Raw genomic sequence first — 54,438 nt, 5'->3', positions numbered from 1 at the left:
CTGCCCAGGTATTCGATGAAGTCGCGCCAGCGACGGCCGGTGGCGGCGCCGTAAACGTCCAGAAACGCCGCGCCGTTATCCGCGCCCAGGCTCAGCCGTGTGGCGATCTCCCGGCGCAGGATCTGTCCGCCGAGGGTTGCGCCTTCCAGCACGTACAGCACGCCAAGGCAGGCGGCGGCGGAGTCGATGGCGGGCAACTGGCGGCAGAGCGAAAACTCTGCGCCGCTTGCGCCCAGCGCCTGCAGATCGCGTTGCAGGGTCGGGGTCTTGAGGCGTGAAGTCAGATCGAAATCAGCGGGAATCGCGTCACTGTCCTGCAGCGCGGCTTCCAATGGCTGATAGAAGCCGTAATAGGCGCGCATCAGTCGCTCGAAAGCGTGCAGATCAAGGGTGTCGGAGAAAAAAGGAAGGCGTTTTTCAAGTGCAATGTGCAGTTCGGCCGTGCCGGCGCGCAAATCTTGCAACACCGGTGGTACATGAACCTCGCGGGCCTTTGCTTGCATGTAGTCGCTCGTACAGTGGGCCGCCTGGGGCCATAGGGGAATGGAGAAGCATGGCGCGAAAGCTTACACGGCAATGGTAGTTTCTGACCCGGCAGATGGGATTCTCTGATGATTTCATCAACCTGTGAAGGGCTAAGAGCTGACCGGACGGCAGAAAGTTCGAAGGAATTCACTGACGATAGTCGCTGTACCGCGACTCTGGCGCCTGACTGTACGGTTCAGGCCCGCACACCCGCGTGATAAAAATAACGCTCCCGTCACCGGAGCCCGAGCCATGGATATCGCCACCCTCTCCCTGTTTCTGCCCGCCTGTTTCGCCCTGAACATGGCACCGGGGCCGAACAATCTGCTGTCGGTCAGCAACGCCACTCGCTACGGCTATCGTCGCGCCTGCGTGGCCGGTGTCGGTCGGTTGCTGGCATTCGCCGGGATGATCGCCCTCGCGGCGGCGGGGCTGGCGGTGGTGCTGCAAACGTCCGAGCTGTTGTTCTATGGGATCAAGATTGTTGGCGCGGGGTATCTGTTGTATCTGGCGTGGCAGCTGTGGCGAGCCAACCCTGGCCCGGAAGACACCCTTGCAGCGCCGACGAACGGCCTTCTGGCCCTGGCTCGCCAGGAATTCCTGGTTGCAGCGGGAAATCCCAAGGCAATCCTTATCTTCACCGCCTTTCTGCCGCAATTCGTCGACCCGGCCCACGCCATCACCCCGCAATTCATGTTGCTGGGCGCGCTGTTCCTGTTGCTGGAATGGATCGCCATCAGCGCCTACGCGTACATGGGGCTGCACATGCGCCGCTGGTTCGCCGAGCCGCGCGGCAAACGGATTTTCAACCGTTGCTGCGCGGGGCTGCTGTCGGCAGCGGCTTCGGTGTTGTTGATGGCCAAGCGCGCCTAAGTTTCAGACGGGCCTTTGAGCTCGACCTGATTGCCGTCCGGATCGAAGCAGTACAACGACAGGCCGTTGCCCTCGGCGCCGAAACGGGTGACGGCTTTTTCAACGGTCAATCCGCAGGCATGCAGGTGGCTCATCAACGCCTCTTCATCGAACGGCTCGATGCGCAGACAGAAGTGATCGACATTGCGCCGTTCGCTGCCGGCAGCGGCGCCACCCTTGCGGCCGATTTCGCCGTCAAGGTCGACCAGATCGATCATCGACGTGCCGGCGCGCAGGTGCACCAGACCGAGCTTTTCATTGCGCTTGACCACTTCGGCACCGAAGACCCGGTCGTAGAAATCAATGCTGCGTTGCAGATCGGCAACGCGCAGCACGATGTGATCGATGTGGTGAATCGTGAACGGTGGCATACAGTCAATTCCCGAGTTGTAGCGACCCGATCACTGTAGTGCAGCGGCCCGAAAATTCACTGTCGATTTTTCGGTGGAGCCATCGAATAACTGGTTTTATCCTCGGCCCATGAACATACAGACCGCTGTCCTGCCCCCTCACGCCGAAATGGTTCGCGCCATGCTCGCAAGCGACACCGCCTATGAAGGCGTGTTCTTCACGGCCGTGAAAACCACCGGGATCTTTTGCCGCCCGACCTGCACGGCGCGCAAGCCGAAACCGGAAAACGTCGAGTTCTTCGCCCACGCTGACGATTGCCTGTCCGCCGGTTATCGCGCCTGCTTGCGCTGTAAACCGCTGGACGCTGCGGCCATCGCCCCGGATTGGGTGCAGCAGCTGCTAAAAGCGGTCGACGCCGACCCGGAGCTGCGCTGGAGCGACGCGCAATTGCTCGCCGAAGGCATTGAACCGCTGAAGCTACGGCGCTGGTTCAAACAGCATTTCGGCATGACCTTCCATGCCTGGCTGCGCACCCGCCGACTCGGCGTGGCGCTGGGTGGGATCAAGCAAGGCACGTCCATCGACCACGCCGCGTTCGACTCCGGTTATGAATCCCTCAGTGGTTTTCGCGATGCGTTTCAGAAGTCGTTTCACATCACGCCGGGGCGCGCAGCGGCCAGTGAACCGCTGCTGTTCACCCGCCTGACCACGCCGCTGGGGCCGATGATCGCCATGGCCGAGCGACGCGGACTGGTATTGCTGGAATTTCTCGACCGACCGGCGCTGACCCGCGAAGTTGAAGAATTGCAGAACCGCTACGGCTACGTGGTCGCACCGGGGCAGAACGCGCATTTGCAGCAGATCGACAACGAGCTGGCGCTGTACTTCGCCGGCAAGCTGAGCGAATTCAGCGTGCCGCTGCACCTGCCCGGCAGCGAGTTTGCCCGGCAGGTCTGGAGCGAACTGCGGCAAATCCCTTACGGCCAAACCAGCACCTACGGCGCCGTCGCCGCACGCCTGGGCAAACCCGGCGCCAGCCGAGCGGTGGGGCTGGCCAACGGGCACAATCGGCTGTCGATCGTGGTGCCATGCCATCGGGTGATCGGTGCGGACGGCTCGCTGACCGGCTATGGTGGTGGGCAACCGCGCAAGGCGTTTTTGCTCCGGCTGGAGAACGCCGCCGTGCAGCTCACGCAACAACTGGCTTTCTGAACAACCGACAAGAAGGGATCTCGATGAACGCGCTCGACACTCAGTTTCACCAGTTGCACCACGATGGCCTGCTGATCCTGACCAACGTCGCCGATGCCACCGGCGCGCGGCTGGTCGAACAATTGGGTGGCAAAGCCGTCGCCACCAGCAGCGCCGCCGTCGCCTGGGCGCACGGTTATCCGGACGGCAACACCCTGCCGCTGGGACGCTTGATCAGCACCGTGGAATCGATTGCCCGGGTCATCAAGGTGCCGTTGAGCGTGGACGTCGAAGCCGGTTATTCCGATGACCTCGGCCAGGTCACCGAAGTGATCGATGCGGTCATCGCCGCAGGTGCGGTCGGAATCAATATCGAAGACGGCAGCGGCACGCCGGAACTGCTGGTGCGCAAGATCGAAGTCGCGCGGCAAGTGGCCGAGAAGCGCAATGTGAAGCTGTTCATCAACGCCCGCACCGACGTTTACCTCAAAAGTCTGGTGCCGGCCGAGGATCGTGTCGCCGAAACCCTGCGTCGTGCCGCGCTGTATCAGGCGGCCGGAGCGGATGGACTGTTCGCCGCCGGGGTGACCTCCGCCTACGAAATCGAAGCCATCTGCAAAGGCACGACTTTGCCGGTCAACGTCCTGGGCTTCGCTTGCCTGCCCTCCCCCGAAGAGCTGCAAACCCTCGGCGTGCGCCGCTTGAGCGCTGGTTCCGGGATCGCCGAGTTCATGTACGGCGCAATGGGCTCGCTGGTGAAGCGTTTTCTCGCCAGCGGCAAGCTCGATACCCACGATCTCAAGGCGTTCACCTATGGCGAAGTCAACGGTCTGCTGAAGTAACTCATGCCCGATCCCTACCAACCGGCCAGTGAATTTCTGGCCAGCCTCGACGCCGACTGGCAGCGCCACATCGCTGCGGTAGGCCCCTGCCTGCATCAGCCGCACCCGGCGCGCGATCCCTATGAGTCGCTGGTGCGGGCGATTGCCTATCAGCAACTGCACGCCAAGGCTGGCGATGCGATTGTCGGGCGGCTGGTGGGGTTGTTTCCCGGGCAGACGTTTCCGCGTCCGGAGCAGATTCTGGCGACGGACTTCGATCAATTGCGCGGTTGCGGGTTTTCAGCGGGCAAGATTGCGACGATTCAGGGGATTGCCCAGGCGACCCTGGACGGTGTGGTGCCGGATTACCCGAGCGCGCTGGCGATGGAGGATGAGGCGCTGATCGAGCGGTTGATCAGCCTGCGCGGGGTTGGGCGCTGGACGGTGGAGATGTTGCTGATCTACAGCCTGGAGCGGCCGGATATTCTGCCGGCCGACGATTTTGGAGTGCGCGAAGGGTATCGGCGGTTGAAGGGGCTGGAGGTGCAGCCGACGCGCAAGCAGATGATCGAGATCGGGTTGGCGTGGAGTCCGTTTCGCACCGTGGCGGCGTGGTATTTGTGGCGGGTAGCCAAGCCGTAGAACGCGTTATCGCTCATCGCGAGCAGCACACTCACCCCATCTCTTCTAGGCTGAACCGCACCGACAAAAACAGTGCGGCAGCGGCCTGTGGCTGTTCAGCCCGGAATGGCCGGCGCTGATCCACCCGTTCGCCTCGGCCATCGACACGCCGTTGCCGATGCCGCCGGAACACACTCATCTGATGCTCGGCTCGAAAGCCCCGTGGGTCGAAGTGCAGGCGAGCGCCACGGATCAGCAATTCGAGGTCTACCCGGAAGAATCCATCGCCCAGTGGCACGAACGGCTGAAATTGACCCGGTAGCCGTCCCCAGTCTTCGACAGATTGTTGATCGCGCTCAGAACAGCTCGCTGAACGGGATGAAGCGCAGCGGATCACCGACCCGCAAGGTGCTGTTCTCGGGGATTTCCACCAGTCCATCGGCCCAGGTCGCGCCGAGCAGAACCCCGGAACTCTGGTTCGGATACAGCGCCGCCTGCCCGCCCTCCAGGCGTACCCGCAGGTACTCGCGACGGCTGCCGGGCTTCGGCCAGTCGAAACCGGCGTTGACCGTGAAGCTCAGCGGCATCACCTCTTCCACGCCTTGAATGCGCAGCAGGTACGGGCGCGCCAGCAGGCCGAAGGTCACCAGCGCCGAGGTCGGATTGCCCGGCAGGCCGATCACCGGCACCGAGCCGAAATGCCCGACCGTCAGCGGTTTACCGGGCTTGATCGCGAGTTTCCACAGCAGCGGTTTGCCGTTGTTGCGCAGCACTTGGCCGAGGCAGTCGGCATCGCCGGCAGACACGCCGCCGGTGGTCAGAATCAGATCGGCCGCCACTTGCAGTTGCTCGAGTTTGAGCCGGGTCTGCGCCGGGCGATCGGGCAGAATCCCGGCGTCGATCACTTCGCAACCCAGTTCGCGCAACCAGTGGTCGAGCAAGGTGCGGTTGCTGTTGTAGATGCTGCCGGGACGCAGCGGCTGGCCAGGTTCCACCAGCTCATCACCGGTCGACAGCAACGCCACGCGCGGACGACGCACCACCGGCAAATGAGTCATGCCCTGCCCGGCGGCGACGGCCAGTTCGAACGGGCCGAGGCGTTTGCCGGCGCGCAGCAAGGTGTCGCCGACGCGGTTCTCCTGGCCTTGGGCGCGGATGTTCTGGCCGGCCTTAAGCGGTTGCAGGAAACGTACGCGGCCGTCTTCGAGCACCTCGACGTTTTCCTGCATCTCCACGCAATTGGCACCGGGCGGCAACGGCGCACCCGTGAAAATCCGTGCGCAGGTGCCGGGCAGCAAGGCGTCCGGCGCCATCCCGGCGTAGACCCGCTGTGACACGCTCAACGGCTGGCGATGCAGGTCGGGGAGGTTCAAGGCATAACCGTCCATGGCGCTGTTCGGCCATGGCGGCAGATCGAGTGTGGCGACCAGATCGCTGGCCAGCACCCGCCCGCGCGTTTCGTTGAGCGGCACCGATTCGCTGTCCGGTAGACGTTGTTCATCGGCCATCGCCAACAGTTGGTCGAGGGCGTCCTCGACCGGCATCAACCCCGGCGTGCTCATCCGCGCGGCCCGCAGGCTTGCACCGGTTTGAGGTGCGGAACGAAGTTGCACGGGCGATGACGGTTATCCAGTTGTTCGGCGAGGATGCCTTCCCACGCGGTGCGGCAAGCGCCAGTGGAGCCCGGCAGGCAGCACACCAGCGTGCCGTTGGACAAGCCCGCCAGCGCACGGCTTTGTACGGTCGAGGTGCCGATGTCGAGAATCGAGATGGCGCGGAACAGTTCGCCAAAACCGTCGATCTGCTTGTCCAGCAGGCAAGCCACGGCTTCCGGAGTGCTGTCGCGGCCGGTGAAACCGGTGCCGCCGGTGATCAGCACCACTTGAATGGTGTCGTCGGCGATCCACTGCGCGACCTGGGCGCGGATCTTGTACAGGTCGTCCTTGAGCAGATTGCGCTCGCTCAGGGTGTGGCCGGCCTCCAGCAGACGGCTGACCAGCAACTGGCCGGAGGTATCGCTGGCGTAATCGCGGGTATCGCTGACCGTCAGCACGGCAATATTCAGGGGAACGAACAAGGCATCCGATTTAACACTCATGGCAGTCTCCGGCCGTCGTCAATTCAATGGATGACGAGCCTAAGTGCCGCTTGTGAGGACTGTCTAATCACTCTGGCCAACCAGACTATCGACCTGCTCTATCGGTGAATTTTTTCAGCCCCTCGACCGCTGTCCGGGCCAATGAAACCGGGGGTCATCGAAACCCTCGATAGGCTCGTAAACACTGCCGATTGGACGAAAAAAGCCCTCAATGGGATCGTCGCTCCCTGCGCTTTCCGTGCGCCGTACGCATCTGCGTCAATACTCAATCAAAATTCTCAATCGAGCAGGTGCCGTCGTGGACATCAAACAACTCAAGTTCCTGATCGCGCTGGACGAAACCCGCCACTTCGGCCAGGCCGCCGCGCGCTGCCACATCACCCAGCCGACCCTGTCGATGCGCCTGCGCAATCTGGAAGACGAGCTGGATCTGGTGCTGGTCAATCGCGGTCAGCGCTTCGAAGGTTTCACCCAGGCCGGCGAGCGCGTACTGGCCTGGGCCCGCACATTGCTGGCGGCCCACGACGGGCTGTTTGCCGAAGCTGCAGCCTGCCGCGGGCAACTGGTCGGTAGCCTGCGCCTGGGGCTGGTGCCGCTGAGCAACTTCAATCCGGTCAATTACATTCAGGGTTTGTCCGGGACTTATCCGGAGCTGAAATACAGCCTGTCGTCGCTGAGTTCGGACGAGATCATCGAAGGCCTGGGCAACAATCAGCTGGACCTGGGCGTGTGTTATCTGGACCACGTCAACCCGAACTATTTCGAGTTTTTCGAGATCGGCGAAACCCGCGTCGGCCTGCTCTACGACACCCGCCACTTCCACTTCGAAGGCCCGGAAATGAGCTGGGAAGACGCCGCCGAACTGCCACTGGGAATGATCACCACCGGCATGCACTACCGAAAATCCATCGACCTGAGCTTCCGCAGTCGCGGGTTGAATCCGCAGCCAATCATGGAAAGCGACTCGACCTACCAACTGCTGCAGGCGATTCACCAAGGCTTCTGCTGCTCGATCATGCCGCTGGACAGCGGTCTGGAAGAGCCGATCGAAAACCTGGCCTTCATCAACCTGCCGGATGCCAGCGTGCTCGCGCCGCTGGGGCTGGTGATGCGCAAGACCGAACCGCGCTCGGCGATCGCCGAGAAGTGTTTTGCCGAGGCGCGCAAGATGTTCGGGATCGAGGCGCCAGCCGAATAAATGTGTTGAATGTCAGGTCGCCATCGCTGGCAAGCCAGCTCCCACAGTGATTGAGTTAGTCACAAATTCTGTGTTTGACACGAAACCTTGTGGGAGCTGGCTTGCCAGCGATGAGGCCTTATCAGTCAACACCTATTCTCGGCCTGAAAGCGGTGATCGACCAATCCAATCACTGCATCGGAACAAGCGATTGGACGCACTTTTCCCTGCCCCGTAGCCTGACTCCACTTCAGCGCTTCGGGGATTTTCAGGATGCTGTGCCAAGTTGAACAACTCATCGAGCCGGGCGACGCCAACGCCCCCGCGCCACAACCGGCGCAAGTGGCTTATCGCGAATACCTCGACGACGCGCCGGTGTCCCACGCGGCGCTGGCGGCCGAAATCGCGCTAGCCATCAGCTACAACGGCCTGAATCAGGCGGTGATGATGGTCTCGCCGGGCAACATCGAGGACTTCATTCGCGGCTTCAGCCTGAGCAACGCCATTGTCGACCGCCTCGACGATATCCACGACATCCGCCTGACCCATTTCGACCAGGCCTGCCAGGCCGACGTGCAGATTTCCAGCCGCGCGTTCTGGGCCCTGAAGGATCATCGCCGGCAGATGGCGGGCACCAGCGGCTGCGGCCTCTGCGGCGTGGAAGCCCTTGAGCAGGCGCTGCCGCAACTGGAGATCCTGACGCCGACAGCGTTGCCACCGGCCGCGCATTTCGACGGCATCCGCCAGCGCATCGAGCAGGCCCAGCAACTGGCCCGCAGCAGCGGTGCCCTGCACGCGGCGCTGTACTTCGACGCCGACGGCCAAGCGCTGTTGTGCCGCGAAGACATCGGCCGCCACAACGCCCTCGACAAGCTGATCGGCGCCTTGCAGTTCGAAGGTCTCGATGCGCGTCAGGGCTTCGTCGTGGTCACCAGCCGTTGCAGCCTCGAACTGATCCACAAAGCCGTGCGCGCCCGTCTTGGCACCCTCGTCAGCCTGTCCGCCCCCACCGCGCTGACCGTGCGTTGGGCGCTCAAGCACCACCTGAACCTGATCCACGTCCCGCACCGCAACGCCCCGCGAATCTACAGCCCGATCCAGGAGCCCGCCGCATGAGCAACACCCTCACCCACCTCGACGATCAGGGCCGCGCCAACATGGTCGACGTCAGCGACAAAGCCGCCACCCGCCGCGAAGCCACCGCCCAGGCCTGGGTGCAGATGCGCCCGGAAACCCTGCAAATGATCCAGTCCAACGGCCACCCCAAGGGCGATGTGTTCGCCGTGGCGCGGATCGCCGGGATTCAGGCGGCCAAGCGCACCCACGAGTTGATTCCGCTGTGTCATGCGCTGTTGCTCAGCTCTACCCACGTCGAGCTCAAGGCCTGTGAACCGGACCGTGTGCAAATCACCAGCACCTGCCGCCTCACCGGCCAGACCGGCGTCGAGCTCGAAGCCCTGACCGCCGCCAGCGTCGCCGCTTTGACGATCTATGACATGTGCAAAGCGGTGGACCGGGCGATGGTCATCGGCGACATCCGCCTGCTGAGCAAACAGGGCGGCCGCTCCGGCCACTTTCAATGGGAGAACCCGCAATGATTCTGATCAACTACTTCGCCAGCTACCGTGACCGGCTCAACCTGGGCGGTGAAAAGATTCCGGCCAGCGACACCCTCGCCTGTGTCGAGGACGTGCGGCAGATGCTGATGCAGCGCGGCGATGTCTGGCGTGAAGTGCTCGGCGCCGGCAACCTGATGTGCGCGGTGAATCAGGAGCTGTGTCAGCCGGATCAGGCCATCGAGGATTTCGACGAGATTGCGTTTTTCCCGCCAGTCACGGGAGGTTGAGGCATGGGTGTTCGAGTCCAGCGTAAAGGCTTCGATGCCGGTCAGTTGATTGCCGACCTGCATGCGCGCAATCCACGGATCGGCGCGGTGGTGAATTTCATTGGTTATGTGCGGGATCTGAACGTCGGGCAGTCGGTGACCGAGCTGTTTCTGGAGCATTATCCGGGCATGACCGAGAAGGCCTTGGAGCAGATTGCCGAACAGGCCCGCGAGCGTTGGCCTTTGCTGGCGGTGGAAATTGTGCATCGGGTTGGCGCGCTGTCGGTGAGCGAGCCAATCGTGTTCGTTGGCGTCAGCAGCAAGCATCGGCATGCGGCGTTCGAGGCCTGTGCGTTCATCATGGACGTGCTCAAGACCCGGGCGCCGTTCTGGAAACGTGAGACCACGCCGGAGGGTTCGCATTGGGTCGAGGCGCGGGAGAGTGATCAGAATGCGGCGTTTCGCTGGAGTCTGGCGCATGCCTGACCGGGTACTGTCGAATGCGACAAAAGCCTGATTAGATAGCAGCTCCCGCCGAGTCGAACGTGGAGCCACACTTGAGCCAAACGCCAAAGGACTTGCCCCGTCCTCAACCCATCACCCTGCGCCAGGCCTGGCCTTTCTGGCTGAAACTCGGCTGCATCGGCTTCGGCGGCCCCGCCGGGCAGATCGCGATCATGCATCAGGAACTGGTGGAGCGTCGGCGCTGGATTTCCGAGCGGCGCTTCCTGCATGCGCTCAACTACTGCATGTTGCTGCCCGGCCCGGAGGCCCAGCAACTGGCGACTTACATCGGCTGGCTGCTGCACCGAACCCCTGGCGGCATATTGGCCGGAGCGCTGTTTGTATTGCCTTCGCTACTGATTCTGATCGCTCTGTCGTGGGTCTACATCGCGTTCGGCGACGTGCCGGCGGTGGCCGGGGTGTTTTACGGAATCAAACCGGCGGTGACCGCGATTGTGCTGCACGCGGCCCATCGCATCGGTTCGCGAGCGTTGAAGAACAGTTGGTTATGGGCGATCGCCGGGGCAGCGTTCGTGGCGATTTTTGCCTTCAACCTGCCGTTCCCGCTGATCGTGCTCGGCGCAGCATTGATCGGCTATTTCGGTGGACGCTGGGCGCCGCAGCGGTTCAGCAACGGCGGCCATCGCGGCGGCGAAAAGTCCTTCGGCCCGGCGCTGATCGATGACGACACACCGCCGCCCGAGCATGCGCGGTTCCGATTGCCGAGGCTGCTGCGTCTGCTGCTGATCGGTGCGCTGCTGTGGTGCCTGCCGATGGCGTTGCTGACTGCGCTGTTCGGTTGGGGCGGCACCTTCACGCAGATGGGCTGGTTCTTCACCAAAGCGGCATTGCTCACTTTCGGCGGCGCTTACGCCGTGCTGCCTTACGTGTATCAGGGCGCGGTCGGGCATTACGGCTGGCTGACGCCGACGCAGATGATCGACGGTCTGGCCCTGGGCGAAACCACGCCGGGGCCGCTGATCATGGTGGTGGCGTTTGTCGGGTTCGTCGGCGCCTACGTGCAACCGACGTTCGGCGCGGAACACGCGTTCGCCGCCGGCGCGCTGGCCGCGACGCTGGTGACCTGGTTCACCTTCCTGCCCTCGTTCCTGTTCATCCTCGCCGGCGGGCCGTTGGTGGAGTCGACGCACAACGAACTGAAGTTCACTGCGCCACTGACCGCGATCACCGCAGCGGTGGTCGGGGTGATCCTCAATCTGGCGTGTTTCTTTGCTTACCACGTGTTCTGGCCCAACGGCTTTGCCGGTCAGCCCGATGTGTTCTCGATCGTGCTGGCCCTCATGGCCGCCCTCGCCCTGTTCTTTTTCAAGCGCGGGGTAATCGAGGCGTTGATCGTTTGCGCCCTCGTCGGGCTGGGGTTTTACCTGCTGCGCTGAACCGGGGGGCACGCCACCGCTTGCGGAAACAGGCGTTTACTTGTCCGGGGATTCCCCCTTACTATCCAGCCACACCGGCATGGCGGGACGCTCCCGCCGCCGACGTTTTCCGCCAACGGAAACACGCGTCATGAGCACGTCACTCCAACAATCAGAATCGTTGAACGTCTCTGCACTGTGCGCCCTCCTTCACAGGAGCCGCGCATGAATCGCATCGTCAATCTCCCAATGGCCCTGAGCCGTTCCAAGCTGCGTCACTCCGCACGCCCGCCGGATATCTGCCTGCCCGTCTGATCGCGCCGATAAAAACCGCGACAGCTCCCCCTTTTTTTCGATATCCCTGCCAGGACGCCCGCGCCTTTTGCCGCGCTGCGTCCGGCCCGAATCTGCGCGCCTGTGCGGCGCCATCGTGAGTGATTGATTATGAAATTCGCAGCCATTGAAGACGCCCGTCACTTTCTCGAACAGAACCCCGACATCGACATGATCGAGCTGTTCATCCTCGACGCCAACGGTGTGCCCCGCGGCAAGTTGTTGCACCGCGAAGAACTGCTCGCCGTGTACGAAAGCGGCCGCCCGCTGCCGAGCACCATCCTCGGCCTGACCGTGCATGGCGAAGACGTGGAAAACTCAGGCTTGGTGTGGGACGTCGGCGACATTGACTGCCGCGCCTATCCGTTGGAGGGCAGTCTGGTACGCCTGCCGTGGCGGCAGATTCCGACCGCTGCGGTGCAGGTCAGCATGCATCCGGAACAGGGCATGCCGGCGAGCATTGCCGACCCGCGTCACCTGTTGATCAAGGTCATCGACCGTTTGAAAGCCGAGGGATACCACCCGGTAATGGCCTGCGAGCTGGAGTTCTATCTGCTCGACGCCAAACGCGATCACAACGGTCGCCCGCAACCGGCGCTGGATGCCGACGGTGGTCGACCGAGACACACGCAGGTCTACGGTTTGCGTGAGCTGGAACAGATCGAACCGTTCCTCGCCGACCTCTACAGCGCCTGCAAACTGCACGGCATTCCGGCGCGCACAGCGATCTCGGAATACGCGCCGGGCCAGGTGGAAATCACCCTCGAACACGGCGATGCGCTGGAGGCGATGGACCAGGCGGTGCGCTACAAACGGCTGGTCAAAGCCGTGGCGCACAAGCACGGGATGCAGGCGACGTTCATGGCCAAGCCGTTCGATCATCTGGCTGGCACCGGCATGCACATGCACGTCAGCCTCGCCGACGCCGAGGGACGCAATCTGTTTGCCTCCGAGGACCCGGCCGGCACCCCGCTGCTGCGCACGGCGATTGGCGGGATGCTCGCTTCCCTGCTCGATTCGCTGCTGCTGTTCTGCCCGAACGCCAACTCCTACCGGCGTTTCCAGGCCAACAGTTACGCGCCACTGGCGCCGACCTGGGGCGTCGACAATCGCACCGTCAGCCTGCGCGTGCCCGGCGGCCCGGCCAACACCCGGCACATCGAACACCGCATCTGCGGCGCCGATGCCAACCCGTATCTGGCAGCGGCGGCGATCCTGGCGGGCATTCATCGCGGGATAAAAGAAGACATCGATCCAGGCGAGCCGGTGCAAGGCAACGGTTACGCGCAGGCGAAAGAGCTGCTGCCGACCGACTGGCTGACCTCGCTGACCGCGCTGGAAAACTCGGCGTGGGCACGGGATGCGCTGGGACAGGAATTTCTTGGTGTGTATCTGGCAGTGAAACGTGCGGAATACCGGCAGTTCATGGCCGAAGTGGGTGAGCAGGACTGGCGCTGGTACCTGACCGAAGCTTAAAGATCAAACACTGCACCTGTGGAAGCTGGCTTGCCAGCGATGGCGCCAGCACATCTAGCATTTTTGTTGACTGACCCTCCGCTATCGCTGGCAAGCCAGCTCCCACAGGGTCCGTGCACCGACTCCCGAATCTGGACACTGAAATGACTCAACGCAGCAATTCCTACTACACCGCCACCCTCAACCGCGACACTGACTACCCGACCCTGCAAGGTCGGCACAAAGTCGATGTGGTGATCATCGGTGGCGGTTTCACCGGCGTCGCCACCGCCGTCGAGCTGGCCGAGAAAGGCCTGAAAGTCGCCATCGTCGAAAGCCACAAGATCGGCTGGGGCGCCACCGGGCGCAATGGCGGGCAAGTCACCGGCAGCCTGTCCGGCGACGGCGCGATGCGCAAACAGATGCGCAACACCTTGGGCGATGAGGTCGATGATTTCATCTGGCACCTGCGCTGGCGTGGCCACGAAATCATCCAGCAACGGGTCGAGAAATACGCGATCGATTGCGACCTCAAGCACGGCCACTTGCACGCCGCGTACAAGCCAAGCCACATGACCGGTTTGCGCAGCGACTACGATGAAGCCGTGCGGCGCGGCATGGGTGATGAAGTCAGCCTGCTCGACCGCAGCCAGGTGCGCGATCTGCTGCAAAGCGAGCTCTATCACGGCGCAATCAAGAACACCCGCAACATGCACCTGCACCCGCTCAACCTGTGCATCGGCGAGGCGCGGTCGGCGGAAAGCCTCGGTGCGCTGATCTTCGAAAACAGCGAAGTGCTGGAGATCATTCACGGCGACAGCCCTGGCGTGCGCACCGCCCACGGCCGGATCGACGCCAATCAGGTGCTGCTGGCGGGCGACGTCTACCACAAACTCGAGCCGGGCCAGCTCAAGGGCAAAATCTTCCCGGCCATGGGCGGCATCGTCACCACCGAACCGCTGGGGGATCTGGCCAGACAAATCAACCCTGAAGACCTCGCCGTCTACGACTGCCGCTTCGTCCTCGACTACTACCGCCTCACCGCCGATGGCCGCCTGCTGTTCGGCGGCGGCGCCAACTACAGCGGCAAGGATTCACGGGACATCGCCGGCGAACTGCGCCCGTGTATCGAACAGACCTTCCCGGCGCTCAAAGGGGTGAAGATCGACTATCAGTGGAGCTGCGCGATGGGCATCGTCATCAACCGCATTCCGCAACTGGGCAAGCTCTCGGACAACGTCTGGTATTGCCAGGGCTACTCCGGCCACGGCATCGCCACGACCCACATCATGGGCGAAATCATGAGCCGGGCGATCACCGGCCAGATGCAGCAGTTCGACACGTTTGCCGCGTGCTCGCACATTCGCGTGCCGATGGGGGATCTGCTGGGGAATCCGATGCTGGCGGCGGGCATGTGGTACTACCAGATGCTGGAAAAATTGCGCTGATTGATTCCTCGACCGCGTGCCAGTTTATGCATTGGATCGACTGGCCTCTTCGCGGGCAAGTCGAATCGTCGCACCGCAGCTCCCACAGGGTTTGGGGTGTACCTGCGTTTTGAGTACGCCTCGGACACTGTGGGAGCGAGCTTGCTCGCGAAGAGGCCTTTAAATTCACCACAAAACTCAATCCTGCAGTTGCTCAACCTCAATTCCCAACCGCCGATAATCCTCGACACTCCCCGACGCCACATGCCGCTCGGTGATCAGCGTGTGCAAGCGCTCGCACGGCGCCACCACAAACGGTTCTACCGCGCCGAGCTTGTCCGCCGTGGTCACGGCAATCACCCGCGCAGCACAGTCGAGCAGCGCCTGCTTGACCGGCACTTCATCGAAATGCAGCGAGGTGATGCCCACCTCCGGATGAATCGCGCAGACCCCGGTGATCGCCAGATCCGCCTTGATCCCCGACAGCAGCCGCAGCGCCTCATGACCGCCGGCGGCCATGGTTTTCGGATTGAGCTGCCCGCCCGCCAGAATCACTTTGATGCCCGGGTATTCGGACAACGCGATCGCCGTCATCGGCGATGCTGTGACCGCCGTGAGGCTGATGTCCCTGGGCAACGAGCGCGCCACCTGCAACGAGGTGGAACCCGAGTCGAACATCACCGTCTGCCCGTTCCTGACCTGCTGCGCCGCCAATTGCGCCAGACGAATCTTCACCTCGTCGATCTCGTCCAGCCGGGTGAAGTAATCCTTGCCGGTGTCCTTGGGCCTCGGCAGCGCGCCGCCGTGCACTCGCTGTATCAGCCCGGCGTTGTCCAGCTCGGCGAGATCGCGGCGGATGGTGTCTTCGGACACCGCAAAATGCTGGCTCAACTCGGACGCCATGACCTTGCCGTCTCGTTCGAGGATCAGAAGGATTTTCTGCCGGCGCAGGGAGGGAAGCTCGGATGCGGAATGATCGTGCATGGTTTTGCCTGTTTGTGCTTGTCGTTGCAGGTTTGGCGAGATTAGCCAAGCCGGTCGGTAAACACAACGCAGGTATCAATGGCTTCGATCATTGGAATCACGAAGCCGAATTTTTTCTTTTCACCCCGCCCCAGCAGAATGGCCCCACTTTCAAAAGGACCAGGATGAATACCCCATGAACCTCAATTTCGCATTTGCCTGCATGGTCGTCGTATCGTTTGCCATCGCGCTCGGGCATGCCTGATCGAAATCAATGCTCGATCGGCGGTCATTCCGCAACCACCCGCGCCTTGCGCACGAACAGCGCATGCACCTTGTCCCAGAAATTGCCGCCCAGCACGAAAAAGCTGCCGACGAACATCAAGTCGCCCAGCGCCTGCATCTGCCAGAGGTTGGGCCGTACGCCGGGAAAGAAGTTGTCGAAATACGGTTCCAGAAAGGACGACAGCAGCGGCAGGCAGAACATCACAACGCCTATCTTGTGGCGCAGCGGGCTGACTTCAGCCACCGGGGTCGGAATCACGCCGGAGATATAGTGGCCGATCGTGCGCTTGAGTTCGGCGAACCCGGCCTTGCCCATCACCGCAATCACCAGCAGCAACAGCACTTTATTGCTGATGAACAACACCCCGGTCAGCGCCGCGACTTTCGAGCCCGGCACGTCGAGGGCGGCGGCAATCGGCACCATCAGCCACGAACCGAGCATCAGGCAGATGATTGCCACGCCGACCTTGAATCTCCAACTGGCGCTGGTGGGGGCAAGTGGTTCTTGAGCAGTGTCCATGGCTTCCTACCTTTTTATCCGGGGCGGGGTTCGGTGGCGTTCGCCTGAAAAGCGTAGCAGCTGATTGCTTCCAACAACCCGCAATCTGCGGTCTATGCTCCAGTGACATTTCCCGCTGGGGCCTTCCGGTATGCCTGCAACGCCAGCCCTGCTGATCCGTCCCGGCCACCTGCTGCTGCTCGGTGCGCTGAGCCTTGGCGGCTGCCTGCGGCTGGGCCCGGATTTCCACCCGCCGGCGGAGGCGTGGAGCCAGCGGTGGCAAAGCCCGGCGCTGGAGCAGGCCAGCGAACGCGGGACGGTGCCGGATATGCGCCAGTGGTGGCAGGTGTTTGCCGATCCAGTGCTCGACCGCTTGATCAGCGACGCCGAAGCCCGCAACAGCAGCCTGAAAATCGCCGGCCTGCGGGTCCTTGAAGCCCGCGCGCAACTGGGCATCGCCGACAGCGGTCGCTATCCGCAACTGCAACAGGCCAGCGCCGACAGCCTGTACATCGACCGCCACCAGTCCGGCGGCAACAACCCCCAGGACTTGCACTTTTGGCAGCACAGCGCCGCGTTCGATGTCGGCTGGGAACTGGATTTCTGGGGCCGCTTCAGCCGTGCCATCGAATCCGCCGACGCCAGCTACTTCGCCGCCCAGGCTAACTACGAAGACGCCCTCGTGCTGCTGCGCGCGCAAGTGGCGGACACCTACTTTGCCCTGCGCACCACCGAAGCCCGGCTGCGAGTCGCCCGGGAAAACGCCGCCCAGCAAAAACGCAATTTCGAAATCACCGAAAAACTCTTTCGCAGCGGCCAGACCGCCGAACTCGACCTGCAACAGGCCAGGACCCAATACCTCGGCACCCTGAGCAGCATTCCGGCGTTCGAAGATCAGTTGCTGCGTACCCGCAATGCGCTGGCGGTGCTGGTCGGCCAGCCGCCCGGTGGCGCGGCGTTTCTGGCGGAACAACCGGGGCTGATTCCACTGGTGGATCGCGCCGTGTTGCAGGATGTCCCGGCCAACCTGCTGCTGCGCCGCCCCGATGTGCGCGCGGCGGAGCTGAACGTGGCCGCGCAATCGGCGCTGGTCGGCGTGGCGGAAACCGATCTGTATCCCTCGCTGACCTTGCTCGGCAGCATTGTCTGGTCCAGCGACACCCTCGGCGCCACCCCGCGCAGCCTCGACCTGATCGGCGGCCCGAGCCTGCGCTGGAACCTGTTCGACTACGGCCGCATCCACAACAACATCCGCGTGCAGGATGCGCGCTTGCAGCAACTGATCGAGGCCTATCGCGACAAAGTCCGCCAGGCTGCCCGAGAGGCCGACGATGCCGCCAGCGGCCTGACCAAAGCGCTGGAACGCGAGCGTATTCTCGCCGAGGCCGAAGGTGCGGCGCGGCGCTCGCTGGTGCTGGCCAACACCCAATATCGCGAAGGCTATTCGGATTTTCAGCGGGTGCTCGACGCCCAGCGTGCGCTGCTGGAGCTACAGGACAACTATCTGGTCAGCCGCAGCAACGCCGTGAGCAACCTGATCGCGCTTTACCGCGCCGTGGGCGGCGGCTGGCAAAGCGCCGGGCCGCAGATTGATTCAACGACCCGGCAGCAAATGCAGCAACGCACCGACTGGGGCGATCTGCTGAGCGCCCCGCCGCCCCAACCAACCTATCCGATTCCCTCGCAGGTAGACCGCCATGAGTGATGAAGCGCCGCCGGATCCGGCGAAAAAAGGCATCCGCTGGGTGCTGCTGGTGATTGTGCTGAGCCTGGTCTGGTATCTGCTGGCCGACCGCTTTACGCCTTATACCCAGCAGGCGCGGGTCGGCGCGTTCGTGATCCCGGTGGCGGCGGAAGTCGCGGGGCGGGTGATCAAGGTCAATGTGCGCAACAATCAGGACGTGCAGGCCGGCGATATCCTCTTCGAGCTTGATCCACAACCGCTGCAAATCGCCGTCGACCGGGCCCGCGCCGATCTGGAAAACACCCGGCGCACGGTCGGCGCCAGCACCGCCGGCATCGCGTCGGCCCAGGCATCGTTGCGTGCCGCGCAAGCCAATGAACTCAAAACGCGCCAGGACAATCGACGGCTTGAAGGCTTGTACAAAGAAGATCCGGGCACGGTTTCGGTTCGGCTGCTGGAAGTGTCCCGGGCCAACCACGAGGCCGCGGTCAGCCAGGTCGCCGCCGCGCGAGCCGAAGTGCTGCGTGCGCAGGAGCAGGAAGGCGGCAACACCGACACCAACGCCAAACTGCTCAGCGCTGCCGCCACACTGGCGAAGGCCGAACTGGATCTGGCCAACACCCGCATCGGCGCGCGCTCGGCGGGACTGATCACCGACCTGCGTACCGATGTCGGCCAGTTCGCCGCTGTCGGCAGTCCGGTGATGACGCTGATCACGATCCAGGATGTGTGGGTCAGCGCTGACCTCACCGAGAACAACCTCGGCCGGATCAAGCCCGGCACGCCGGTGTCGATCATCCTCGACGCCCTGCCCGGCGAAGTGCTCGACGGCCGGGTGCGCAGCGTCGGTTATGGCGTCAGCGTCGGCCAGACGCCGCCGCCCGGCACCCTGCCGACGATTCAGAACAGCCGCGACTGGCTGCGTCCGGCGCAGCGTTTTCCGGTGATCATCGAGTTCAGCGAAGAGGCGAAAAAGCGTCTGTTCGAGAGTCGGTCGATTCGCGCCGGCGGGCAGGCGGAGGTCATGGCGTTTCCGAGCGAGGGCAATCTGCTCAATCCACTCGGGCGGATGTTTGTCTGGTTGATGAGTTGGCTGTCGTATGCCTATTAAGCGCAGCGTCCCGGCGCAACGGGCCTTGCGCCTGGCGTGCGGCACGGCGTTGTGCACCGCCGCCAGTTACGGCCTCGCTCTGCCGCTGTCGTTCCTGTCGCCGGTGCTCGCGGTGTTGCTGCTGGCCAGCATGCCTCGGCCGTTGCCAGTCAAAATGGCGCTGGTGCTAACGTTGGTCGCGGCGTTCACCACCAGTCTCGGGCTGTTGCTGGTGCCGTTGCTGCGTTATTACCCGGTATGCGGCGTGCTGCTGATCGGTGTCGGGCTGTTTCTGGTGTTCACTTACGGCTTGCGCGGCGGCAACGTGCTGATCATGACCTTTCTGGTGATCGGCATGACCATGATCTCCGCCGCCGGTTTCGCTTCGTTCGAGCTGGCGATGGCAGTGATCGGCGCGCTGGTCAAAGGCCTGTTGCTGGCCGTCATCATCGTCGGCCTGAGCCACGTCCTGTTCCCGGAACCGGCCAACAGCCCCGCGCCACCACCTGCTCCCGCCCTGCCCGCCGAAGACGTGCCCCGCGTAGCGATGCGCGCAACATTGATCGTACTGCCGACCTTCCTGCTGGTGCTGATCGACCCGGCCAGCTACCTGCCGATCATCCTCAAAGCCGTCAGCCTCGGCCAGCAAAGCACCACCACCCGCACGCATCACGCCGGGCGCGAACTGCTCGGCTCGACCTTGCTCGGCGGGCTGCTGGCGGTGCTGTTCTGGTGTGCGTTGAGTCTGTTCGTGCACCTGTGGATGTTCTTTCTGTGGATGCTGCTGTTCGGGTTGTTCGTGGCGCGCAAACTCTATCGGTTGCACCCGACGCAACTCACCCCGGGGTTCTGGCTCAACACCCTGATCACCATGATCATCCTGCTCGGCCAGTCGGTGGAGGACAGTGCAGCGGGCAAGGACGTCTACACCGCGTTCGCGGTGCGCATGGGGTTGTTCATTCTGGTAACACTCTACAGCGGCGTGATGATGCACCTGCTCGTCGCGCACCGGGAAAGCCGTCAGGGTGTGACCTGATAACCCCGCCCTTGCAGGCAACCAGTGTAGGCGCTTGAACTGGCTGAAGCATCGGTCCGCCGCTGCTCGCGCCGATCCTGCCGCTGCCGCGCACCGCCGACTACCGCACCGGCGGCAGCCGTGTCTTTGGCTCGGTTCTGGCGATAATCCTGCTTGCGGTCATCGCCCACGGCTTCGTAGAACTCGTCGTGCTGACGACCGCGCACTTCAGCGGCGGTGGCGCCGGCAGCGGCTCCCACTGCGGCGCCCTTCAACCGACCGCCGGCCTGGGGTGTCGACGTGGTTGAGGTGGACGCGATGGAATGGCATTCGTTGATGTCGATCTGGGTTTGCTGGGAAGTCTGGCCCTTGAGCGGGACGACGGATTCAGCGCTGGCCTGTGTGGCGCACAGGCACGCTGCGATGAACAGTGAATGGCGGAACATGATGACCTCCGACGCGGCGGGGTTGCCTGTGGGGCGGGGTAATCTGGGAGTGTAGTTCACGGGGTTCACAACTCCGGGCGAACGCATCAATGGTTCGCACCCCGCTTGTTGGGTACCATCCCGGCACGCCAATCTCTTTGTGTCCCCCATCCCGATGAATCTACTTAGCCGAATCAAGGCTTTCGTGAAACCCGCAAGCCGAAAGCTTTTTGCCGGTTACAGCGAGAAAGCACTCAAGACCCGATTCGCCTTACCGTTACCAAGCGCCAGCCTGCCGAAACTATCGACGGTGGCATCTGTAGAAGCGTCCGGGATCAATGCTTATTACATCTCCCTTCTGATGGTCGCCGATGACCTTTGCAAGTTTCAGCGACTGGTGGAATCACATTTCCAAAAGATCGACGAGCGCAGATTCAAAGACCTGACCATTTTTGAATACGAAGATGTCACGAAGCAGGAGCTGTTGATTTACTTCCCCTCCACCACCGAGTTCAACGCGCTGACCATTCGTATCTTGACCAACAGCGTCGAGTTTCTGAGTAGCCTTGGAAATCAGACCTTTTGCGTGCCTCCGCCCTGGATCGCCTTCGACGGTTACCCCGCGTCGTGGTGGGGCGGCAATATGCAGGGCACGCAGGGTTTCTATAACGACAACTACTTTCTTCCGTATTTCATCCGACTCGGTGACGCTGAGAAACAAGCGTACTTTGCAAGATTCCAAGCCCCTACCGAGTGGATCGAGCAGTTGACGCTGATGTATGCCGACGAATGTTGAACCCAGAAGGAAAGCCATTCACGTCTCCGGTCAGACGTCTTCCCGCACCCGCCGAACCTGCACCAACAACGCCGGCGCGAAGTGCAACACCACCATCCGCGCCAGATGGTGAGTGAGGATAAACACCACATTCAACCCGCCGGCGAACGCCACAATCGCGATGGTTTCAATCGCCCCCGGCATGTACGCCAGCCACAGCGACAACGCATCGCTGCCCAGCAACCGTGCCGCCGCCAATGCAAAAACCGCCGCGACCAGAATCATCAAACCCACCGATACCAACGCCGTGCGGCCATGACGTCCCAGTTCCGCGAGGCCCAATCCCTGAAAACGGGAGCCGATCCGCACACCGAGAATCAGCGCCGCCAGATTCAGGCTCCAGTCCGGCATGTGAAAGCCCTGCAGCCATCCTGATTTCACAAACACGGCGGTGATGATGATTGCCGTCAACATGAACGGCGCCGGCACGCCAACGGCCAGCAACAAACGCCCGACCACCACGCTCAAACCAATCACCGACAATACTGTCAGCGCCATGCCCGTCGACAGTGTATCGACCTCGGCCACCGCAACCGATGCCGTTCCGGGAATCAGCAAACTCACCAGCACCGTGATCAGCAGCAGGCGCATCAAGTGCACGATGATCACCTTGCTCGACGCCTGATGCGATTCCAGCAAATCGAACACCGCCGCCAGCGCGCCCGGATACACGGCCAGCAAGGCATCCGTGCGATTCCACCCCGCACCGCGCGACAGCCACCAGGCGGCCAGCGCCACTTGCACTGCCAGGCACAACAGCAAGACGCCGAGGCTCGGCAACATCGTGGAGACGGTCGCACTGTCCCACGCTTCAAACATCAACCCGGTAGCGATGCCCAGCGTGACCTGGATGTAGCCCAGTCCATAGGGCGTCGCTGGCGCGAATTTGAATTTGGTGACGACCAGTGCCGTCACAAGAATAGAGCCCAGCAGCAAACCGTGGGGCACGCCTTCGAACTGCAACACTGCGCCGAAGCCGGCAGCAATCAACAAACACAGAATGGATTTCATGGTCGCCTTCCTGGCTATTCAAGGTGCTTTTCAGTTAGGTCAGGCGCGCAACCGTCCAATCGCCCGCCGATATTTTTCGATCCGCTCCAGATCCTCCCAGCTCGGCGAGGCAATCCGCGACAGGTCGCTGTTCTCTTCCAGATCCGCCAGCTTCACCACCCGCCCGATCGGGTTCTGCGCCGCGCGCTCGACGAAGTCCTCGTAGGATTCGCCGGGCACTTTGGTCACCGATTCGATGGCCGACAAAACGGCTTCGCTGAAACCTTCCTTGCGCAAATCCTCCAGGCTGATGCCGCAGTCCTCGACCACATCGTGCAACACCGCGACGATGCGCTCTTCCAGGCTGCTCATGCGCAACATGACCTTCAGCGGATGCAAAATATACGGCGCACCGCCCTTGTCCACCTGCCCCGCGTGGGCCGTGGCGGCAATCGCGATGGCGCGTTCCAGTGTCTGAGTCATGGGGGGTTCCTCGGGTCAGACGCCGTACCGGCCGCCAATATAGAAGTGGCGCTTGAACCAGCGCCCAATCGCCTGCAAACGCCCGGTGGGCTGCGCCGGCTCGGCATAGCGCTGAAGGATCAGCGAGACCAGATCAGCCTGACTCTCCCCCGAATGCGCGTCCATCAATTCGGCCACCCAGGCACAACAGGACTTCTTCAAATGCTCACGCCACTCACCGGGCCAACCATCCAGCTCATCCAGCGCCAACCACCGCGCACCACCCTGCTCGACATGCCCACCGCCAATCGATTGCTCGAAGCAAAACGGCGTTGCCGGGCGGGACAGGTCGATGCTGAAGATGTAGATGTCCTGGGTCTTGTGCTGCGGCGTGGGGGCGTTGTTGCGGCTGCCGATTTGAATCATGCGCGGTTCCGTCCGTGGGAGAGGCGTTACAACTTGTTTCGCAGTCTACGTCGTGGTGCTGGTGGGGGGAACCTTTGGTGATGAGCCGGGGCGTGGCAAGTGAAAAGATTGACTGGGTGGTCCGGGAAATCCGTTTCAGTCGGCCACAAAAAAGGGACACCGATGGGTGTCCCTTTTTGTTCTCAACGGCGAGTGGATTCAGCGCTTCATGGCTTCACACTGACTGCGCAGATCATGATCGCCAATTGACGAACAACTACTGCCCTTTTTCGCTTCACAAAACGCCCGCTGGTCATGATCACCAATGCTTGAACATGAACTGCCCTTCTCCGCTTCACAGGCCGCGCGCAGGTCGTGATCGCCGATAGAGGAACAGCTGCTGCCCTTTTTGGCTTCGCAATAAGCGCGCTGGTCATGATCGCCAATGCTTGAACACGAACTGCCTTTCTCCGCCTCGCAGGCCGAACGCATGTCGTGGTCGCCGATGGAAGAACAGCTGCTGCCTTCCTCCCTGGCCTGGCAGTAACTGCGTTTGTCGTGATCACTGATGCTGGAGCAACTGGCGGAAACGTAGCCGCTGAACAGCAACAACATCGCAAGAATCAGTTTCATCTCACACTTCCTTGAGCTTGCCGGGAAACAGCCTGGCACTGGGTAACGCAATCAAAACCAGATCAACGCTTCATGGCCTCACACCGCGTACGCAAATCATGGTTGTCGATATTCCCGCAACTGCTGCCGCCCGTCGTAGCATTGCAGTAGGCGCGCTGGTCGTGGTCATCAATGTTGCCGCAGGAACTGCCACCCTGCTCCGCGTTGCACCGCGCACGCAGGTCATGATCATCGATGTTGCCGCAACTGCTGCCGCTCTGTTTGGCGTTGCAGTAGGCGCGCTGGTCATGGTCGTCAATATTGCCGCAGGAACTGCCGCCCTGCTCCGCGTTACACGCCGCCCGCAGATCGTGATTGTCGATGTTGCCGCAACTGCTGCCGCTCTCCCTTGCATTGCAATAGGCACGCTGATCGTGGTCATCAATGTTGCCGCAACTGGCAAAGCTGTAGCCGCTGAACATCAACAACATTGCGAGTAATAGTCTCATCACACACTTCCATGGTTGACCAGGAACCAGCCTGGCACTGCTTGAGCCGATGAATGAGCGTCGCGACACGCCATCAAATTGACATCGGTTTTGGGGAAAGTTCCGGGGCTGGAATGTGTGAGGGATTTTTTGATCTGAAAACGCCGTAGGAAATTGCTCCGCGTGGTGAGGGAGCTTGTTCTTGCGGGGCTGCGAAGTGGGTCGAAACATGGCGAGTCATTTTTTCCTGACACGCTGCAGCCATTGATTTACGCCGATTGCGCCGCCAACTGGGAGCAAAATCGCTGGCCACACGTGGTGATTTCACGTCCTACAGGCTGATTGCGACGGTGGGAGTAGGTGCCTAGAGTGGGTCTGTCGCCGAACGAATTTGGCGATAGGGTTTCGCAGCCCTTAAGATTGACACCCTGTTCCGTCTGGCACGGCCGACTCCCGGCTGCGCAAATTTTATGGCGGTTGTGCGTGGGAGACCTTCGGGTCTGCCGGGTCTTGGTGTTAGTCCTCCGGTCTGCGAACCCGCGCATAGCTGCCACCCATTTTGTTTCGCAGCAGGACGGTGGCAATTCTTCTCATTAAAAGGATTAGCACCATGACGAACAAAAAACCGCTCTACCACTGCGTTGACATGTCCTATCCGGCTTCGGATCACCCTGTCCTGCTGATTAATGCCGAAGCCCCCTTAAGTGACCTACATGCCTGCGCATCCGAACGCCTCGAGGCAGTCCTCAAGTATTTAGATCTCATGGCGTGCACCAGCCTCCCCGACCATTCCGAACACGACATCAGCACCATCACCACGATCGCGAGAATCCTGGTGCAGGACGTGAGGGATGTATTTCGGGTAATTGGGCAACGAGCAATTGAATCCTGACCCAAGCGTTCTCCCCTCCCTTTGAAACCATAAAAAACCGCGATACCGCGGTTTTTTAGTCCCTTGGATGGGGCGGAGTAGAAACTCAGTCGCAAAATCGGCTGCGGCTCCGCCGGCTAGCGACTTTGGTCTGAACGTCTTCCACTGACAAAAACTTAGTGGCACTCTGACATCCGGCAATTGATCGGTGTACTGAGGATCTTCGATCCTGATCAGCGACGATCACGGCAACAGTAGACGAGGAAAGGATATCTCCATGAAAAAACTGCTCTGCATTCTCACATTCTTCAGCTCATTTTCTTGTTCCGCCGCGACAATTCTCAATCCGATGGATTTCGACGGTTCAGAAGCACAGAAACAACAGGTCATTGATTCCATCACCGCAACGGTGAGGAAGGACTACTGCGAAAAAATCGACATGTGTCAGGAAAGCACTCTTCGCATGATGGAAAAGAAGAATCTTGACTCCTTCAAAGAAGCGACTAAAGCCACAGATCGAAAAATAATGAACGCAGTGATTCATGACTACTGCGAGAAAATTGACATGTGTAATTACAGCACCATATGGATGATGTATAAGAAAAATTTTGAAGCCAAAAACAAAAGCCTTACATGGTAGTTAAAGTGCGAAACTTAAAGGTGACAGACCTATAAAACACTACATAAATAAATCTGTCACCTTTTCTGCGCTTTTTCTGCGTGTCACCTTTTCTGCGGACCTGGAAACCATCTGTGCACGACGACCTGAAGAAAATCATCTCAGAAGAATATGATAGTCCTGACGCTCTACTAAAGGCAGAAAGATTAAAAGAACCACATATTCCAAAAACGCTATTCAAATTCAGAAAATTTGGAAAACTATCTGTTGAAAACTTAAAAACTGACACTCTATATTGCGCAAAGGCAATAACTTTCAACGACCCATTTGACTGTACTCTGACGTTTGGCAGCCCTCATCAAATTGAAGTATTAATAAAATCACTTCATTCATTCCACCAGTTCACGGAAGAACGAGCAACTAGATTAAGACAGGCCGTCGATATTGACGACTGCTTTGCTGACATAGTACGAGAATTTGAGCCTTCCCTTGCCGACAAGGATAAGGAACAAATGAAAAAAATGTTTAGCGCTCCTTTCCACGAACCCATTCAACGGTTAAGTTCAAGCCTCCAAGACGCTTGCAATATTTGCTCCTTGTGCGAAAGCATCGATAGCCTGCCAATGTGGGCACACTATGGAGATGATCACAAAGGATTCGCGATGGAATATGACTTTACCACGCTACCAACTGACAACCTCATTCGACGATCATTATGGCCTGTATTTTACGAGAACAACTTATACGATGTATCCAACCAAATATGGGGCAGAAAAGTCGACACATTCAACGAATTATTTGTTATTGGTGGCGCACTCCAAAAATGCCTAGATTGGAAATATGAAAAAGAGTGGCGAATAATCCTTACCAACAGGTCACAAAAACCCGCAGAATTGCTCGACGTACCGGCTCCGATCGCAATTTATCTTGGAGCCAAGATCAGTAATAAAGCGGCCAAAAAACTGGCTTGGATTGCAAAACAAAAAAATATCCCCGTTTATCAGATGGCGCCTTCCAGGAACGAATATAAAATGCAGCCTTTTCTGGTTCAAGCCCCCCAAAACAAAACCCATGTAGAAACAATATAGAACATGAGAGCATATTCAATAGCCGTAATATTCATAAGCACGCTGCACATTTATTTTTCCGTGGAAAAAAACGAATCTCCGCTTTCAATTCTATTGGTATTTTTTGTACTCAGCCCCTTCCTTCCATATATATGGAAGGATCTGTCAAATGTGAAGTTTGGAAAAGATGGATTCGCGATTGAAAAACTAAAAATCGACGTCAATAACACCATCAAAAAAGCAGCACATAAAAAGGCTATCGATCCGAAAGCCCTAGACGACTTATTCAAGACTGTAGAACTTAGCGAGTGGATGACTCTGGTCCTATCGAGAATGCTGATGCGGCAAGGTTTAGTGTGCCTGGTACCCGATCATACATTCGGATATTCACCAAGTCTCTCGAAGTTAATTCCACTTTGTCTCACCAGAGGGCTCATTTCGGATGAAGAGGCTAAAAACCTGGACAAGCTGAGGGAGATTACGTTTTACGCAGAATGGTGGGATGGTAGAGCACCCAATTACGGACAGTGGACTTGGGCGTTAGAGAACTGCAAGCAAATAGTACGAACGCTTTTCGAAAAACAGCCAATCTCCTGAATTATGCAGGCGAACTTGACCGATGGGCATCAACAACCAAGCCCCTTCGGTCAAACTCGCTTCTCCATTGGGAGATTTTTACTACAAATTTAAGAACTCAAAAATTCGCCGGCGTATTCGCACTAATAATCTCCGCCTCATCCGCCCCGATATTCCGGAACTTATGCGGCAGCGTGGTCGGAAAATAATACCCATCCCCCGCACTCAACACGCTCACCTGCCCATCCACCGTCAACTCGACCGTGCCGCGCGTCACCAACCCACACTCTTCGCCTTCCGAGTGAACAATCGGCTCTTCCCCGGAACTCGCGCCCGGTGCGTATTGCTCGCGCAGCAAGCGCATCTGGCGGCTTGGCACGGAGGCGCCGATCAGCAGCAGGCGCAGGCCGTGGCGGCCGAGGTCGGGTTGTTCGTTGGCGCGGAAGACGTATTGGTGTTCGCGGGGCGGCTGGTCGAAGGTAAAGAAGTCGGCCAGGGACATCGGGATGCCTTCGAGCAGCTTTTTCAGTGAGCTGACGGAGGGACTGACACGATTCTGTTCGATCAGGGAGATGGTGGCATTGGTCACGCCGCTACGCCGGGCCAGCTCGCGCTGGGAGAGTTTGTAGCTTTCGCGTACTAGTTTGAGTCGAGAACCCGTATCCATGACAGCCTTATGTGAGAACGACTTAAGGGCGATGGGGGTGGGTGGCGGGTGCCGCGCAGGTCGCGCGGATCACGTTGCTCCCGTGTCCCGGAACCGTGAAAGGCGGCTATTAAATCACGTTTGTCGGTGTTGCTCAGCAGGTTCGATGGACGGCACATGAAAAAGCCGGCGGCGCCCTTTTTGGGGCCACCGCCGGGGAGGTTAATCAGATGCCGAAACGGTCACGCAGCGAGTAATACACGGCGCCGAGGGCGGTCAGCGGCGCGGAGAAGGTGCGGCCGCCGATCATCGGCATGTGTGGCAGGGAGGCGAAGGCGTCGAAGCGTTCGGCGTCGCCGCGGATCATTTCCGAGATCAGTTTGCCGGCCAGGTGCGAGCAGGTGACGCCGTGGCCGCTGTAGCCCTGCATGTAGTAGGCATTTTTCTCGATGCGGCCGAATTGCGGCATGCGCGACATGGTCAGCAGGAAATTGCCGGTCCAGCGGTAGTCGATTTTCACGTCCTTGAGCTGCGGGAAGGTCTTGAGGATCTTCGGGCGAATCAGGGTTTCAATGTCGTCCGGTTCGCGGGCGCCGTAAACCACGCCGCCGCCGTAGAGCAGACGGTTGTCGGCGGTGAGGCGGTAGTAGTCGAGCAGGTAGTTGCAGTCTTCGACGCAATAGTTGTTGGTGATCAGGCTGCGGGCCTGTTTCTCGGTCAGCGGTTCGGTGACGCAGATCTGCGAGCCGCACGGCATGCTCTTGGCGGTCACGCGGTTGTCGAGGCCTTGCGGCAGGTAGGCGTTGCCGGCGATCAGCAGGTACTTGGCGCGGACCTGGCCTTTGGCGGTGCGTACGACGTTGGGTTCGCCGTATTTGATTTCCACCGCAGCGGATTGCTCGTAGATCTTGCCGCCCAGACGCACGATGGCCGCGGCTTCACCGAGGGCCAGGTTCAGCGGGTGGATGTGGCCGCCCTGCATGTCCAGCAGACCGCCGACGTAGGCGTCCGAGCCGACTTCGCGGCGAATGTCAGCGGCGTCGAGCATCTTCAGGTTTTTATTGCCGTAACGTTCCCAGCTCCGCTTTTGTTCGGCGAGGCCCTTGAGCTGTTTGTTGTTCATCGCCGCGAAGATACCGCCCGGGCGATAGTCGCATTTGATGTCGTATTCCTTGATGCGCGAACGGATGATGTCGGCGCCTTCGAAGATCATGCTGCCGAGGATTTCAGCAGTCTTGTCGCCGTAGCGCTCTTCGATCACGTCGACGTCGCGGCTGTAGGAGTTGACCAATTGGCCGCCATTGCGACCGCTGGCGCCGTAGCCGACTTTCGCCGCTTCGAGCACCGTCACCTTGTAGCCGGCTTCGGTCAGGAACAGCGCCGAAGACAGGCCAGTGTAGCCGGCGCCGATGATGCAGACATCGCACTCCACCGACTCTTCGAGGATCGGGAAATCGATCACTTCGTTGCGGGTGGCGGCGTAATAACTGTTGACGTGTTGTTGTTTCATTATTGTTCTCCGAGGGACGCCGGCCAAACCGGCGCCCGCCGTTGTAAATAGAATTAGAGCTTGATCCAGGTCGCTTTCAGCTCGGTGTACTTGTCGAACGCGTGCAGCGATTTGTCGCGACCGTTGCCCGACTGTTTGAAGCCACCGAACGGCGCGGTCATGTCGCCGCCGTCGTACTGGTTGACCCACACGCTACCGGCGCGCAGGCCACGGGCGAAGGTGTGGGCCTTGCTCAGGTTGCTGGTCCAGACCCCGGCGGCGAGGCCGAAGATGCTGTCGTTGGCGATGTGCAGTGCTTCCTCGACGGTGTCGAAGGTGATCAGCGACAGTACCGGGCCGAAGATTTCTTCCTTGGCGATGGTCATCGCGTTGGTCACACCGTCGAAAATCGTCGGCTCGATGTAGGTGCCGCCGGTGTCTTCGAGGGTGCGTCGGCCGCCGGCGATCAGCTCGGCGCCCTGCTCGCGGCCGATGCTGATGTAGCGCAGCACGTTGTCCAGTTGACGCTGATCGACCACGGCGCCGACGGTGGTCGCCGGATCCAGGGCGTGCCCCGGTTTCCACGCTTGCAGCGCTTCCACCAGCAGCGGGATGAATTGCTCGCGGATCGAACGCTCCACCAGCAGGCGCGAACCGGCGGTGCAGACTTCGCCCTGGTTGAACGCAATGGCGCCGGCCGCCGCTTGTGCTGCCGCGCGCAAGTCCGGTGCGTCGGCAAACACCACGTTCGGGCTCTTGCCCCCTGCTTCGAGCCAGACGCGTTTCATGTTGCTTTGGCCGGCATAAATCATCAGTTGCTTGGCAATCACCGTGGAGCCGGTGAAGGCCAGCACGTCGACGTCCATGTGCAGCGCCAGCGCCTTGCCGACGGTGTGGCCGAAGCCTGGCAGGACGTTGAACACGCCTTTCGGAATGCCCGCGTCCAGCGCCAGTTGGGCGATGCGGATCGCGGTCAACGGGGATTTTTCCGAAGGCTTGAGAATGAACGAGTTACCCGCCGCCAGTGCCGGGGCGAATTTCCAGCTGGCCATGATCAGCGGGAAGTTCCACGGCACGATCGCAGCAACCACGCCCGATGGTTCGCGAGTGACCAGACCGAGTTGGTCGTGCGGGGTGGCGGCGACTTCGTCGTAGATCTTGTCGATCGCTTCGGCGCTCCAGCGGATCGCGTTGGCGGTCGCCGGGATGTCGATGCTCATCGAGTCGCTGATCGGTTTGCCCATGTCGAGGGTTTCGAGCAGCGCCAGTTCTTCCTGGTGTTGCAGGATCAGATCGGCGAAGCGAATCAGGATGCGCTTGCGCTCGGCCGGGGCCTTGTTGGCCCACACGCCGGAGTTGAAGGATTGGCGCGCAGCTTCGACGGCGAGGTTGGCGTCGGCTTCATCGGTGCTGGCGACGGAGGCCAGGAAACGGCCGTCGACGGGGCTCAGGCATTCGAAGGTTTCGCCGCTGATGGCCGGGCGGTATTCGCCATTGATGAAGGCGCGGGATTCGAGGGTCAGGGACTGGAAGCGTTGTTCCCAGTCGTTGCGGGTCATGGTCATGGGGGTGACTCACACATAAGAATTAGTGACCGATATCCCTGTGGGGGCGACGGTGCGACGATTCGACTTGCTCGCGAATACGGTGGGTCAGTCACCTTCAATGTTGAAGGTGATGGCCTCTTCGCGGGCAAGCCCGCTCCCACAGGTTTTGCGGTGTTAGCGAGATCGCGCTTGAGCGTTAGACGGTATGCAGATACCAGTTGTACTCAAGGTCAGAGATCGAGTTTTCGAACTCGGCCAGCTCGCTTTCCTTGCACGCGACGAACACGTCGATGTACATCGGGTCGATATAGCGGGCCATGACTTCGCTGTCGTCCAGCTCACGCAGGGCATCGCGCAGGTTGTTCGGCAGGCTCTGTTCGTTCTGCTCGTAGCTGTTGCCTTCGACCGGGGCGCCCGGCTCGATTTCGTTGGTCAGGCCGTGGTGGATACCGGCCAGCACGGAAGCCATCAACAGGTACGGGTTGGCGTCGGCACCGGCTACGCGATGCTCGATGCGCACGGCGTCCGGCGAACCGGTCGGTACACGGACGGCCACGGTGCGGTTGTCGATGCCCCAGCTCGGCGAGTTCGGTACGTAGAACTGTGCGCCGAAGCGGCGGTAAGAGTTGACGTTCGGGCACAGGAAAGCCATTTGCGCAGGCAGGGTCTCCAGCACACCGCCGATCGCGTGGCGTAGCGCGGCGTTCTGCTCGGGATCCTCGCTGGCGAAGATGTTGTTGCCTTCTTTGTCCAGGATCGAAATGTGCACGTGCAGACCGTTGCCCGCCTGGCCCGGATACGGCTTGGCCATGAAGGTGGTGTCCATCTCGTGGTCGTAGGCGATGTTCTTCACCAGACGCTTGAGCAGGACGGCGTAATCGCACGCCTTGATCGGGTCGGACACGTGGTGCAGGTTGACTTCGAACTGCGCCGGCGCGCTTTCCTTGACGATGGCGTCGGCAGGAATGCCCTGCTCTTTCGCGCCTTCGAGGATGTCTTGCAGGCAGTCGACGTATTCGTCGAGATCGTCAATCAGATAAACCTGGGTCGACACCGGACGCTTGCCCGAAACCGGCGAACGCGGCGATTGCGGACGGCCATTCACGTTGTCCTGGTCGATCAGGTAGAACTCAAGTTCGAACGCGGCGCAAATGGTCAGGCCCAACGCGTCGAACTTGCGCACCACGTTGGCCAGCACCTCACGCGGGTCGGCAAAGAACGGTTCGCCTTCCAGCTCGTGCATGGTCATCAGCAGTTGCGCGGTCGGGCGCTTCTGCCAGGGCTCGATGCTCAGGGTGCCCGGAATCGGGTAGCAGATGCGGTCGGCGTCGCCGATGTCCAGGCCCAGGCCGGTGCTTTCCACCGTGGAGCCGTTGATGTCGAGGGCAAAGAGCGAGGCCGGCAGGTTGATGCCTTTCTCGTAAACCTTGTGAAGACTGGTGCGCTCGATGCGCTTGCCGCGCACCACACCGTTCATGTCTGCAATCAGAAGGTCGACGTACAAAACCTCAGGATGTTTCTTAAGGAATGCGTTTGCTTCGTTGAGTTGAACGGCACGCAGAGGGACCGACATGATGCACCTATTTAGCTGTTAATTATTATGTTCACCGCTGTTTCGCCGAGCCAGTCAACCCGAACGGCAAAGTGAAGTCAATAGCGAACACAGGGCCGCTCAGCGTTTATTTTTCGGGCTTTTTTTAACACTCTCGTGCCAATGCAGGCGCCAGAGCGGCGGTCTTGATGAAGATTTGATGAACGGCGTTTAGAATTTTTTACATGGGAGTTGTTAATTAAAATCAACGAGGCTAAGCTCCGGAAAAGCTCGTTCAAGTGTCAAACTTCGAGGTGAATAAAAATGGCATTCAAGCCATTGATCGGCGTTACTGCGTGCGTCAAACAGATTGGCCTGCACCCCTATCACATCAGCGGCGACAAGTACGTTCGCGCTGTCAGCGTTGCGGCGCTGGGGTTGCCCGTCGTCATTCCTTCCCTTGGCCAACTGACTGAAATCGAAGACCTGCTGGGTCAGCTCGACGGTCTGCTGCTGACCGGCTCGCCGTCCAACGTGGAACCTTTCCACTATCAGGGCCCGGACAGCGCTCCCGGCACGGATCACGATCCGGCGCGGGATGCCACTACCCTTCCTCTATTGCGTGCAGCCATCGCGGCGGGCGTTCCGGTACTCGGCATCTGCCGGGGCTTCCAGGAAATGAACGTGGCGTTCGGCGGCAGCCTGCACCAGAAGGTGCATGAGCTGCCGGGCATGCTCGATCACCGCGAAGCCGACAGCCCGGATGTCGCCGTGCAGTACGCCCCGGCCCACACCGTGACGGTATTGCCCGGCGGCGTGTTCGAAGCGCTGGAGCTGCCGGGCGAATTCCAGGTCAACTCGATTCACAGTCAGGGCATCGACCGCCTCGCTCCCGGCCTGCGCGCCGAAGCCGTGGCGCCGGATGGTCTGATCGAGGCGGTCTCGGTGCAGCACAGCCCGACCTTCGCCCTCGGCGTGCAATGGCACCCAGAATGGCAAGTGCTGGACAACCCGAACTATCTGCGGATTTTCCAGGCATTCGGCGAGGCTTGCCGCCAGCGTGCGGCGCGACGCAGCCAGCGCTGACAAACACCGGATCTTTACATCGATTACTGCCCCCACGGGGTCGGCGGGCGCGCGTTTGCGCATCCGCCATCCGTGAAAACAACAAACCGTAATAACAACAAGTACTACCCAGGCAGCCAGGACGGCGGCGCCGACCAAGCCGGATCGGCAAGCGCAGTGCCAATCGGATCAATGCAAAACCCTGTGGGAGCTGGCTTGCCAGCGATGAGGCCGTCACTTTCGACATCGAGGTGACTGACCCGCCGCCATCGCGGTCAAGCCCGCTCCCACAGGGGGACGCGATCCGACAGGAAATGCTCTTGCAAGTCTGCAATCCACTCTTAAGCCAGGCCGCGTTGGCCCGGCGACTGAAACCTGTTGGGAGTTTCACATGGCAAACGCCTCCAGCACTTACAGGAAGGCTCTTGAAGGTCATCAGCAACCGAAAAAGGTTCTGGTGAAGGTCGATCGAGTCACCAAGAAGTTCGACGAAACCACGGCGGTGGACGATGTGTCCCTGGAGATCCATCAGGGCGAAATCTTCGCCCTGCTCGGCGGCTCCGGCTCGGGCAAATCGACCCTGCTGCGCATGCTCGCCGGTTTCGAACGGCCGACTGAAGGACGCATTCTGCTCGACGGTGTCGACATCACCGACATGCCGCCGTACGAGCGGCCGATCAACATGATGTTCCAGTCCTACGCCCTGTTCCCGCACATGACGGTCGCGCAGAACATCGCCTTCGGCCTCAAGCAGGACCGTTTGCCGGCCAGCGAAATCGACGCCCGCGTCGAAGAAATGCTGCGCCTCGTCCACATGACCCAATACGCCAAGCGCCGCCCGCATCAATTGTCCGGCGGCCAGCGTCAGCGCGTGGCCCTCGCCCGCTCCCTGGCCAAGCGGCCGAAGCTGTTGCTGCTCGACGAACCGATGGGCGCGCTGGACAAGAAACTGCGTTCGCAGATGCAACTGGAGCTGGTTGAGATCATCGAGCGCGTCGGTGTGACCTGCGTGATGGTGACCCATGACCAGGAAGAGGCCATGACCATGGCCGAGCGCATCGCGATCATGCACCTGGGCTGGATCGCCCAGATCGGCAGCCCGGTCGACATCTATGAAGCGCCGGTCAGCCGCATGGTCTGCGAATTCATCGGCAACGTGAACGCCTTCGACGGCACCGTGGTCGAGGACCTTGAAGGTCACGCGATCATTCACAGCCCGGACTTGCAGCAAAAGATCTACGTCGGTCATGGCGTCAGCACTTCGGTGCAGGACAAGTCGATCACCTACGCGATCCGCCCGGAAAAAATGCTGGTCAGCACGATCAAGCCGGAGACCCGCTACAACTGGTCCGAAGGCAAGGTGCATGACATCGCCTACCTCGGCGGCCATTCGGTGTTCTACGTCGAATTGCCGAGCGGCAAGATCGTCCAGTCGTTCATGGCCAACGCCGAACGCCGTGGCGCGCGGCCGACCTGGGACGACAAGGTCTACGTCTGGTGGGAAGACGACAGCGGCGTGGTACTGCGCTCATGAGAACCTTCAATCAGCAATTCCTGCGCCTGGTGCCCAGCGGGCGAAAGTTCGTCATCGGCATCCCGTTCATCTGGCTGTTCCTGTTCTTCATGCTGCCGTTCTTCCTGGTAATGAAGATCAGCTTCTCGGAAGCCGCGCTGTCGATCCCGCCGTACTCGGAGATCTACACGTACGCCGAACAGAAATTCCAGCTGCTGCTGAACATCGGCAACTACACCATGCTCGGCGAAGACGAGTTGTACCTGTCGGCCTACCTCGGTTCGCTGAAGGTCGCGGCACTGAGCACGCTGATGTGCCTGGTGATCGGTTTCCCGATGGCTTACGCGATCACCAAGGCCAGCAAGGAAGCGCAAAACGTCCTGCTGCTGTTGATCATGATGCCAACGTGGACCGCGATCCTGATCCGCGTTTACGCGTGGATGGGCATCCTCAGCAACAACGGTCTGCTCAACGCATTCCTGATGTGGACCGGGCTCACCGATCACCCGATCGAGATCCTAAACACCAACACCGCCGTCTACATTGGGGTCGTGTATGCGTATCTGCCATTCATGGTGCTGCCGCTCTACGCCAACCTGGTGAAGCACGACGCCAGCCTGCTGGAAGCCGCGCAGGATCTGGGTTCGAGCAACTTCAACAACTTCTGGAAAATCACCGTGCCGCTGGCCAAGAACGGCATCATCGCCGGCTGCATGCTGGTGTTCATTCCAGTGGTGGGCGAGTTCGTGATTCCGGAACTGCTGGGTGGCCCGGAGACCCTGATGATCGGTCGCGTGCTGTGGCAAGAGTTCTTCAATAACCGCGACTGGCCGGTGGCGTCCGCGCTGGCGGTGGTGATGCTGTTGATCCTGATTGTGCCGATCCTGCTGTTCAACCGCAGCCAGGCCAAAGAGATGGAGGGAAGGGGATGAAACGCTTCGGTTTTGCAAAGTTCATGTTGATCTTCGGCCTGACGTTCATTTATCTGCCGATGCTGATTCTGGTGATCTACTCGTTCAACGCCTCGAAACTGGTGACGGTCTGGGGCGGCTGGTCGGTGAAGTGGTACGTCGGCCTGCTCGACAACACCCAACTGATGGGCTCGGTGGTGCGCTCGCTGGAAATCGCCTGCTACACCGCAATTGCCGCCGTAGCGCTGGGCACCCTTGCCGCGTTCGTGCTGACCCGCGTGACCCGCTTCAAGGGTCGTACGCTGTTCGGTGGCCTGGTGACCGCGCCGCTGGTGATGCCTGAGGTGATTACCGGTCTGTCGCTGTTGCTGCTGTTCGTGGCGATGGCGCAACTGATCGGCTGGCCGCAGGAGCGTGGCATTGTCACGATCTGGATCGCCCACACCACGTTTTGTGCCGCTTATGTGGCGGTGGTAGTCTCCGCCCGCTTGCGCGAGCTGGACCTGTCGATCGAAGAAGCAGCGATGGATCTGGGCGCCAAGCCGTTCAAGGTGTTTTTCCTGATCACCATCCCGATGATCGCCCCGTCGCTGGCGGCGGGCGGCATGATGTCGTTCGCCCTGTCACTGGACGATCTGGTGCTGGCGAGCTTCGTCTCGGGGCCGGGTTCCACCACCCTGCCGATGGAAGTCTTCTCGGCCGTGCGTCTGGGCGTGAAGCCCGAGATCAACGCTGTGGCCAGCCTGATTCTGCTGGCGGTGTCGCTGGTGACCTTCCTGGTCTGGTACTTCGGCCGCAAGGCAGAAGCCAACCGCAAGCGGGCGATTCAGGAAGCGATGGATCAGACCGCCAACGAATCGTGGCAGCAACCGCAACCTCAACGAGTGGCAGCGACGGCCTAGGGCCGACGCGTTTTACGGCTTTGTGCTTTGGCTTAAAAGCTTTTGAATAAAAAGAATGGAGTTTCACCGATGAAAATGTTTGGCAGGACTCTGCTGACACTGTCCTTATTGGGCGCAATCGCCACGGGCGCCCAGGCCAACGACAAGGTACTGCGCGTTTACAACTGGTCGGATTACATCGCCCCGGACACCGTCAAGAAGTTCGAGGACGAGACCGGCATCCGCGTGACCTACGACGTGTTCGACAGCAATGAAACCCTTGAGGCACGTCTGCTCGCGGGTAAATCCGGCTACGACATCGTGGTGCCGTCCAACAGTTTCCTGGCCAAGCAGATCAAGGCCGGGGTCTATCAGACCCTGGACAAATCGAAGCTGCCAAACTGGAAAAACCTCAACCCGGTGCTGCTGAAAAACGCCTCCGCCAGTGATCCGGACAACGCCCACGCGTTCCCGTACATGTGGGGCTCGATCGGCATCGGCTTCAACCCGGCCAAGGTCCGCGAAGTGCTCGGCAAGAACGCGCCGACCAACTCCTGGGACCTGCTGTTCAAACCGGAGAACGCCGAGAAGCTCAAGGCTTGCGGCATCAGTTTCCTCGACTCGCCGACCGAAATGATCCCGGCCGCCCTGCACTATCTGGGGTATCCGGTGAACGACAAAGACACCGCGCACATCAAGGAAGCCGAGGCGCTGTTCATGAAGATTCGCCCGAACGTGGCGTACTTCCACTCTTCGAAATACATCTCGGACCTGGCCAACGGCAACATCTGCGTGGCGGTCGGTTACTCCGGTGATGTATTGCAGGCCAAGGCCCGCGCGGTGGAATCGGGCAACAACGTCGTGATCGACTACAGCATTCCCAAGGAAGGTGCCGGCAGCTTCTACGACATGGTCGCCATCCCGCGCGATGCAGCCAACGTCGAGAACGCGTACCTGTTCATGGACTTCCTGATGCGCCCGGACATCATCGCCGAGATCACCAACAGCAACGGTTACAGCAACGCCAACTCGGCAGCGACGCCGCTGGTGGACGAAGCGATCCGCAACGATCCGGGCTCGTACCCGTCGCAGGAAGTGATGGCGACACTGTATGCGGTGCCGGATCAGCCGATTGCCACGCAACGGATCATGACCCGGGGCTGGACCCGCGTGAAACTCGGCAAATAAACGCACATCGATTTCCGTTCACGCAGCGCCTTACCACCGCTGCCCCTGCTCTGAACGGCCTCACCTGGCTTCCTCGGTTCAGGTGAATTCAGGCGCCCTCGGGCGCCTTTTTTTGTGGGCTCAGATCAGTGGCCAGTGGGCCAGCGAGCGATAACTGCCCTTGTGGGATTCGAACAGCGCGAAGCGTTCGGCCCGCAGAAAGAATTCCGGCGGCGTGGCGGATTCCGGTTCCGGCGCGCGATAGTCCCGGGCCAGCGTCAGGTGAGGACGATACTCCCGCGTGGCCTCTTCAAACCCGAATGGCAACATCGCCTGCTCCAGCGCATACACCAGCCGCAGCAATCCCTGCGGCGCCTGCTCGGGCGCCAGCGACAATACCCCGGCACGGCGCCAGACCTGCAACCGATCCAGTGAAATCCTCAGCGCCTCGCCCGGCGTGCGCACTTTTGCCGCCGCCTCGCAGACTTCGCCAATCTGCGCCAACGGCACCGCACCGAGAAACAGCAGCGTCAGGTGAAAATTGTCGGCCGGCACCGGTTTGCCGGTGCGCAAACCCAGTTCGCTGCGCCACTGGGCAATCGCCTTGCGCTGCGCCGGCGGGCAGTCGAGGGCGAAAAACAGCCGCTTGAACGGTTGATCCCCGCGCGTTTCGTCCGTCATGGCCACGCTCCTTCGTTCGTCGAGATCCCTGGATTCTACACGCCCGTTTCTGGCGACTCTCGGCATGGGGTTTATAGTTCTACGATTGCCATCAACCGGAGGACGTCATGCGCGAGATCCTCAGCAAAGAACCCTGGTGGGCCCGACCGCCGAATCCCGGGCAGGATGAGAGCGAACTGGAATGGGGCTGGCTGGTGCATTACAGCGAAGGTGAGCCGCGTTTCGAATTCGTGCGCGAGCGGCCGACGGACGAGCAGATTCGCAATCGCAAAGGCTGCCGGATCACGCCATCAGCAGAGTGAACAAATACCTGTGAGAGCCAGCCTGCTGGCTCCCACGAAGGATTTGCGTTGGACTCAGGACTCGAGAATGTTCTTGAAGCCACCGAAGATCATCCGCTGCCCATCGAACGGCATCGGATTAACGTCCGGCTGCATGCGCGGGTCTTCCATCATTTTTGCCATGCCGGTGTCGCGGGTGGTCTTGTCCGGCCAGACCAGCCAGCCTGCCGATACGGTTTCGCCTTCCTTGAGTTTTACGGCCATCGGGAATGAGGTGACCTTGCCGTCCGGCACGTCATCGCCCCAGCCCTGGATCACCTCCAGCGCGCCGTATTCCTTGAACAGCCTGGCGGCGATTTCGCAGTGCTTCTTGTACTGCTCGCGATTGGCATTTGGCACGGGCGCCACGAACACATCGATGTAAGCCATGATCATTCTCCTTGCAGGGTGGGTTCGATCTGCTGAGTAGTCGAATCGGGCGGCCGCCATTCGACACGGTTGACGCCCAACCCGACCGACGGTTCATCTCGCCCGCCCAGATTGCCCTCGACCTGCGCCGCCATGTGCAGCGTGCCGGCCATCACGCCGGTGGTCGGGTCCTGCACCAGTTTCAGCCAGGCCTTGTCGAAGGTGTTGCCCAGGCTGCTGCGGATCAGCGCTTCGCTGTCCGGGCGGTCGTTGGCCTGAATGATCGCGCGGATGCCCGCCACGCCGACCGAAATCAGCGCCCCGGCCAGTTTGCCTGCCGCTGCCGCCACCGCACTGGCAGCGCCGCGCGGGGCCATTTCCGCCTCCATGCGCTGGCTGGCGCGCTTGGCCACCGGTGCCATGGCCGATTCAGTCGAGGCCACGCCTTTCGAGCCGCCATCAGTGTGGATCTTGTCGATCAACGCGGCGTAGGCCGGCAGCGTGTTCAACGGCTCAGTGCTGACAACCTGGTACAGCGAGGCATCGCGGGCCGGCGGCGGACCAAGGGCGATGGCGGGGATTTTCTTCAATCGCTCGTTGAGCTGGGCAATGGGCACGCCGTGGCGCTGGGCGATGACCGGCATCTGCTGCGCCATCAGTTGCGCGTAAAACGCGGTGGAATGGCCGAGGATCGCGTCCGGGTCGATCTCCACCGCCACCGGCGCCAGCACCCGTTCCTGATATTGCTCCAGCAGGTAATCCGCCAGGCGCTTGGCCGAGGCATCCTGCTCGCCGCTGGCACTGATCGTGTACCAGCTGACCTTCATCGACAGCCATTCCTGGGTCCAGTAGCTGCTGAACCACGGGATGAAATTTTCTTCAGTTTGCTCATAGACCCGAATGCGCCAATGTTCCATCGAGCCACGGGCGAACACCTTGACCTGCTCGGTGGCCTGCCGGGAGGCGTTGACGATTTCCCGGTCGATCTGCTGCCAGGTGGCCGGCGAGACCACCACCGCCGGCGCGCTCACCGGGGCCCGCGCCGTGGTGGCGCAGCCGGCCAGCAACACCAGTGCGGCGACGAGCAGCGCACGCAGGTTCACAGTGGCGGTCCTTATCTGTTCTTCGATCGCAAGACCTGAAGAATCCGGAGAGAGATGACATGAGTATAGGTGCGCGGGGTGCGCCGTTTATCCGCTGGTCAGGGCCGCGCCGGTCCAACCATCAATGGCGTCGATATTCACCATCGCGACGATTGCCTTCCGCATGTTGCTCGCCAAAGGCACGATTAGCCCATCCGAAACACACAGCACGAGGAGTTCACATCATGATCAATACCGTCACCCTCGCCGTGAGTTTCCCGGACTTCGGCAGCAACTACTACGATCAGCACGCCGTGTCGCGCAAGACACAGGCGCTGGTGTTCGACGAAGCCTTCGAAGACCTGTTGATGCCCGCCGCCAGCAATCATTTCAGCAATGAAGTGGTCGGCCTCAACGATCAGTTCCGCTTTCTGAGCGACATTCTCGCCACCCATTTGCTGGACATCGAGGCCTCCGTGCCTGCGCGATCCAGCGTCCGGGCGAGCGCTCATTTTTAATGCCAGAGGGCGTTCCCGTCGGGGAACGCCCTCTTCGTTTCAATCAATCATCATCCCGGTCGCGGTGATAACGACGCCCGTCGCGGCGGTCGTCATCGCGGTCGTCCCAGCGCCGGTCATGATCGTAATAACGGCCATGATCGCGGTCGTAATGCCGGCCATGGCGATGGTCATCATCGAAATCCGCCACACAGCCGCCCAGCAATACAGCGGCGGAAACGGTCAGCAGCAGGCTTGTTGCACGCATCATTCAGAATTTCCCTAAAACCAAGGTCTTGACGACGGAAACGGCAGCGCTGCCCACACCGAAGAGGCGCAGGGCGCGCTGGCGCAGATACGACCGGGGAAAAAGGCTTTGATTCACTGGCCACCAACGACCGTTCATCGCCCTGCCCGCCGCGTGCGCCCTGTCCACCAAGTGGCCGTCTGATGGCTTTGACTGGGACAAAATCCGACAAAACCTTTTCCTCCCCCCTGCGGTCACTCCTAGAACAGACCAAGACCGGCTACCACGCCGGCGTGCCCTGGCGGGTCATTTGCAACCTGCCGACCTGATCAGAGGAAGCCCAACCATGAACGACCAACCGCCGTTGGCGATATCCCGACGCCGTTTCCTGATTCTCGGGGCCGTGACCGCAACCGCGTTCGCGATGCCCCCTTTCATCAGCCTCAAGGCCTACGCGGCCAGCCTGGAGCAACCGGCCATGGCCAAAGTAACCATCGAAGTCAACGGCAAGCCACAGGCGCTGGAGGTTGACACCCGCACCACCCTGCTCGACGCCCTGCGCGAACACCTGCACCTGACCGGCAGCAAAAAGGGCTGCGACCACGGCCAGTGCGGCGCCTGCACGGTGATCGTCGACGGCCGGCGAATCAATTCCTGCCTGACCCTGGCGGTGATGCAGGACGGCGCCAAAGTCACCACCATCGAAGGCCTCGGCATGCCGGACCATCTGCACCCGATGCAGGCGGCGTTCATCAAGCATGACGGTTACCAGTGCGGCTACTGCACGCCGGGGCAGATCTGCTCGGCGGTCGCCGTGCTCCAGGAAATCCGCGACGGCATCCCCAGCCACGCCAGCCCCAGCCTCACCGACGCACCGCAACTGATCGCCAGCGAATTGCAGGAACGCATGAGCGGCAACATCTGCCGCTGCGGCGCCTACTCGAACATCATCGAAGCCATCAGCGAAGTCGCGGAGGTGCCAGCATGAGAGCGTTCAATTACAGCCGCGCCGACTCCCCTGCCGCAGCTGCTGCCCAAGCCGCGCAAATCGAAGGCGCACGTTTCATTGCCGGCGGCACCAACCTGCTGGACTTGATGAAGCTCGACATCGAAACGCCCCAGCAGTTGATTGACGTCAATCACCTGGGCCTCGACCGGATCGAAGCGACCGACGACGGCGGTTTGCGCATCGGCGCACTGGTGCGCAACACCGATCTGGCCGCCGACAACCGCATCCGGAAAGACTACGCGCTGCTGTCCCGTGCCTTGCTCGCCGGCGCATCGGGCCAGTTGCGCAACATGGCGACCACCGCCGGCAATCTGCTCCAGCGCACGCGCTGCCCGTATTTCTACGACACCAATCAGGCCTGCAATAAACGTAATCCCGGCAGTGGTTGCGCGGCGATTGGCGGGGTCAGTCGACAACTCGGCATCATCGGTGTCAGCGACGCTTGCATCGCGACCCATCCGAGTGACATGGCGATTGCGATGCGTGCGCTGGATGCTCAGGTCGAAACGATCAACGCTGATGGCAGCACTCGACGCATCGCCATCGCGGACTTCCACCAACTGCCCGGCACCACACCGAATGTCGAAACCAGTCTGACGCCGGGCGAGCTGATTACCGCCGTCACCCTGCCCGCGCCAGTGGGCGGCACCCATGTCTATCACAAGGTGCGCGACCGCTCGTCGTACGCCTTCGCGCTGGTCTCCGTCGGCCTGATCCTGCAGAAGGATGGCAGCGGGCGCATCGCCGTCGGCGGCATCGCGCCGAAACCCTGGCGCGTCGAAGCGGCGGAAGCGCTGCTGCCGCAAGGCGCGAAAGCCGTCAGAGCGCACCTGCTCGACGGCGCCACGCCGACCTCTGACAACCAGTTCAAAGTGACATTGGTCGAGCGCACCATTGCCTCGGTGCTGGCCCAAGCGAGGGACGAAGCATGAAATTCGACACACCCGCCACGACCAACCCGATTGACCAGTTGAATGTCATCGGCAAACCCACCGACCGCATAGAAGGCCCGCTGAAGACCAGCGGCCAGGCGCCTTACGCCTACGAGCAACATGAAGCCGTGAAAAATCAGGCCTACGGCGTGATGGTCGGCTCGGCCATCGCCAAGGGTCGCATTACCCGCATCGATCTGGAGGCCGCCCGCGCCGCGCCGGGGGTGCTGACCATCGTCACCGCCGCCAATGCCGGCAAGCTCGGCAAAGGCCAGTACAACGCCGCGCACCTGCTGGCCGGGCCGCACGTGCAGCACTATCACCAGGCCGTGGCGCTGGTGGTCGCCGAAACCTTCGAACAGGCGCGGGCCGCCGCGCAGTTGGTCAACGTCGAGTACGCGGCCGACAAAGGTCAATTTGATCTGGCCAGCGTGCGCGACCAGGGCGTGGAGCCGAAAGACGATCTGCCGGACGTCAAGCACGGCGATTTCGCCAGCGCCTTCGCCGCCGCGCCGGTGCAGTTCGACCAGACCTACACTACGCCGGACCAGTCCCACGCGATGATGGAGCCCCACGCGACCCTCGCCGCCTGGAAAGGCGATCACGTGACGCTCTGGACTTCCAACCAGATGATCGCCTGGAGCGTCGGCGACATCGCCGCCACCCTCGGCCTGCCCAAGGAAAACGTGCGGCTGATCTCGCCGTACATTGGTGGCGGTTTTGGCGGCAAGCTGTTCATTCGCGCCGACGCGATCCTTGCCGCCCTCGGCGCACGCTTGGCGAATCGTCCAGTGAAAGTCGCCCTCGCCCGTCCGCAGATCGCCAACAACACCACCCACCGACCCGCCACCATTCAACGCATTCGCATGGGTGCCACGGCGGACGGCAAACTCACCGCCATCGCCCATGAAGGCTGGTCGGGCAACCTCGTCGACGGCAAGGTCGAGGTTGCAGCGCAGCCGAGTCAGTTGCTCTACGCCGCCGAAAATCGTTTGGTGACCATGCGTCTTGCGCCGCTGGATCTGCCGGAAGGCAACGCCATGCGCGCGCCGGGTGAAACGCCGGGGCTGATGGCGCTGGAGATCGCCATGGACGAGATGGCGGAACAGCTCAAACTCGATCCGATCCAGTTCCGCATCCTCAACGACACCCAGGTCGATCCGGTGAAAACCGAGCGACCGTTCTCCCAGCGGCGTCTGATTGAATGCCTGCAAACCGGCGCCGAACGTTTTGGCTGGGATAAGCGCAATGCGACGCCCGGCACCCGTCGCGAAGGTCGCTGGCTGATCGGCATGGGCGTCGCGGCGGCGATTCGCAACAACCTGCTGGTGAAGTCCGGCGCACGAGTGAGGCTGGAGCGCGACGGCAAGATCACCGTGGAAACCGACATGACGGACATCGGCACCGGCAGCTATACGATCATTGCCCAGACTGCAGCGGAAATGATGGGGGTCAGCCTGGACGATGTGGTGGTGCGACTCGGGGATTCAAACTTCCCGGTGTCGGCAGGCTCCGGCGGCCAGTTCGGCGCCAACTGCTCGACCGCCGGGGTCTACGCGGCGTGCATGAAGCTGCGCGGAGCGGTCGCGGCCAAACTGGGCATGAACGCGGGTGAAGCGCAGTTTGCCGATGGCCACGTTCGATTGGGCAGCAAGAACGTGCCGTTGCGTGACGCCGCGCAACATGCCGCGATCGAAGTCGAGGACAGCATCGAATTCGCCGACCTCGCCAAGCAGTACCAGCAATCGACCTTCGGCGCGCACTTCGTCGAAGTCGCGGTGGATGCCGCTACAGGCGAAGTCCGCGTGCGGCGCATGCTCGCGGTCTGCGCCGCCGGGCGGATTCTCAATCCGAAATCAGCCCGCAGCCAGGTGATCGGTGCCATGACCATGGGCGTCGGCGCGGCATTGATGGAAGAGCTCGCGGTAGACAAACGCCAAGGCTTTTTCGTCAACCATGACCTGGCAGGCTACGAAGTGCCGGTGCACGCCGACATCCCGCATCAGGAGGTGATTTTCCTCGATGAAACCGACCCGATTTCCTCGCCGATGAAAGCCAAGGGGGTGGGTGAACTCGGGATTTGCGGTGTGAGTGCGGCGGTGGCGAATGCGATCTATAACGCCACCGGTGCACGGGTGCGGGAGTATCCGATTACCTTGGACAAGATTCTTGATGCGTTGCCGCCGATGATCTGAAACCGGTAGCGCACCAGCATGGGGTGCTGGTGCGCTAATCACTCCGGGAAATAGCTAACTCACCAATGCAATCAACTGCTGACGCTGCGCATCGGTCAGCATCAGCCCGAACCCGGCGCCGGCATTGTCGGCCATGTACAGCGGATTGCTGGTGCCAGGGATCACGCAGGTCACCGCCGGATGCGCCAGCAGGAATTTCAGCGCCAGTTGCGGCCAGCTCCTGGCCCCGACTTGCGCCGCCCAGCCCGGCAGCGGTTTGCCCTTGAGCCGCGCGAGCAGGTCGCCGCCACCGAACGGTCGGTTGCAAATCACTGCCACCCCACGCTCGCGACACAGCGGCAGGATGCGTTTCTCGACCCAGCGATCATCGAGCGCGTAATTGATTTGCAGGAAATCCAGCGGCTCGGCCTTGAGCACCGCTTCGACCTCGTCATAGGCCGACGGCGTGTAGTGGGTGATGCCGATGTAGCGGATGCGGCCCTGCTCTTTCCAGTCGCGCAGGGTCGGCAGGTGGGTTTGCCAGTCCAAAAGGTTGTGAATCTGCATCAGGTCGATGCGCTCGGTGCGCAGCAGGCTGAACGACTGTTCCATCTGCGCGATGCCCTCCTCGCGACCCCGGGTCCAGACCTTGGTCGCCAGAAACGCCGGTGAGCGCGGTTCGTGGATCGACAGCAATTCACCGGTGGTTTCCTCGGCGCGGCCATACATGGGCGAGCTGTCGATCACCGTGCCACCCTTTTTGAACAGCTCGCCGAGCACCGCCGGCAATTGTTTGTAGACCGGATCGCCAGGGGCGACGTCGAAACCGCGATAAGTGCCCAACCCCACCAGCGGCAGTGGCTCGGAGCTCGAAGGGATGGCGCGGGTCTGCATGGTCTGGGCTCCTGTGGCATTCGGCGACGTAATGGCGGCCAGCGCACGGTCAAAGGTAAAAACCGCTGACACCCCGGCTGCCAGCGTCAGCAACCGGCGGCGGGAATATCCCTCAGTGTGGTTCATGCTGGCGCCCTTGCCCTGTGGATCTGTTGCACCTTGTGTTTTGACGCAGCCCGCAACACCGTTGGACTACACTGCGACAGCCAACCTGCGCGCCCGGTTAACGTTAGTCGAATGTCCAGAACCCTGTCGTCACTCGTCGCATTGATCCTCGCCGTGTACTTGATCCTGTGCGCGGCGCTGTTCGTTTTTCAGCGGGCGCTGATCTATTTTCCCCAGCCCACCAGCCTCGATTCACCGGAGTCGCGGTTGACGCTGGCCATGCCCGACGCCGAGATCCGCGTGACAGTGCGCGAGCGCGCCGGACCCAAAGCACTGATCTATTTCGGCGGCAATGCCGAAGATGTTTCGCGTAATCTGCCGGAGTTTTCCGAGGCGTTTGCCGACTATTCGTTGTATTTGCTGCATTACCGGGGTTTTGGCGGCAGCGGTGGTTCGCCCTCCGAAGCGGCGATTGCCGAGGATGCGCTGGCGCTGTTTGATCAGGTGTATGCCAGTCATCCGCAGATTGCGCTGCTGGGACGCAGCCTCGGTTCCGGGGTCGCGGTGCGGCTGGCCAGCCAGCGGCCGGTGCAGCGGCTGATTCTGGTCACTCCCTACAACAGCCTCGAGGAAATCGCCACCCGCCAGTTCCCGTGGGTGCCGGTGCAGTGGTTGCTCAAGGATCGTTTCCGGTCCGGCCAGTACGCGGCGCATATCCGCGTGCCGACGCTGCTGCTGGCGGCGAACGATGACGAGGTGATTCCACGGTCCAGCACCGAACGCTTGCTGCACAGCTTTCCCGGCGGTGTGGCCACGCTCAAAGTGGTGGCGAACGCGACGCACAATTCGATTTCCGAACGGCCGCAATACCTGCAATGGATCGAGGATGCGTTGAATCGCTGAGCACTTCGTCGGCAGCCGATGAAACCCGGCGCCACCTCGTGAACCAAGTGCAAAAAGGCCAGTCCTACCCGCGCCGCGTTCTGCGGTTCACTTTCCTTCAGCGCTGTCCTTTTTCAGAGCTTTGCGTCCCATGCGCCACGCCGTTCGTTCGTCTCGCTTCGTTTCGCTGTGCCTGTTGATCCTTTCTCCCCTGCTTTCTCCCTCTGCCCACGCCAGCGCCGAGCGCCAACTGGTGGCCGCCATCAACGACTACCGGGCCCATCCGCAACGTTGTGACCGGCGCCCGGCTCAACGGCTGGCGCCGCTGACGCTGAAGTCGAATCTGGCGTTGCCGGTCGGCTATGGCTACGGCGGTGGATTGCGTGAGCGACTGAAAGATTCCGGATACGCCGCCGTGGCGGTGCGCAGCATCCGGATCGTCGGCGCACAGGACGCCGAAGAGGCGTTCGAAATGCTGCAAGACGATTACTGCGGCGCATTGCTCGACGGTCAATACGCCGACATCGGCATCAGCCGCGCCCGCAGCGAATGGCAAGTGGTGCTGGCCCGGCCGGTGCTCGACAGCCGCGTCGGCGACAACCGCAGCGTCGGCAAGGCCTTGCTGGCCGAGGTCAACGCCGCCCGTGCCCGGCCGCGTATGTGCGGTCGGCAGCGCTTCGCCGCTGCCCGGCCCTTGAGCTGGAACCCGGCACTCGGCGCCGCCGCCCAGGGCCACAGCAAGGCCATGGCCTACGGCAACTACTTCGCCCACCGCGACCCGGACGGCGACGGCCCGGCAGATCGTGCCCGCGCAGCCGGCTACCGTGGCCGGCAGATCGGCGAAAACATCGCCGCCGGACAAAGCTCACCGGGCAAGGCCATGGCCGGCTGGCTGGCCAGCCCCGGACACTGCGCCAACCTGATGAACCCGATGTTCACCCAGGTCGGCGCCGGGTTTGCCAGTGAGGCGCGCAGTGACGAAGGGGTTTACTGGACGATGCTGTTCGGGGCGCCTTGAGCGTTCATTTCGGCCGACGCACCGCCCGAACCCTGCCACTTTTCCCGCCGCCACAATAGAATCGCTCAGCGCCATCGGCCTCCAGCCCGGAGACGCCGATGCCGCCGGGCAAAGTCAGGCTTTCCAGTACCTCGCCGTTGCCCGCGTCGATCCGCCGGATCTCGCTTTCATCGCCTTCCCAGGTGCCATGCCACAGCGCACCGTCGACCCAGGTGACGCCGGTGACAAAACGATTGGACTCAAGTGTGCGGAGGATTTTTCCGGTGTCCGGATCGATCTGGTGGATCTTGCGGTCGCGGTATTGCCCCACCCACAACGAGCCCTCGGCCCAAGCCATGCCCGAGTCGCCGCCGTCGCCCGGAGCCGGAATGGTATGGAGTACGCGCCCGGTGACGGGGTCGATCTTGTGAATTCGGCAGTCGGCGATCTGGTACAGGTGCTTGCCGTCGAACGCGGTCCCGCCATCGGCGCCGACCTTGATCGTGCGCAAAGTTTCGCCGCTGGCCGGGTCGAGTGCGTTGAGCTGACCATCGCTGGCGAACCAGACTTGCCGGCCATCGTAGGTCACTCCATGGACACCGTCGATGCCTTCGAACGGGCCGTATTCCCGAAGGATTTCTGCGTTTGCCTGTTTCATGCTGGTTTCCTCGCTGAGTGGGTGAGTCCAGCCTAGCCATTGCCCAGCGACACCGGGAGTAACAAGATCGTCGCGAAACCCGGCAATGGCGGTGTCAGCCAGCGTCGTGCACGGCCCGCACCGAATGCCTGTACTTTGTCTTGTGCCGCCAACGTTTCAAGTGCCCGCTGCACTTGCCGCTGGCTGTTGCCCGACGCGAGCGCAAGTGCCGAACTCGACCACGCTTCGCCATCGGCAAGCAAGGCCAGCAGCCCGGCGTGTCTGTCTTCGAGCGGCAACGTGAGCAGCGCTACATCGTGTGCAACCAGTGCATAGCCGCGAGGGGTTGCGATGATTCCGGCCAGCGGACGCAACGCCGCACGCAACCGGCCAATTTCGACCCGCAATCGGACGCGGTGGGATTCATCATCGAGTTTCAATCGGAAGGCTTTGGCGATCAACGCCTCTCTGGACACCCCTGCCGGCCAGGCTTCGGCAAGTAGCCGAACGAGGTTGAACAACACCGGTCGCGTGGTCAGCGCCACGGTCATTCCGGCACCGCGCACGCTGTAGCGACAGGCATCGACCACCAGCGTCGGCGAGGTGAACAACACTTCCACCTGCGCGAGCGTGACCGCTTTCTCCCGGCCCGCAACGATCAATCGGGCTGCCGGCTCATGAAGAAGTTGCAGGGCATGAGCGACCTCTGCCAACAGTGCCGGAATCGCCGCCTGATGAGCTGCACGTTGCGCGCGTTCCAACGTTGTTTGCGCCTTGTGCGCCTGGACCCGACGCAAAGCGATCCCGGCTGTCATCAATTCATGAACAGTGCGCAGAGCCGGGGGTAACGGTGCAGGATCGAGTTCATCGAGCAGCTTTTCAGCCGCATCAAGCTGGCCGATCAGCAACAACCGACGAATCTGCAAACAACGCACGTGCGCGGCATTCACGCCGTCGCCATGATCCTGCAAGACTTGTCGCGCCGCCTCCAGTGCCTCGACCGGCCAACCGAGATCCCGTGCCGCCAGCGCCACATCGGCCTCGGCGATCACACAGCGCGCCCGGGACAGCGGCTCATTGGCGCCGAATGCCTTCACTGCCCGTTGCAACAACGTCCTGGCCCGCGTCATGTCGCCGAGCTGCGCCATGGCGATCCCGCGCAGGGCCAGGGCTGGAGGGTCTTCACGCAGGGCGACGAAATTCAGCGCCGCCAACGGATCTCCCGCTGCCAGCGCGCGGCCGGCGGCGTTGATCAGCGAGTCCATGGAGCGTCCGACATGGCAGGTTTCCGGTATCAGATCGTGGGTGGAGTCTAATACTGAATATGGATTTGTCTGGATGCTCGTTTGACGGCGCGCTCAGTCAAGGATCGCGGCGCCCTCGAGCAGCGCCTGCAAACCCACCGGCACCAACGGCGATTGATCCGTGAAGCTTGAACTGCCCTGCCAGCTTGCGGTGAACGGAGTGCCGTCGCTTTCGTGCCCGACGATCTGTAATTGCTCGTACACTTGCGCGTCTTCGAGGCGGGCGTCATACACCTGGACAATTTCATGCCCCGGTTTGCCGTTGTAGACGAAGAGGCTTTCAAGCGTGCCGAGCAGGCGCAGATCCTTTATGGAAAGACCCAATTCTTCCTGCACTTCGCGCACGATCGCCTCGCGGCTGGTTTCACCAAATTCGATTCCGCCACCGATAGGCCGGTAGAAGGATTTGTCTGCGACCGGGTCGTGGCAACGGTTCACCAGAATCTTGCCCTGGTGATGAAAGACACACAGTGCAAGTGCGCGGATACGCTGCTCGGCCATGGGGTAAAGTCCGTTTGCTGGATAAAAGGGCCGGGATTAGATCACACGCCACATCCATGCGCTTCAGGTAATCTGCGTCGGCTGGGAAAGGAAAACAGTCCATCATGGAGTCGATCATTTGAAACGTCTTGCCTTGTACCTGTTGCTCCCTTTGTTCGCGGCTTGCAGCACAGGGCCCTTTCTATATCCGGAATCGACCGTGGGCGAGCACGCGCTGCTGGTCAGGACGTGTCCCGGAGCGAAGCCGTCCATGAGGTATAAGACCGCATCAAAGACGCTCGACTGGGTTCATCTTCTGGTCTATGCGCCGTTGCCGGGGATGCCAACCAAACCCGACTCCCACCTCTCCACGGACACCGAGTTGCGGATGTACGTTTACCTCTACACGCCCCCGTACATGCGGAACCTGCAAACACCGGAACAACGCAAGATCGCCGAAGAAACCCCTCCTCCGGCACTCTGGATCAGCGCGGCGTCACCTGAGGCCACCGTGCAGCTGGCCAACGGCAAGTCCTATACGGTCACGATCGAACACCTGAAAACCGGTTTCGACCCGCGTGAAACGAAGCTGGATATTTATTCCCCGGGAACGCCCCTGGGTGACGGTGAAATAGACGATTTCATCCTGACGCTACCGGATCTCTTCCTGAATGGAGAAAAAATCCCGACCGCGCCGATCCATTTCAAAGTCCGTGAAGAGCGCCACATGCCGCTGCTCAACTGCTGATCTCAGACCGGAGAAATCGTGGCAAGGACGCCGATCATGATGGTCAACACAAGAAAGCCGCCGAGAAAAATCGCCATCTTAGCCATGAAGGCCTCCTGAATACTGAATGTCCGGCGCACCGGGCGCTTCGGAATGAAGCGCGTCGCGTATGGCCGAACGGCAGGGCTATTCTGGGCCCGTGGCTGAGATGGATACAGATGCAGATCCGACAGGAAAAAGCGGATCAGATGGATCGGGCTGGCGCATGGTTCGACATTCAGGTCGGTACAGAGGGTTTCCATTACGCAGCTTTGATCTAGAGTCATGGGCGCCGCGCCAAGAACAACAAAAATACAGGAGTGAAACCATGTCCGATTTGAACCTGCACCCCAACGCCGCCGAATCCCTGAGCCGCTGGCACGAGATGATCCGCACCGGCAACCTCAAGGCCCTGCCCGAATTGCTCGATCCCAAAGCGGTGTTTCGCTCGCCGATGGCCCACACGCCTTATCCAGGCGCGCCGGTGGTGTCGATGATCCTCAATACCGTGTTCGAGGTGTTTGAAGACTTCAAATACCACCGTGAACTGGCGACAGCCGATGGCCTGAATGTGGTGCTGGAGTTCAGCGCCAAAGTCGGCGCAAAAGAGCTAAAAGGCATCGACATGATCCGTTTCGATGAACAAGGCAAGATCGTCGAGTTCGAGGTGATGGTGCGGCCGCTCAGCGGGTTGCAGGCGCTGGGGGAAGAGATGGGACGGCGTCTGGGCGCTTATCTGGCGGCCGCCAAGGCCTGAAATCCGCACACAAAAAAGCCCACTGACCGTCACCGGATCAGTGGGCTTCGTGTGTCAGGCGTCTGGTTACAGAGCCATGTCACGTGCAGCGCTTTCTTTTGGAGCCGGGGCTTTTTCAGCCGAGGCGTCCGCCGCTGGAGCTGCAACCTGGCCAATCACCGGAGGGGTTGGCAGTTGCAGGATCTTGGCGGTGTAGGCCCACTCTTCAGCCACTTTGGCTGGATCGTTGTTCAGCTGGGTGCCGTAGCTTGGAACGATCTGGTGCAGCTTGGCTTGCCACTCAGGGCTGGCGACTTTGTCTTTGAAGACTTTCTGCAGCACGCTCAGCATGATCGGTGCAGCGGTCGATGCGCCTGGGGATGCGCCCAGCAGACCGGCGATGGAGCCGTCCTTGGAAGCAACGATTTCGGTGCCCAGTTTCAGCACGCCGCCAGCGGCTTCATCACGCTTGATGATTTGCACGCGCTGGCCGGCTTGCCACAGGCGCCAGTCTTCGGCTTTGGCGTTCGGGAAGTATTCCTTCAGCGCGTTCAGACGGTCTTCATCCGACAGCATCAGTTGACCGGCCAGGTACTCGACCAGCGGGTATTCCTTGATGCCGACCTTGGTCATAGGCCAGATGTTGTGGGTGGTGGTGCTGGTCAGCAGGTCCAGGTACGAACCTTCTTTCAGGAACTTGGTGCTGAAAGTCGCGAACGGGCCAAACAAAATGACGCGCTTGCCGTCCAGGACACGGGTGTCCAAGTGCGGAACGGACATCGGAGGCGCGCCAACCGAAGCTTTGCCGTAGGCCTTGGCCAGGTGCTGTTCGGCGATGGCCGGGTTATCGGTCACCAGGAACGAGCCGCCTACCGGGAAGCCAGCGTATTCCTTGGCTTCTTCGATACCGGATTTCTGCAGCAGGTGCAGTGCACCGCCGCCAGCGCCGATGAACACGAACTTGGCGTCGGTTTCAGTCTTGGTGCCGTCTTTCAGGTTTTTGTAGCTGACGCGCCAGGTGCCATCGGCATTCTTGGTGATGTCCTGCACTTCGCTGGACAGCTTCATGCTGAAGTTAGGCTTGGTCTGCAGGTAACCGGCGAACTGGCGGGTGATTTCGCCGAAGTTCATGTCGGTACCCAGCGGGCTCCAGGTGGCCGCGATTTTCTGGTTCGGGTCACGCCCTTCCATCATCAGCGGGACCCACTTCTTGATCACAGCCGGGTCTTCGGAGTACTGCATGCCGGCGAACAGCGGGCTCGCTTGCAGGGCTTCGTAGCGCTTTTTCAGGAACTTGATGTTGTCATCGCCCCACACGAAGCTCATGTGCGGAGTGGTGTTGATGAACGAACGAGGGTCCTTCAGGACGCCTTGACGAACCTGCCAGGCCCAGAACTGACGGGAGACCTGGAACGCTTCGTTGATCTCGACGGCTTTCGGGATGGTGACATTGCCCTTGTCGTCTTCCGGGGTGTAGTTCAGCTCGGCAAGTGCCGAGTGACCGGTACCGGCGTTGTTCCAGCCGTTGGAGCTTTCCAGGGCGACGCCGTCGAGGCGCTCGACCATTTCCATCGACCAGGTCGGTTCCAGCTCATTGATCCACACACCCAGGGTGGTGCTCATGATGCCGCCGCCGATCAGCAGAACGTCGACTTTCTTTGCTTCTTCGGCATTGGCGGAAGACATCCCCATCGCCAAAGCCAGCCCCAGCAAGGCTGTGTTCACTTTCTTAAACATCTGTTGCACCTATGATAAAACGCCTTCCGCCCGCCGCTGTTGTACGTATGGGGTCCCCTCTTTCGCGACACTCAGGCCAGCGTCGCGGGTTCCGGCACACTTCAATTTTGACGGGTGGGCACACAAGGCCGACAGGCTGCGTCGACCTCAGTTATATGTCCCTTCTGAACTGACTTCTTATCATTATTGGCTTCAGCTACTTGAGCGACAGGGATTCCGCCTGGCCCGCCGAAAAGCGCGCCAGACTGAATGGGGTCAAAACAAGTGGCGCGAAGAATATCACGTCATGGCAAACCCGCGCGTCTGTTCGCGACCGGATAGTTTTCCATTGGTTCAT

General features: G+C 61.0%; 60 protein-coding genes and 1 pseudogene (1 of these 61 cut by a window edge). 35 read left to right on the top strand and 26 right to left on the bottom strand.

The window, feature by feature from the left end:
- A protein-coding gene (locus QLG12_RS10345; RefSeq protein WP_197871179.1) for a biliverdin-producing heme oxygenase crosses the window boundary here: on the bottom strand, positions 1 to 503 show its 5' portion. Its footprint begins 103 nt before the window's first position; the window shows 503 of its 606 coding nt (coding positions 1-503); its start codon is at positions 501 to 503; its stop codon lies off the left edge, out of view.
- 274 nt (positions 504 to 777) lie between these two features.
- Here QLG12_RS10345 and QLG12_RS10340 point away from each other — a divergent pair, with 274 nt between their 5' ends.
- Positions 778 to 1,398 carry a LysE family translocator gene (locus QLG12_RS10340; protein ID WP_282474434.1) on the top strand — a complete coding sequence of 207 codons (621 nt, stop codon included), beginning with the start codon at positions 778 to 780 and terminating at the stop codon, positions 1,396 to 1,398.
- On the opposite strand, the gene QLG12_RS10335 is transcribed toward QLG12_RS10340, so the two are convergent.
- Complete coding sequence (locus QLG12_RS10335) at positions 1,395 to 1,808, bottom strand: VOC family protein (protein WP_282474433.1); 414 nt, start codon at positions 1,806 to 1,808, stop codon at positions 1,395 to 1,397. The genes QLG12_RS10340 and QLG12_RS10335 overlap by 4 nt on opposite strands.
- A gap of 109 nt (positions 1,809 to 1,917) precedes the next feature.
- Between QLG12_RS10335 and QLG12_RS10330 the strand changes: the two genes are divergently transcribed.
- The 4 genes and pseudogenes from QLG12_RS10330 to QLG12_RS10315 form a co-directional block, all read left to right on the top strand.
- Entirely contained in the window at positions 1,918 to 3,000 is a 1,083-nt protein-coding gene (locus tag QLG12_RS10330) for a methylated-DNA--[protein]-cysteine S-methyltransferase (protein WP_282474432.1), read from the top strand.
- A 23-nt stretch (positions 3,001 to 3,023) separates the two neighbouring features.
- Positions 3,024 to 3,821 (top strand): isocitrate lyase/phosphoenolpyruvate mutase family protein, encoded by a 798-nt coding sequence (locus QLG12_RS10325; RefSeq protein ID WP_282474431.1) that lies wholly within the window; start codon positions 3,024 to 3,026, stop codon positions 3,819 to 3,821.
- Between the two features lie 3 nt (positions 3,822 to 3,824).
- Positions 3,825 to 4,442, top strand: coding sequence for a DNA-3-methyladenine glycosylase (locus QLG12_RS10320; protein WP_282474430.1), 618 nt, complete (start codon positions 3,825 to 3,827; stop codon positions 4,440 to 4,442).
- A gap of 73 nt (positions 4,443 to 4,515) precedes the next feature.
- Positions 4,516 to 4,743: pseudogene (locus QLG12_RS10315) on the top strand (GFA family protein); the annotation flags it as partial.
- 34 nt (positions 4,744 to 4,777) lie between these two features.
- Here the strand turns inward: QLG12_RS10315 and glp are convergent.
- Both glp and moaB read right to left on the bottom strand, forming a co-directional pair.
- Positions 4,778 to 5,983: a gephyrin-like molybdotransferase Glp gene (gene glp / locus QLG12_RS10310; protein WP_282474435.1), complete on the bottom strand. Its 1,206-nt coding sequence runs from the start codon at positions 5,981 to 5,983 to the stop codon at positions 4,778 to 4,780.
- A complete protein-coding gene (gene moaB, locus QLG12_RS10305; protein WP_179695525.1) occupies positions 5,980 to 6,519 on the bottom strand; it encodes a molybdenum cofactor biosynthesis protein B in 540 nt (179 codons plus the stop codon). The genes glp and moaB overlap by 4 nt, the downstream gene beginning before the upstream one ends.
- A 298-nt stretch (positions 6,520 to 6,817) precedes the next feature.
- Here moaB and QLG12_RS10300 point away from each other — a divergent pair, with 298 nt between their 5' ends.
- The 8 genes from QLG12_RS10300 (at position 6,818) to QLG12_RS10265 (ending at position 14,637) form a co-directional block, all read left to right on the top strand.
- Complete coding sequence (locus tag QLG12_RS10300) at positions 6,818 to 7,717, top strand: LysR family transcriptional regulator (protein ID WP_236194571.1); 900 nt, start codon at positions 6,818 to 6,820, stop codon at positions 7,715 to 7,717.
- A gap of 252 nt (positions 7,718 to 7,969) precedes the next feature.
- Positions 7,970 to 8,812 (top strand): formate dehydrogenase accessory sulfurtransferase FdhD, encoded by an 843-nt coding sequence (gene fdhD, locus QLG12_RS10295; protein WP_282474429.1) that lies wholly within the window; start codon positions 7,970 to 7,972, stop codon positions 8,810 to 8,812.
- Positions 8,809 to 9,294, top strand: coding sequence for a cyclic pyranopterin monophosphate synthase MoaC (moaC, locus tag QLG12_RS10290; RefSeq protein WP_197871161.1), 486 nt, complete (start codon positions 8,809 to 8,811; stop codon positions 9,292 to 9,294). The genes fdhD and moaC overlap by 4 nt, the downstream gene beginning before the upstream one ends.
- Entirely contained in the window at positions 9,291 to 9,542 is a 252-nt protein-coding gene (locus tag QLG12_RS10285) for a MoaD/ThiS family protein (protein ID WP_007957033.1), read from the top strand. The genes moaC and QLG12_RS10285 overlap by 4 nt, the downstream gene beginning before the upstream one ends.
- 3 nt (positions 9,543 to 9,545) lie before the next feature.
- The gene (gene moaE / locus QLG12_RS10280) at positions 9,546 to 10,007 is read left to right on the top strand and encodes a molybdopterin synthase catalytic subunit MoaE (RefSeq protein WP_197871159.1); all 462 of its coding nucleotides are present in this window, start codon (positions 9,546 to 9,548) and stop codon (positions 10,005 to 10,007) included.
- A 71-nt stretch (positions 10,008 to 10,078) separates the two neighbouring features.
- Entirely contained in the window at positions 10,079 to 11,422 is a 1,344-nt protein-coding gene (gene chrA, locus QLG12_RS10275; RefSeq protein WP_282474428.1) for a chromate efflux transporter, read from the top strand.
- Positions 11,423 to 11,845: 423 nt separating this feature from the next.
- Entirely contained in the window at positions 11,846 to 13,210 is a 1,365-nt protein-coding gene (locus tag QLG12_RS10270; RefSeq protein WP_236194566.1) for a glutamine synthetase family protein, read from the top strand.
- A 143-nt stretch (positions 13,211 to 13,353) separates the two neighbouring features.
- Entirely contained in the window at positions 13,354 to 14,637 is a 1,284-nt protein-coding gene (locus QLG12_RS10265) for an FAD-binding oxidoreductase (RefSeq protein WP_282474427.1), read from the top strand.
- 177 nt (positions 14,638 to 14,814) lie between these two features.
- Here the strand turns inward: QLG12_RS10265 and QLG12_RS10260 are convergent, their stop codons facing one another.
- Positions 14,815 to 15,600, bottom strand: a complete 786-nt coding sequence (locus QLG12_RS10260) for a DeoR/GlpR family DNA-binding transcription regulator (protein ID WP_197871151.1) — start codon at positions 15,598 to 15,600, stop codon at positions 14,815 to 14,817.
- 268 nt (positions 15,601 to 15,868) lie between these two features.
- A complete protein-coding gene (locus QLG12_RS10255) occupies positions 15,869 to 16,384 on the bottom strand; it encodes a transporter suffix domain-containing protein (RefSeq protein WP_085748294.1) in 516 nt (171 codons plus the stop codon).
- 130 nt (positions 16,385 to 16,514) lie between these two features.
- Here QLG12_RS10255 and QLG12_RS10250 point away from each other — a divergent pair, with 130 nt between their 5' ends.
- From QLG12_RS10250 to QLG12_RS10240, 3 genes are read left to right on the top strand one after another with little or no spacing between them, the layout of a single operon-like run.
- Entirely contained in the window at positions 16,515 to 18,068 is a 1,554-nt protein-coding gene (locus QLG12_RS10250) for a TolC family protein (RefSeq protein WP_282474426.1), read from the top strand.
- Positions 18,061 to 19,158: an HlyD family secretion protein gene (locus QLG12_RS10245; RefSeq protein WP_282474425.1), complete on the top strand. Its 1,098-nt coding sequence runs from the start codon at positions 18,061 to 18,063 to the stop codon at positions 19,156 to 19,158. The genes QLG12_RS10250 and QLG12_RS10245 overlap by 8 nt, the downstream gene beginning before the upstream one ends.
- Complete coding sequence (locus tag QLG12_RS10240) at positions 19,148 to 20,173, top strand: DUF2955 domain-containing protein (RefSeq protein ID WP_197871145.1); 1,026 nt, start codon at positions 19,148 to 19,150, stop codon at positions 20,171 to 20,173. The genes QLG12_RS10245 and QLG12_RS10240 overlap by 11 nt, the downstream gene beginning before the upstream one ends.
- Here QLG12_RS10240 and QLG12_RS10235 read toward each other — a convergent pair.
- Positions 20,158 to 20,598 carry a YMGG-like glycine zipper-containing protein gene (locus tag QLG12_RS10235; protein ID WP_197871143.1) on the bottom strand — a complete coding sequence of 147 codons (441 nt, stop codon included), beginning with the start codon at positions 20,596 to 20,598 and terminating at the stop codon, positions 20,158 to 20,160. The genes QLG12_RS10240 and QLG12_RS10235 overlap by 16 nt on opposite strands.
- Positions 20,599 to 20,782: 184 nt before the next feature.
- Between QLG12_RS10235 and QLG12_RS10230 the strand changes: the two genes are divergently transcribed.
- Entirely contained in the window at positions 20,783 to 21,373 is a 591-nt protein-coding gene (locus QLG12_RS10230) for a hypothetical protein (protein ID WP_282474424.1), read from the top strand.
- Between the two features lie 30 nt (positions 21,374 to 21,403).
- Here the strand turns inward: QLG12_RS10230 and QLG12_RS10225 are convergent, their stop codons facing one another.
- The 5 genes from QLG12_RS10225 to QLG12_RS10205 all read right to left on the bottom strand — a co-directional run bounded on the left by QLG12_RS10225 (position 21,404) and on the right by QLG12_RS10205 (position 24,390).
- Entirely contained in the window at positions 21,404 to 22,423 is a 1,020-nt protein-coding gene (locus QLG12_RS10225) for an AbrB family transcriptional regulator (protein ID WP_282474423.1), read from the bottom strand.
- 39 nt (positions 22,424 to 22,462) lie between these two features.
- Positions 22,463 to 22,885 (bottom strand): HD domain-containing protein, encoded by a 423-nt coding sequence (locus QLG12_RS10220; protein WP_064382327.1) that lies wholly within the window; start codon positions 22,883 to 22,885, stop codon positions 22,463 to 22,465.
- Positions 22,886 to 22,900: 15 nt separating this feature from the next.
- Positions 22,901 to 23,290, bottom strand: coding sequence for a hypothetical protein (locus QLG12_RS10215; RefSeq protein WP_282474422.1), 390 nt, complete (start codon positions 23,288 to 23,290; stop codon positions 22,901 to 22,903).
- A gap of 198 nt (positions 23,291 to 23,488) precedes the next feature.
- Complete coding sequence (locus QLG12_RS10210; RefSeq protein WP_282474421.1) at positions 23,489 to 23,902, bottom strand: hypothetical protein; 414 nt, start codon at positions 23,900 to 23,902, stop codon at positions 23,489 to 23,491.
- Positions 23,903 to 23,964: 62 nt separating this feature from the next.
- On the bottom strand, positions 23,965 to 24,390 hold the full coding sequence (locus tag QLG12_RS10205; protein ID WP_007957073.1) for a hypothetical protein: 426 nt from the start codon (positions 24,388 to 24,390) through the stop codon (positions 23,965 to 23,967).
- A 589-nt stretch (positions 24,391 to 24,979) separates the two neighbouring features.
- Here QLG12_RS10205 and QLG12_RS10200 point away from each other — a divergent pair.
- The 4 genes from QLG12_RS10200 to QLG12_RS10185 all read left to right on the top strand — a co-directional run bounded on the left by QLG12_RS10200 (position 24,980) and on the right by QLG12_RS10185 (position 27,523).
- On the top strand, positions 24,980 to 25,261 hold the full coding sequence (locus QLG12_RS10200; RefSeq protein WP_169429850.1) for a fructose-bisphosphate aldolase: 282 nt from the start codon (positions 24,980 to 24,982) through the stop codon (positions 25,259 to 25,261).
- 256 nt (positions 25,262 to 25,517) lie between these two features.
- Entirely contained in the window at positions 25,518 to 25,880 is a 363-nt protein-coding gene (locus QLG12_RS10195; protein WP_169429849.1) for a hypothetical protein, read from the top strand.
- 113 nt (positions 25,881 to 25,993) lie between these two features.
- Positions 25,994 to 26,947, top strand: a complete 954-nt coding sequence (locus tag QLG12_RS10190; protein WP_282474420.1) for a DUF2971 domain-containing protein — start codon at positions 25,994 to 25,996, stop codon at positions 26,945 to 26,947.
- Positions 26,948 to 26,950: 3 nt separating this feature from the next.
- The gene (locus QLG12_RS10185; RefSeq protein WP_282474419.1) at positions 26,951 to 27,523 is read left to right on the top strand and encodes a hypothetical protein; all 573 of its coding nucleotides are present in this window, start codon (positions 26,951 to 26,953) and stop codon (positions 27,521 to 27,523) included.
- 97 nt (positions 27,524 to 27,620) lie between these two features.
- Here QLG12_RS10185 and QLG12_RS10180 read toward each other — a convergent pair whose 3' ends face one another.
- The 4 genes from QLG12_RS10180 to QLG12_RS10165 all read right to left on the bottom strand — a co-directional run bounded on the left by QLG12_RS10180 (position 27,621) and on the right by QLG12_RS10165 (position 32,757).
- A complete protein-coding gene (locus QLG12_RS10180) occupies positions 27,621 to 28,169 on the bottom strand; it encodes a cupin domain-containing protein (RefSeq protein ID WP_007957093.1) in 549 nt (182 codons plus the stop codon).
- Between the two features lie 205 nt (positions 28,170 to 28,374).
- Complete coding sequence (locus QLG12_RS10175; protein ID WP_197871131.1) at positions 28,375 to 29,658, bottom strand: FAD-binding oxidoreductase; 1,284 nt, start codon at positions 29,656 to 29,658, stop codon at positions 28,375 to 28,377.
- A 53-nt stretch (positions 29,659 to 29,711) separates the two neighbouring features.
- A complete protein-coding gene (locus QLG12_RS10170) occupies positions 29,712 to 31,202 on the bottom strand; it encodes an aldehyde dehydrogenase (RefSeq protein WP_282474418.1) in 1,491 nt (496 codons plus the stop codon).
- Positions 31,203 to 31,380: 178 nt separating this feature from the next.
- Positions 31,381 to 32,757: a glutamine synthetase family protein gene (locus QLG12_RS10165; RefSeq protein WP_011333558.1), complete on the bottom strand. Its 1,377-nt coding sequence runs from the start codon at positions 32,755 to 32,757 to the stop codon at positions 31,381 to 31,383.
- Between the two features lie 282 nt (positions 32,758 to 33,039).
- Here QLG12_RS10165 and QLG12_RS10160 point away from each other — a divergent pair, with 282 nt between their 5' ends.
- The 5 genes from QLG12_RS10160 to QLG12_RS10140 all read left to right on the top strand — a co-directional run bounded on the left by QLG12_RS10160 (position 33,040) and on the right by QLG12_RS10140 (position 38,273).
- The gene (locus QLG12_RS10160; protein WP_282474417.1) at positions 33,040 to 33,801 is read left to right on the top strand and encodes a gamma-glutamyl-gamma-aminobutyrate hydrolase family protein; all 762 of its coding nucleotides are present in this window, start codon (positions 33,040 to 33,042) and stop codon (positions 33,799 to 33,801) included.
- Between the two features lie 370 nt (positions 33,802 to 34,171).
- Positions 34,172 to 35,314: a polyamine ABC transporter ATP-binding protein gene (potA, locus tag QLG12_RS10155; RefSeq protein WP_007957110.1), complete on the top strand. Its 1,143-nt coding sequence runs from the start codon at positions 34,172 to 34,174 to the stop codon at positions 35,312 to 35,314.
- 29 nt (positions 35,315 to 35,343) lie between these two features.
- Positions 35,344 to 36,225 (top strand): ABC transporter permease subunit, encoded by an 882-nt coding sequence (locus tag QLG12_RS10150; RefSeq protein ID WP_197871193.1) that lies wholly within the window; start codon positions 35,344 to 35,346, stop codon positions 36,223 to 36,225.
- Positions 36,222 to 37,106 carry an ABC transporter permease subunit gene (locus QLG12_RS10145; protein WP_007957119.1) on the top strand — a complete coding sequence of 295 codons (885 nt, stop codon included), beginning with the start codon at positions 36,222 to 36,224 and terminating at the stop codon, positions 37,104 to 37,106. The genes QLG12_RS10150 and QLG12_RS10145 overlap by 4 nt, the downstream gene beginning before the upstream one ends.
- Positions 37,107 to 37,175: 69 nt before the next feature.
- Positions 37,176 to 38,273 (top strand): polyamine ABC transporter substrate-binding protein, encoded by a 1,098-nt coding sequence (locus QLG12_RS10140; RefSeq protein ID WP_197871123.1) that lies wholly within the window; start codon positions 37,176 to 37,178, stop codon positions 38,271 to 38,273.
- A gap of 120 nt (positions 38,274 to 38,393) precedes the next feature.
- Here the strand turns inward: QLG12_RS10140 and thpR are convergent, their stop codons facing one another.
- Positions 38,394 to 38,933: an RNA 2',3'-cyclic phosphodiesterase gene (thpR, locus tag QLG12_RS10135; protein WP_282474416.1), complete on the bottom strand. Its 540-nt coding sequence runs from the start codon at positions 38,931 to 38,933 to the stop codon at positions 38,394 to 38,396.
- Positions 38,934 to 39,040: 107 nt separating this feature from the next.
- Between thpR and QLG12_RS10130 the strand changes: the two genes are divergently transcribed.
- On the top strand, positions 39,041 to 39,235 hold the full coding sequence (locus QLG12_RS10130; protein WP_007957125.1) for a hypothetical protein: 195 nt from the start codon (positions 39,041 to 39,043) through the stop codon (positions 39,233 to 39,235).
- Between the two features lie 54 nt (positions 39,236 to 39,289).
- On the opposite strand, the gene QLG12_RS10125 is transcribed toward QLG12_RS10130, so the two are convergent.
- Positions 39,290 to 39,643, bottom strand: coding sequence for a DUF1428 domain-containing protein (locus QLG12_RS10125; RefSeq protein WP_197871119.1), 354 nt, complete (start codon positions 39,641 to 39,643; stop codon positions 39,290 to 39,292).
- A 2-nt stretch (positions 39,644 to 39,645) separates the two neighbouring features.
- On the bottom strand, positions 39,646 to 40,725 hold the full coding sequence (locus tag QLG12_RS10120) for a hypothetical protein (RefSeq protein WP_282474415.1): 1,080 nt from the start codon (positions 40,723 to 40,725) through the stop codon (positions 39,646 to 39,648).
- A gap of 224 nt (positions 40,726 to 40,949) precedes the next feature.
- On the opposite strand from QLG12_RS10120, the gene QLG12_RS10115 reads away from it, so the two are divergent.
- Positions 40,950 to 41,222 (top strand): hypothetical protein, encoded by a 273-nt coding sequence (locus tag QLG12_RS10115; RefSeq protein ID WP_108561076.1) that lies wholly within the window; start codon positions 40,950 to 40,952, stop codon positions 41,220 to 41,222.
- A gap of 43 nt (positions 41,223 to 41,265) precedes the next feature.
- Here QLG12_RS10115 and QLG12_RS10110 read toward each other — a convergent pair whose 3' ends face one another.
- Complete coding sequence (locus QLG12_RS10110; protein WP_064382340.1) at positions 41,266 to 41,472, bottom strand: hypothetical protein; 207 nt, start codon at positions 41,470 to 41,472, stop codon at positions 41,266 to 41,268.
- 322 nt (positions 41,473 to 41,794) lie between these two features.
- On the opposite strand from QLG12_RS10110, the gene paoA reads away from it, so the two are divergent.
- Genes paoA through paoC form a run of 3 tightly spaced genes read left to right on the top strand, consistent with a single transcriptional unit; the run spans position 41,795 to position 45,584 of the window.
- Entirely contained in the window at positions 41,795 to 42,436 is a 642-nt protein-coding gene (gene paoA, locus QLG12_RS10105) for an aldehyde dehydrogenase iron-sulfur subunit PaoA (RefSeq protein WP_197871113.1), read from the top strand.
- The gene (locus QLG12_RS10100) at positions 42,433 to 43,389 is read left to right on the top strand and encodes a xanthine dehydrogenase family protein subunit M (RefSeq protein ID WP_197871111.1); all 957 of its coding nucleotides are present in this window, start codon (positions 42,433 to 42,435) and stop codon (positions 43,387 to 43,389) included. The genes paoA and QLG12_RS10100 overlap by 4 nt, the downstream gene beginning before the upstream one ends.
- Positions 43,386 to 45,584 (top strand): aldehyde oxidoreductase molybdenum-binding subunit PaoC, encoded by a 2,199-nt coding sequence (gene paoC / locus QLG12_RS10095; RefSeq protein WP_197871109.1) that lies wholly within the window; start codon positions 43,386 to 43,388, stop codon positions 45,582 to 45,584. The genes QLG12_RS10100 and paoC overlap by 4 nt, the downstream gene beginning before the upstream one ends.
- Positions 45,585 to 45,638: 54 nt before the next feature.
- Here paoC and QLG12_RS10090 read toward each other — a convergent pair whose 3' ends face one another.
- Positions 45,639 to 46,583 carry an aldo/keto reductase gene (locus tag QLG12_RS10090; protein WP_282474414.1) on the bottom strand — a complete coding sequence of 315 codons (945 nt, stop codon included), beginning with the start codon at positions 46,581 to 46,583 and terminating at the stop codon, positions 45,639 to 45,641.
- A 111-nt stretch (positions 46,584 to 46,694) separates the two neighbouring features.
- Here QLG12_RS10090 and QLG12_RS10085 point away from each other — a divergent pair, with 111 nt between their 5' ends.
- Both QLG12_RS10085 and QLG12_RS10080 read left to right on the top strand, forming a co-directional pair.
- Positions 46,695 to 47,465, top strand: coding sequence for an alpha/beta fold hydrolase (locus QLG12_RS10085; protein WP_282474413.1), 771 nt, complete (start codon positions 46,695 to 46,697; stop codon positions 47,463 to 47,465).
- A gap of 130 nt (positions 47,466 to 47,595) precedes the next feature.
- Positions 47,596 to 48,462, top strand: a complete 867-nt coding sequence (locus QLG12_RS10080; RefSeq protein ID WP_236194544.1) for a CAP domain-containing protein — start codon at positions 47,596 to 47,598, stop codon at positions 48,460 to 48,462.
- A 4-nt stretch (positions 48,463 to 48,466) separates the two neighbouring features.
- Here QLG12_RS10080 and QLG12_RS10075 read toward each other — a convergent pair whose 3' ends face one another.
- From QLG12_RS10075 to QLG12_RS10065, 3 genes are all read right to left on the bottom strand, one after another.
- A complete protein-coding gene (locus QLG12_RS10075) occupies positions 48,467 to 49,099 on the bottom strand; it encodes a PQQ-binding-like beta-propeller repeat protein (RefSeq protein ID WP_197871101.1) in 633 nt (210 codons plus the stop codon).
- Positions 49,100 to 49,131: 32 nt separating this feature from the next.
- A complete protein-coding gene (locus QLG12_RS10070) occupies positions 49,132 to 50,343 on the bottom strand; it encodes a helix-turn-helix domain-containing protein (protein WP_282474412.1) in 1,212 nt (403 codons plus the stop codon).
- Between the two features lie 93 nt (positions 50,344 to 50,436).
- Positions 50,437 to 50,883 carry an NUDIX hydrolase gene (locus QLG12_RS10065; protein WP_236194542.1) on the bottom strand — a complete coding sequence of 149 codons (447 nt, stop codon included), beginning with the start codon at positions 50,881 to 50,883 and terminating at the stop codon, positions 50,437 to 50,439.
- Positions 50,884 to 51,133: 250 nt separating this feature from the next.
- On the opposite strand from QLG12_RS10065, the gene QLG12_RS10060 reads away from it, so the two are divergent.
- Positions 51,134 to 51,610 (top strand): hypothetical protein, encoded by a 477-nt coding sequence (locus QLG12_RS10060; RefSeq protein ID WP_236194541.1) that lies wholly within the window; start codon positions 51,134 to 51,136, stop codon positions 51,608 to 51,610.
- Positions 51,611 to 51,612: 2 nt separating this feature from the next.
- On the opposite strand, the gene QLG12_RS10055 is transcribed toward QLG12_RS10060, so the two are convergent.
- Complete coding sequence (locus tag QLG12_RS10055; protein ID WP_282474411.1) at positions 51,613 to 51,915, bottom strand: hypothetical protein; 303 nt, start codon at positions 51,913 to 51,915, stop codon at positions 51,613 to 51,615.
- Between the two features lie 41 nt (positions 51,916 to 51,956).
- Between QLG12_RS10055 and QLG12_RS10050 the strand changes: the two genes are divergently transcribed.
- Positions 51,957 to 52,385 carry a nuclear transport factor 2 family protein gene (locus QLG12_RS10050; RefSeq protein ID WP_197871095.1) on the top strand — a complete coding sequence of 143 codons (429 nt, stop codon included), beginning with the start codon at positions 51,957 to 51,959 and terminating at the stop codon, positions 52,383 to 52,385.
- Between the two features lie 66 nt (positions 52,386 to 52,451).
- On the opposite strand, the gene mqo is transcribed toward QLG12_RS10050, so the two are convergent.
- Positions 52,452 to 54,101 (bottom strand): malate dehydrogenase (quinone), encoded by a 1,650-nt coding sequence (gene mqo / locus QLG12_RS10045; protein ID WP_085607539.1) that lies wholly within the window; start codon positions 54,099 to 54,101, stop codon positions 52,452 to 52,454.
- Positions 54,102 to 54,438: the final 337 nt, after the last annotated feature.

It is taken from the genome of Pseudomonas sp. V88_4 (assembly GCF_029967985.1).
In the GTDB taxonomy this organism is placed as follows: Bacteria; Pseudomonadota; Gammaproteobacteria; order Pseudomonadales; family Pseudomonadaceae; genus Aquipseudomonas; species Aquipseudomonas glycinae.
The sequence above is the reverse complement of the archived record's forward strand: the minus strand, read 5'-3'. Positions and strand labels throughout refer to the sequence as shown.

Coding starts and splice junctions, on each gene's coding strand:
- QLG12_RS10340 (WP_282474434.1), top strand. CDS start 778: ATGGATATCGCCACCCTCTCCCTGTTTCTGCCCGCCTGTTTCGCCCTG.
- QLG12_RS10335 (WP_282474433.1), bottom strand. CDS start 1,808: ATGCCACCGTTCACGATTCACCACATCGATCACATCGTGCTGCGCGTT.
- QLG12_RS10330 (WP_282474432.1), top strand. CDS start 1,918: ATGAACATACAGACCGCTGTCCTGCCCCCTCACGCCGAAATGGTTCGC.
- QLG12_RS10325 (WP_282474431.1), top strand. CDS start 3,024: ATGAACGCGCTCGACACTCAGTTTCACCAGTTGCACCACGATGGCCTG.
- QLG12_RS10320 (WP_282474430.1), top strand. CDS start 3,825: ATGCCCGATCCCTACCAACCGGCCAGTGAATTTCTGGCCAGCCTCGAC.
- glp (WP_282474435.1), bottom strand. CDS start 5,983: ATGAGCACGCCGGGGTTGATGCCGGTCGAGGACGCCCTCGACCAACTG.
- moaB (WP_179695525.1), bottom strand. CDS start 6,519: ATGAGTGTTAAATCGGATGCCTTGTTCGTTCCCCTGAATATTGCCGTG.
- fdhD (WP_282474429.1), top strand. CDS start 7,970: ATGCTGTGCCAAGTTGAACAACTCATCGAGCCGGGCGACGCCAACGCC.
- moaC (WP_197871161.1), top strand. CDS start 8,809: ATGAGCAACACCCTCACCCACCTCGACGATCAGGGCCGCGCCAACATG.
- QLG12_RS10285 (WP_007957033.1), top strand. CDS start 9,291: ATGATTCTGATCAACTACTTCGCCAGCTACCGTGACCGGCTCAACCTG.
- moaE (WP_197871159.1), top strand. CDS start 9,546: ATGGGTGTTCGAGTCCAGCGTAAAGGCTTCGATGCCGGTCAGTTGATT.
- QLG12_RS10270 (WP_236194566.1), top strand. CDS start 11,846: ATGAAATTCGCAGCCATTGAAGACGCCCGTCACTTTCTCGAACAGAAC.
- QLG12_RS10265 (WP_282474427.1), top strand. CDS start 13,354: ATGACTCAACGCAGCAATTCCTACTACACCGCCACCCTCAACCGCGAC.
- QLG12_RS10260 (WP_197871151.1), bottom strand. CDS start 15,600: ATGCACGATCATTCCGCATCCGAGCTTCCCTCCCTGCGCCGGCAGAAA.
- QLG12_RS10255 (WP_085748294.1), bottom strand. CDS start 16,384: ATGGACACTGCTCAAGAACCACTTGCCCCCACCAGCGCCAGTTGGAGA.
- QLG12_RS10250 (WP_282474426.1), top strand. CDS start 16,515: ATGCCTGCAACGCCAGCCCTGCTGATCCGTCCCGGCCACCTGCTGCTG.
- QLG12_RS10245 (WP_282474425.1), top strand. CDS start 18,061: ATGAGTGATGAAGCGCCGCCGGATCCGGCGAAAAAAGGCATCCGCTGG.
- QLG12_RS10240 (WP_197871145.1), top strand. CDS start 19,148: ATGCCTATTAAGCGCAGCGTCCCGGCGCAACGGGCCTTGCGCCTGGCG.
- QLG12_RS10235 (WP_197871143.1), bottom strand. CDS start 20,598: ATGTTCCGCCATTCACTGTTCATCGCAGCGTGCCTGTGCGCCACACAG.
- QLG12_RS10225 (WP_282474423.1), bottom strand. CDS start 22,423: ATGAAATCCATTCTGTGTTTGTTGATTGCTGCCGGCTTCGGCGCAGTG.
- QLG12_RS10220 (WP_064382327.1), bottom strand. CDS start 22,885: ATGACTCAGACACTGGAACGCGCCATCGCGATTGCCGCCACGGCCCAC.
- QLG12_RS10215 (WP_282474422.1), bottom strand. CDS start 23,290: ATGATTCAAATCGGCAGCCGCAACAACGCCCCCACGCCGCAGCACAAG.
- QLG12_RS10210 (WP_282474421.1), bottom strand. CDS start 23,902: ATGAAACTGATTCTTGCGATGTTGTTGCTGTTCAGCGGCTACGTTTCC.
- QLG12_RS10205 (WP_007957073.1), bottom strand. CDS start 24,390: ATGAGACTATTACTCGCAATGTTGTTGATGTTCAGCGGCTACAGCTTT.
- QLG12_RS10200 (WP_169429850.1), top strand. CDS start 24,980: ATGACGAACAAAAAACCGCTCTACCACTGCGTTGACATGTCCTATCCG.
- QLG12_RS10195 (WP_169429849.1), top strand. CDS start 25,518: ATGAAAAAACTGCTCTGCATTCTCACATTCTTCAGCTCATTTTCTTGT.
- QLG12_RS10185 (WP_282474419.1), top strand. CDS start 26,951: ATGAGAGCATATTCAATAGCCGTAATATTCATAAGCACGCTGCACATT.
- QLG12_RS10180 (WP_007957093.1), bottom strand. CDS start 28,169: ATGGATACGGGTTCTCGACTCAAACTAGTACGCGAAAGCTACAAACTC.
- QLG12_RS10175 (WP_197871131.1), bottom strand. CDS start 29,658: ATGAAACAACAACACGTCAACAGTTATTACGCCGCCACCCGCAACGAA.
- QLG12_RS10170 (WP_282474418.1), bottom strand. CDS start 31,202: ATGACCATGACCCGCAACGACTGGGAACAACGCTTCCAGTCCCTGACC.
- QLG12_RS10165 (WP_011333558.1), bottom strand. CDS start 32,757: ATGTCGGTCCCTCTGCGTGCCGTTCAACTCAACGAAGCAAACGCATTC.
- QLG12_RS10160 (WP_282474417.1), top strand. CDS start 33,040: ATGGCATTCAAGCCATTGATCGGCGTTACTGCGTGCGTCAAACAGATT.
- potA (WP_007957110.1), top strand. CDS start 34,172: ATGGCAAACGCCTCCAGCACTTACAGGAAGGCTCTTGAAGGTCATCAG.
- QLG12_RS10145 (WP_007957119.1), top strand. CDS start 36,222: ATGAAACGCTTCGGTTTTGCAAAGTTCATGTTGATCTTCGGCCTGACG.
- QLG12_RS10140 (WP_197871123.1), top strand. CDS start 37,176: ATGAAAATGTTTGGCAGGACTCTGCTGACACTGTCCTTATTGGGCGCA.
- thpR (WP_282474416.1), bottom strand. CDS start 38,933: ATGACGGACGAAACGCGCGGGGATCAACCGTTCAAGCGGCTGTTTTTC.
- QLG12_RS10130 (WP_007957125.1), top strand. CDS start 39,041: ATGCGCGAGATCCTCAGCAAAGAACCCTGGTGGGCCCGACCGCCGAAT.
- QLG12_RS10125 (WP_197871119.1), bottom strand. CDS start 39,643: ATGGCTTACATCGATGTGTTCGTGGCGCCCGTGCCAAATGCCAATCGC.
- QLG12_RS10115 (WP_108561076.1), top strand. CDS start 40,950: ATGATCAATACCGTCACCCTCGCCGTGAGTTTCCCGGACTTCGGCAGC.
- QLG12_RS10110 (WP_064382340.1), bottom strand. CDS start 41,472: ATGATGCGTGCAACAAGCCTGCTGCTGACCGTTTCCGCCGCTGTATTG.
- paoA (WP_197871113.1), top strand. CDS start 41,795: ATGAACGACCAACCGCCGTTGGCGATATCCCGACGCCGTTTCCTGATT.
- QLG12_RS10100 (WP_197871111.1), top strand. CDS start 42,433: ATGAGAGCGTTCAATTACAGCCGCGCCGACTCCCCTGCCGCAGCTGCT.
- paoC (WP_197871109.1), top strand. CDS start 43,386: ATGAAATTCGACACACCCGCCACGACCAACCCGATTGACCAGTTGAAT.
- QLG12_RS10090 (WP_282474414.1), bottom strand. CDS start 46,583: ATGAACCACACTGAGGGATATTCCCGCCGCCGGTTGCTGACGCTGGCA.
- QLG12_RS10085 (WP_282474413.1), top strand. CDS start 46,695: ATGTCCAGAACCCTGTCGTCACTCGTCGCATTGATCCTCGCCGTGTAC.
- QLG12_RS10080 (WP_236194544.1), top strand. CDS start 47,596: ATGCGCCACGCCGTTCGTTCGTCTCGCTTCGTTTCGCTGTGCCTGTTG.
- QLG12_RS10075 (WP_197871101.1), bottom strand. CDS start 49,099: ATGAAACAGGCAAACGCAGAAATCCTTCGGGAATACGGCCCGTTCGAA.
- QLG12_RS10070 (WP_282474412.1), bottom strand. CDS start 50,343: ATGGACTCGCTGATCAACGCCGCCGGCCGCGCGCTGGCAGCGGGAGAT.
- QLG12_RS10065 (WP_236194542.1), bottom strand. CDS start 50,883: ATGGCCGAGCAGCGTATCCGCGCACTTGCACTGTGTGTCTTTCATCAC.
- QLG12_RS10060 (WP_236194541.1), top strand. CDS start 51,134: ATGAGGTATAAGACCGCATCAAAGACGCTCGACTGGGTTCATCTTCTG.
- QLG12_RS10055 (WP_282474411.1), bottom strand. CDS start 51,915: ATGACTCTAGATCAAAGCTGCGTAATGGAAACCCTCTGTACCGACCTG.
- QLG12_RS10050 (WP_197871095.1), top strand. CDS start 51,957: ATGTCCGATTTGAACCTGCACCCCAACGCCGCCGAATCCCTGAGCCGC.
- mqo (WP_085607539.1), bottom strand. CDS start 54,101: ATGTTTAAGAAAGTGAACACAGCCTTGCTGGGGCTGGCTTTGGCGATG.